The organism is Mycobacterium timonense (assembly GCF_025821985.1).
GTDB classification, from domain to species: domain Bacteria; phylum Actinomycetota; class Actinomycetes; order Mycobacteriales; family Mycobacteriaceae; genus Mycobacterium; species Mycobacterium avium.
The window spans coordinates 1-49267 of record NZ_JACKSY010000062.1 but is presented as its reverse complement, the minus strand read 5'-3'; the positions used below and the strand labels follow the sequence as shown (position 1 = coordinate 49267).

The 49267-nt window shown below is 68.6% G+C and carries 45 protein-coding genes and 2 pseudogenes; 33 read left to right on the top strand and 14 right to left on the bottom strand.

All coding sequences use genetic code 11. From position 1 onward, the window contains the following. The first annotated feature begins 129 nt into the window (after positions 1-129). Both H7I87_RS15525 and H7I87_RS15520 read left to right on the top strand, forming a co-directional pair. Positions 130-1320, top strand: coding sequence for an NAD(P)-binding protein (locus H7I87_RS15525; protein ID WP_033726993.1), 1191 nt, complete (start codon positions 130-132; stop codon positions 1318-1320). Between the two features lie 43 nt (positions 1321-1363). After that, positions 1364-1990 carry a DinB family protein gene (locus H7I87_RS15520; RefSeq protein ID WP_033726991.1) on the top strand — a complete coding sequence of 209 codons (627 nt, stop codon included), beginning with the start codon at positions 1364-1366 and terminating at the stop codon, positions 1988-1990. Here H7I87_RS15520 and H7I87_RS15515 read toward each other — a convergent pair. From H7I87_RS15515 to H7I87_RS15495, 5 genes are all read right to left on the bottom strand, one after another. Then, positions 1951-3444 (bottom strand): FAD-dependent oxidoreductase, encoded by a 1494-nt coding sequence (locus H7I87_RS15515; protein WP_050483941.1) that lies wholly within the window; start codon positions 3442-3444, stop codon positions 1951-1953. The genes H7I87_RS15520 and H7I87_RS15515 overlap by 40 nt on opposite strands. Further along, positions 3408-4316: a biphenyl-2,3-diol 1,2-dioxygenase gene (gene bphC / locus H7I87_RS15510; protein WP_009977156.1), complete on the bottom strand. Its 909-nt coding sequence runs from the start codon at positions 4314-4316 to the stop codon at positions 3408-3410. The genes H7I87_RS15515 and bphC overlap by 37 nt, the downstream gene beginning before the upstream one ends. 10 nt (positions 4317-4326) lie before the next feature. Beyond that, positions 4327-5511: an acyl-CoA dehydrogenase family protein gene (locus tag H7I87_RS15505; protein ID WP_011725205.1), complete on the bottom strand. Its 1185-nt coding sequence runs from the start codon at positions 5509-5511 to the stop codon at positions 4327-4329. A 126-nt stretch (positions 5512-5637) separates the two neighbouring features. Then, positions 5638-6444, bottom strand: a complete 807-nt coding sequence (locus H7I87_RS15500; RefSeq protein WP_011725204.1) for a mycofactocin-coupled SDR family oxidoreductase — start codon at positions 6442-6444, stop codon at positions 5638-5640. Further along, on the bottom strand, positions 6444-8069 hold the full coding sequence (locus H7I87_RS15495) for a flavin-containing monooxygenase (RefSeq protein ID WP_011725203.1): 1626 nt from the start codon (positions 8067-8069) through the stop codon (positions 6444-6446). The genes H7I87_RS15500 and H7I87_RS15495 overlap by 1 nt, the downstream gene beginning before the upstream one ends. Before the next feature lie 131 nt (positions 8070-8200). Between H7I87_RS15495 and H7I87_RS15490 the strand changes: the two genes are divergently transcribed. Then, on the top strand, positions 8201-9049 hold the full coding sequence (locus H7I87_RS15490; RefSeq protein ID WP_009977149.1) for a mycofactocin-coupled SDR family oxidoreductase: 849 nt from the start codon (positions 8201-8203) through the stop codon (positions 9047-9049). Positions 9050-9100: 51 nt separating this feature from the next. Here H7I87_RS15490 and H7I87_RS15485 read toward each other — a convergent pair whose 3' ends face one another. From H7I87_RS15485 to H7I87_RS15475, 3 genes are all read right to left on the bottom strand, one after another. Next, a complete protein-coding gene (locus H7I87_RS15485) occupies positions 9101-9994 on the bottom strand; it encodes an alpha/beta fold hydrolase (protein WP_011725201.1) in 894 nt (297 codons plus the stop codon). A gap of 67 nt (positions 9995-10061) precedes the next feature. Beyond that, positions 10062-11456, bottom strand: coding sequence for a WS/DGAT/MGAT family O-acyltransferase (locus tag H7I87_RS15480; RefSeq protein ID WP_009977147.1), 1395 nt, complete (start codon positions 11454-11456; stop codon positions 10062-10064). A gap of 189 nt (positions 11457-11645) precedes the next feature. Beyond that, positions 11646-12080, bottom strand: a complete 435-nt coding sequence (locus H7I87_RS15475) for a nuclear transport factor 2 family protein (protein WP_011725199.1) — start codon at positions 12078-12080, stop codon at positions 11646-11648. A gap of 248 nt (positions 12081-12328) precedes the next feature. Between H7I87_RS15475 and mbp1 the strand changes: the two genes are divergently transcribed. Next, on the top strand, positions 12329-12562 hold the full coding sequence (gene mbp1 / locus H7I87_RS15470; protein ID WP_003876401.1) for a microaggregate-binding protein 1: 234 nt from the start codon (positions 12329-12331) through the stop codon (positions 12560-12562). 97 nt (positions 12563-12659) lie between these two features. Here mbp1 and H7I87_RS15465 read toward each other — a convergent pair whose 3' ends face one another. Then, positions 12660-13505: an SDR family NAD(P)-dependent oxidoreductase gene (locus H7I87_RS15465; RefSeq protein WP_011725198.1), complete on the bottom strand. Its 846-nt coding sequence runs from the start codon at positions 13503-13505 to the stop codon at positions 12660-12662. Positions 13506-13697: 192 nt separating this feature from the next. Here H7I87_RS15465 and H7I87_RS15460 point away from each other — a divergent pair, with 192 nt between their 5' ends. Together H7I87_RS15460 and H7I87_RS15455 are read left to right on the top strand one after the other, a co-directional pair. Further along, complete coding sequence (locus H7I87_RS15460) at positions 13698-14753, top strand: alpha/beta hydrolase (protein WP_015632660.1); 1056 nt, start codon at positions 13698-13700, stop codon at positions 14751-14753. 168 nt (positions 14754-14921) lie between these two features. After that, entirely contained in the window at positions 14922-17540 is a 2619-nt protein-coding gene (locus H7I87_RS15455; protein ID WP_162990978.1) for an FHA domain-containing protein, read from the top strand. A 4-nt stretch (positions 17541-17544) separates the two neighbouring features. Here the strand turns inward: H7I87_RS15455 and H7I87_RS15450 are convergent, their stop codons facing one another. Then, entirely contained in the window at positions 17545-17709 is a 165-nt protein-coding gene (locus H7I87_RS15450) for a hypothetical protein (protein WP_003876406.1), read from the bottom strand. Between the two features lie 315 nt (positions 17710-18024). Here H7I87_RS15450 and H7I87_RS15445 point away from each other — a divergent pair, with 315 nt between their 5' ends. Genes H7I87_RS15445 through fadD1 form a run of 9 tightly spaced genes read left to right on the top strand, consistent with a single transcriptional unit; the run spans position 18025 to position 26297 of the window. Next, on the top strand, positions 18025-19203 hold the full coding sequence (locus H7I87_RS15445; RefSeq protein ID WP_009977138.1) for an acyl-CoA dehydrogenase family protein: 1179 nt from the start codon (positions 18025-18027) through the stop codon (positions 19201-19203). A 19-nt stretch (positions 19204-19222) separates the two neighbouring features. Beyond that, on the top strand, positions 19223-20359 hold the full coding sequence (locus H7I87_RS15440) for an acyl-CoA dehydrogenase family protein (RefSeq protein WP_009977137.1): 1137 nt from the start codon (positions 19223-19225) through the stop codon (positions 20357-20359). Beyond that, the gene (locus tag H7I87_RS15435) at positions 20352-20852 is read left to right on the top strand and encodes a MaoC family dehydratase (RefSeq protein WP_009977136.1); all 501 of its coding nucleotides are present in this window, start codon (positions 20352-20354) and stop codon (positions 20850-20852) included. Before H7I87_RS15440 ends, H7I87_RS15435 begins: the two co-directional genes overlap by 8 nt. Before the next feature lie 26 nt (positions 20853-20878). Next, entirely contained in the window at positions 20879-21316 is a 438-nt protein-coding gene (locus H7I87_RS15430) for a MaoC/PaaZ C-terminal domain-containing protein (protein ID WP_009977135.1), read from the top strand. Further along, complete coding sequence (locus H7I87_RS15425) at positions 21313-22515, top strand: thiolase family protein (protein ID WP_009977133.1); 1203 nt, start codon at positions 21313-21315, stop codon at positions 22513-22515. Before H7I87_RS15430 ends, H7I87_RS15425 begins: the two co-directional genes overlap by 4 nt. Before the next feature lie 2 nt (positions 22516-22517). Beyond that, positions 22518-22919, top strand: coding sequence for a Zn-ribbon domain-containing OB-fold protein (locus H7I87_RS15420; protein WP_003876412.1), 402 nt, complete (start codon positions 22518-22520; stop codon positions 22917-22919). Next, entirely contained in the window at positions 22916-23089 is a 174-nt protein-coding gene (locus H7I87_RS15415; RefSeq protein WP_009977132.1) for a hypothetical protein, read from the top strand. Before H7I87_RS15420 ends, H7I87_RS15415 begins: the two co-directional genes overlap by 4 nt. Continuing rightward, the gene (locus tag H7I87_RS15410; RefSeq protein ID WP_009977129.1) at positions 23086-24681 is read left to right on the top strand and encodes a flavin-containing monooxygenase; all 1596 of its coding nucleotides are present in this window, start codon (positions 23086-23088) and stop codon (positions 24679-24681) included. Before H7I87_RS15415 ends, H7I87_RS15410 begins: the two co-directional genes overlap by 4 nt. Next, positions 24678-26297, top strand: a complete 1620-nt coding sequence (fadD1, locus tag H7I87_RS15405; protein ID WP_009977128.1) for a fatty-acid--CoA ligase FadD1 — start codon at positions 24678-24680, stop codon at positions 26295-26297. Before H7I87_RS15410 ends, fadD1 begins: the two co-directional genes overlap by 4 nt. Positions 26298-26299: 2 nt before the next feature. Here the strand turns inward: fadD1 and H7I87_RS15400 are convergent. Beyond that, positions 26300-27737 (bottom strand): annotated as a pseudogene (locus tag H7I87_RS15400) (HNH endonuclease signature motif containing protein). Positions 27738-27938: 201 nt separating this feature from the next. Between H7I87_RS15400 and H7I87_RS15395 the strand changes: the two are divergent. The 7 genes from H7I87_RS15395 to H7I87_RS15365 all read left to right on the top strand — a co-directional run bounded on the left by H7I87_RS15395 (position 27939) and on the right by H7I87_RS15365 (position 35015). Further along, the gene (locus tag H7I87_RS15395) at positions 27939-29216 is read left to right on the top strand and encodes a molybdopterin-dependent oxidoreductase (RefSeq protein WP_023861730.1); all 1278 of its coding nucleotides are present in this window, start codon (positions 27939-27941) and stop codon (positions 29214-29216) included. Next, on the top strand, positions 29209-29727 hold the full coding sequence (locus H7I87_RS15390; RefSeq protein ID WP_023861729.1) for a hypothetical protein: 519 nt from the start codon (positions 29209-29211) through the stop codon (positions 29725-29727). The genes H7I87_RS15395 and H7I87_RS15390 overlap by 8 nt, the downstream gene beginning before the upstream one ends. A 66-nt stretch (positions 29728-29793) precedes the next feature. Further along, on the top strand, positions 29794-31419 hold the full coding sequence (locus H7I87_RS15385) for a class I adenylate-forming enzyme family protein (protein WP_023861728.1): 1626 nt from the start codon (positions 29794-29796) through the stop codon (positions 31417-31419). Further along, the gene (locus H7I87_RS15380; protein ID WP_031348008.1) at positions 31406-32179 is read left to right on the top strand and encodes a class II aldolase/adducin family protein; all 774 of its coding nucleotides are present in this window, start codon (positions 31406-31408) and stop codon (positions 32177-32179) included. Before H7I87_RS15385 ends, H7I87_RS15380 begins: the two co-directional genes overlap by 14 nt. Positions 32180-32309: 130 nt before the next feature. Then, positions 32310-33578, top strand: coding sequence for an amidohydrolase family protein (locus H7I87_RS15375; RefSeq protein ID WP_023861726.1), 1269 nt, complete (start codon positions 32310-32312; stop codon positions 33576-33578). 91 nt (positions 33579-33669) lie between these two features. Next, positions 33670-34197, top strand: coding sequence for a GbsR/MarR family transcriptional regulator (locus H7I87_RS15370; protein ID WP_023861725.1), 528 nt, complete (start codon positions 33670-33672; stop codon positions 34195-34197). Next, entirely contained in the window at positions 34194-35015 is an 822-nt protein-coding gene (locus tag H7I87_RS15365) for a class I SAM-dependent methyltransferase (protein WP_023861724.1), read from the top strand. Before H7I87_RS15370 ends, H7I87_RS15365 begins: the two co-directional genes overlap by 4 nt. 4 nt (positions 35016-35019) lie before the next feature. Here the strand turns inward: H7I87_RS15365 and H7I87_RS15360 are convergent, their stop codons facing one another. After that, on the bottom strand, positions 35020-36039 hold the full coding sequence (locus H7I87_RS15360; RefSeq protein ID WP_023861723.1) for an NAD(P)H-dependent flavin oxidoreductase: 1020 nt from the start codon (positions 36037-36039) through the stop codon (positions 35020-35022). Positions 36040-36145: 106 nt separating this feature from the next. Here H7I87_RS15360 and H7I87_RS15355 point away from each other — a divergent pair, with 106 nt between their 5' ends. Then, positions 36146-37747: an arylsulfatase gene (locus H7I87_RS15355; RefSeq protein ID WP_023861722.1), complete on the top strand. Its 1602-nt coding sequence runs from the start codon at positions 36146-36148 to the stop codon at positions 37745-37747. Between the two features lie 20 nt (positions 37748-37767). On the opposite strand, the gene H7I87_RS15350 is transcribed toward H7I87_RS15355, so the two are convergent. Beyond that, the gene (locus tag H7I87_RS15350) at positions 37768-38433 is read right to left on the bottom strand and encodes a class I SAM-dependent methyltransferase (RefSeq protein ID WP_023861721.1); all 666 of its coding nucleotides are present in this window, start codon (positions 38431-38433) and stop codon (positions 37768-37770) included. Positions 38434-38575: 142 nt separating this feature from the next. On the opposite strand from H7I87_RS15350, the gene H7I87_RS15345 reads away from it, so the two are divergent. Further along, entirely contained in the window at positions 38576-39577 is a 1002-nt protein-coding gene (locus tag H7I87_RS15345; RefSeq protein ID WP_031345053.1) for a Gfo/Idh/MocA family protein, read from the top strand. Between the two features lie 34 nt (positions 39578-39611). Here the strand turns inward: H7I87_RS15345 and H7I87_RS15340 are convergent, their stop codons facing one another. Then, positions 39612-40220: a SecDF P1 head subdomain-containing protein gene (locus H7I87_RS15340; protein WP_023861719.1), complete on the bottom strand. Its 609-nt coding sequence runs from the start codon at positions 40218-40220 to the stop codon at positions 39612-39614. 133 nt (positions 40221-40353) lie between these two features. On the opposite strand from H7I87_RS15340, the gene H7I87_RS15335 reads away from it, so the two are divergent. From H7I87_RS15335 to H7I87_RS15295, 9 genes and pseudogenes are all read left to right on the top strand, one after another. Continuing rightward, positions 40354-41028, top strand: coding sequence for a TetR/AcrR family transcriptional regulator (locus tag H7I87_RS15335; RefSeq protein ID WP_023861718.1), 675 nt, complete (start codon positions 40354-40356; stop codon positions 41026-41028). 223 nt (positions 41029-41251) lie between these two features. Beyond that, positions 41252-42454 carry a cytochrome P450 gene (locus H7I87_RS15330; RefSeq protein WP_023861717.1) on the top strand — a complete coding sequence of 401 codons (1203 nt, stop codon included), beginning with the start codon at positions 41252-41254 and terminating at the stop codon, positions 42452-42454. Beyond that, positions 42454-43290, top strand: a complete 837-nt coding sequence (locus H7I87_RS15325; protein ID WP_020425430.1) for a mycofactocin-coupled SDR family oxidoreductase — start codon at positions 42454-42456, stop codon at positions 43288-43290. The genes H7I87_RS15330 and H7I87_RS15325 overlap by 1 nt, the downstream gene beginning before the upstream one ends. Before the next feature lie 36 nt (positions 43291-43326). After that, positions 43327-44295, top strand: a complete 969-nt coding sequence (locus tag H7I87_RS15320; protein WP_003876433.1) for an enoyl-CoA hydratase/isomerase family protein — start codon at positions 43327-43329, stop codon at positions 44293-44295. Between the two features lie 19 nt (positions 44296-44314). Further along, on the top strand, positions 44315-46687 hold the full coding sequence (locus tag H7I87_RS15315; RefSeq protein ID WP_033726988.1) for a CaiB/BaiF CoA transferase family protein: 2373 nt from the start codon (positions 44315-44317) through the stop codon (positions 46685-46687). Further along, entirely contained in the window at positions 46684-47445 is a 762-nt protein-coding gene (locus H7I87_RS15310; RefSeq protein WP_011725177.1) for an SDR family NAD(P)-dependent oxidoreductase, read from the top strand. Before H7I87_RS15315 ends, H7I87_RS15310 begins: the two co-directional genes overlap by 4 nt. Positions 47446-47464: 19 nt before the next feature. Beyond that, positions 47465-48289: pseudogene (locus H7I87_RS15305) on the top strand (hypothetical protein); the annotation flags it as partial. 67 nt (positions 48290-48356) lie between these two features. Then, positions 48357-48656, top strand: coding sequence for a transposase (locus H7I87_RS15300; RefSeq protein ID WP_033726987.1), 300 nt, complete (start codon positions 48357-48359; stop codon positions 48654-48656). Positions 48657-48667: 11 nt separating this feature from the next. Then, on the top strand, positions 48668-49267 hold a 600-nt coding region (locus H7I87_RS15295), incomplete at its 3' end, for an IS3 family transposase (RefSeq protein WP_264002756.1).

The following is a 49267-nucleotide window of genomic DNA, read 5'->3' as shown; positions in this document are numbered from 1 at the left end:
CGGGCGGCCAGTCCTTTCAAGCCGCACCATCAGGCCGGCAAGAGCGATGCAGCCTCACCCGCCCCACCCGGGGTCACAGCACAACGTAACAACACGAAGTAACTGCACCTACGAACTTAAGGAACAACGATGGGTAGCCACATCAGCGTGATCGGCGGTGGGCTCGGCGGCCTGACCGCCGCCATCGCATGCGCGGAAGCCGGTGTCCCGGTGCGGCTTTACGAAGCACACGACCGCCTGGGTGGCCGCGGCCGTGCCACACCGCCGCCCTATGTCGCGCACGACGGTGCGCACGTGTTCTACGCCGACGGCCCGCACTACAAGTGGCTGAAAAAGCGCGGCTTCGTCAACCGCCTCGGGTGGCCCGGTCCGGTCGCCATGGCCACACTGCTGCACTTTCGCGTCGACGGGCGTATCGGTGCGCTGCCGCCGCTGCCGATGCTGCGTCCGCAATCGCGCAAATGGCTCACCGCGCCCGTCGACGTCGACTTCCACACCTGGGCCAGCGGCCGGTGGGGCGAGAAGACGGCCACACAGATGGCTAACGCGATCAGCGTCGTCACCTATCACGCTGACACCGGCCAACTTTCGGCGGCGTTTGTGTGGACGCTGTTCCAGCGGGTCCTCGGCCCCAACCCGCCCGCGGTGCGCTGGGTCCGTGGCGGCTGGCAGACCGTCATCGACAGGATGGCCGACCGCGCGAAGGAACTCGGCGTCGCGGTGCAGACCGCGGCGCGCATCGACACCTTGCCCGCTGGCGGCCCGGTCATCGTCGCCACCGACATCGCCGCGGCGCGCTCCCTGCTGGGCGACGAAAACCTCAGTTGGACAAGCGGACACGCCGCGCTGCTCGACATCGCCGTCAAGGCCGGCCGCAAGGACACCAACTTGGTCTTCGATCTCGACGAGGGCGGCTTCCACGAGAGCTACAGCATGCAGGACGATTCCGTGGCGCCCGCCAAAGAGGCGCTCTACCAACTGCAGATGCCGGTCCGCGCCGGCGAGTCGCACGCGGATGCGCACCGGCGACTGGAGGGACTCGCCGACCAAGCGCTGCCGAACTGGCGTGAGCGCACCACCTTTCACCGCACCGCCATCGCCAAGGGCCGCACCGGCGCCCTGGACCTGCCCGGGCAGACCTGGCGTGACCGGCCGGCCATCTACCGCGGCGACGGCGTGTATCTGGTCGGCGACATGGTCTCCGCGCCGGGCATGCGCGGTGAAATCTCGATCAACAGCGCCATTTCCGCCGCATCGGCCGCCACCGCCGCGGTGGCCAAGGTGCGCATGCGCGCGCCCTCGGGGCGAAGCGCACCGTGATCGGTCCAGGCAGCAAGGCCCCACCCACGGCTGCAGGCCGACCATGAAGGCCGACCGTCTCAAGGACGACCTGCATCGGCAGCTGCGCGACGCACGCGCGGCGGTGGTCTGGAAGCTCGATGGACTGTCCGAATACGACGTCCGCAGACCGATGACCCCGCACGGCACCAACCTGCTGGGCTTGGTCAAACACCTGAGCGGCTGCGAGATCGGCTATTTCGGCGAGGTGTTCGGCCGGCCTTTCCCGCGTCCTCCGCTGTGGCTGAGCGGCCCGGCGGAACCCACGGTCGACATGTGGGCGGCGCCCGGCGAGAGCCGCCGCGACATCGTCGATCTGTACCGGCGGGCGTGCGTGCACTCCGATCGCACCATTGCGGCGCTGGGCCTCGAGCATCCCGGTGTCGTGCCCGGCTGGCCCGAAGAACGGCGCTCGGTGACCCTCGGGCGAATCCTCGTGCACATGCTCGCCGAGACCGCCCGTCACGCGGGCCACGCCGACATCGTTCGTGAACTCACCGACAACCAAGCCGGGTCGCACCCGGGCCGCTCCGGCCTTCCCGACGTCGACGGTCCGTATTGGGCTGCGCTGCATGAACGTATCGAGCGCGCGGCCCGCCAGGCGCAGAAGGCTCAGCCTTTGGCGGCCGAGGCGCCGGCGCGGCGGCCGTAGAAGCTGCCGTCGCCGAGCGAGATGCCGCTGGCGTAGCCCCAGGCGGCCAGCCCGGCGGTGCACCGGCCGGCCGCGAAGAGCCCCGGGATGGGCTGCCCGCTGACGTGCAGCACCTCGGCGTCCAGCGTGGTGGCCAGCCCGCCCAGGGTGAAGCCGCCGGTGCTTTCCCGCAGGTCGACCGCGCCGACGGGGGAGCCGATCGGCCTGATCCACTCGGGCTTCTTGTGCAGCAGCGGATCCTCGCCGCGGGCGGCGCCCGCGTTGTAGGCGGCCACGGTGTCCTGCAGCGAACCGGGCGGCAGGGCCATGTCGCGTTCCAGGTCGGCCACCGTGTCGGCCACCCAGGTCGCCGGGCGCAGCATCAGCTTGGGCGACCACGAGGCCATCGCCTCGTCCTGGGCGTCGCCGTCGATGATCAGGTAGGCGGTGTTGTCCTGCTGGTAGAGGGTGAGCTGCCCGATCCGGCCCGGGTAGGTGTCCTCGGCGACGTAGCGCTGGCCGCGGCCGTTGACCAGGATGCCGCGCACCAACTGCTGGGGATCGATGAAGATCGCCACCTCGGTGGCGTCCATGTGCGCGAGGTCGGCGCCCAGCGCCTGGGCCATCCGGATCGCCTGCCCGTCGTGCTGCTCGATCGAGGCGGCCGGGCGTCCAGCGATGCGCGGCGCGTAGCGGGCCACCATGGAGTCGTTGTAGGCGAAGCTGCCGGTCGCCAGCACCACGCCGGTACGCGCCCGGATGTTCATCTCGGTGCCGTACCTTCGCGCGCGCATGCCGACGACCCGGCCGTCGGACTCGGTGATCAGCCGCTGCACCCGCACGTCGTAGAGCGCGCGGGCGCCGGCGGCGGTGGCGCTCTCGACGAGCGGCTTCATCAACATGTAGCCGGCGCTGGCTTCGCCCTGCTTCTTGTTCTGCATCTGCGGGACGTGCCCGCGCGGAGCGGGGGAGGCGATGGTGTTGAACGGATACGAGTTCTCCCCGCCGCTGTACATCAACCCCTGATCGCCCATCGGCTCCCAGCCGGGCTCGCCGAAGAACTCCGCCTTGAACGGCACTCCGCAGCCGACCAGCCACTCGAAGTGGGCGAGGCTGCCCGCGCAGTAGTCGGCGATCCGGTCGGCGTCGGCACCCGGGCCCATCGCAACGTTGAGGAACGCCGCCATGTTGTCGACGGAATCGGTGAAACCACAAGCCTTCTGGATGGGCGTGCCGCCGCCCAGGTAGATGAAACCGCCGGCCATCGCCGCCGCGCCGCCCCAGGATCCGGTGCGCTCCAGCACCAGGACGTCGGCCCCGGCGCGGGCCGCTTCCACCGCCGCGGCCGCACCGGCCACGCCGTAGCCGGCGATGACGACGTCGGCCTCGTGGTCCCACGAGGTGATCGACGACGCGGGTATCGGTGTGACGTCGGTATTCACATGCGCATCGCCGCGGGTGGTTCCGGAATCCACTCGTGGCCCCAGTAGCTGTCGGCGGTGATTTCCTCTGCGGTGTAATAGGTTTCGTCGACCCGCATCCCGTCGGTGCCGAATTCGATGTCCCAGTCGCCGGGCGCGCGGACGTAGAAGGACACCATCTTGTCGTTGGTGTGCCGTCCCAGGGTGGACGCGACGGTGAAGCCGTCGGCATTGACCCGGTCCAGCGCCTGCCCGACGGCGTCGAGGCTGTCCACCTCCACCATGACGTGGACCAGCCCCGGGTCGCGCTGTTGGGCGGCCGGGCAGATCGCCAGGCTGTGGTGGCGTGCGTTGATGCCCAGGAACCGCACCCGGATCGGGCCGAACTCCGCGGGCAGCGGCACCCGGAACGCGCCACGAGACCGGAATCCCAGTACCTCGGTGTAGAAGTCGAACAGACCGTTCGGGTCGGTGGCGGGCACCACCACGTGGCCCAGACCCTGGTCGCCCGTCACGAACTTCGCGCCGAACGGGGTGATGACCGGGCTGTGGTCGAGCACCGCGCCGTGGAACACCTCCAGCGTCGTGCCGGCCGGATCCTCGAAGGTGATCACCTCTTCGACGCGGCGGGCGTCGGCCTCTTGGAGCGACAATTCCTTGAAGGCCACCCCGGCGCCGTCCAGCGTGGCCTTGACCCGCTGCAGTGCCTGGTGGTCACGCACCTCCCAGCCGACCGTGACCACCCGGTCAACGTCGCCGGGCACGACGATGATCCGGGCCGCGCGTTCGTCCATCCGCAGGTACAGGGCCGACTCGTCGGGTCCTTTACCCTCCGCGAACCCCAGCACACCGAACGCGAAATGGCGCCAGCGCTCGATGTCGGCCGTCGAAACTGTGATGTAGCCAAGGCTTTTCAGGTCAGACATGGAAAACCTCTCAGATCAAGGCTCGCAGCGGGCCTTCGGGCGGGTCGATGCCGATCGAACTCAGCGCCGACGCGTGATAGGTGGTCCCGGGGACGTGGATGGCGTGCATCTGGCCGACGTGCACGTCGCGCCAATACCGTTGCAGCGGCTTGTCCATTCGCGCCGCGTTGCCGCCGGAGCGGGCGAAGATCTCGTCGACCGCCGACACCGCCCGCCACACCGCGCGGACCTGGGTGCGCCGGCCGGCCGCGCGGTCGACGAAGGACACCTCCTTGCCGGAGGCGACGATGTCGTAGATCCGGTCGGCGTTGGCCAGCAGTTCCTGGCGGGCGGCGTTGATGTCGGCCGCGGCCTCGCCGATGGCGTACATGACGTAGGGGTCGTCCTTGATCGCCGTTCCGGTGGCGCCCACCCGGGAGCGCTGGTAGTCCAGGTGTGCGGCCAGCGCGCCCTCGGCGATGCCGATGGTGGCCGCCGAGATGCCCAGCGGGAACATCGTCGACCACGGCATCAGATACAGCGGCTCGGTCATGCCGGCTTCGCGCTGGGCGGTGCCGTCCATCACCTTGGTCGCGTCCATGGTCCGGTAGCTGGGCACGAACGCATCCTTGACGATGACGTCCTTGGAGCCGGTTCCGCGCAGCCCCACCACATTCCACGAGTCCTCGACGATCTCGTAGTCCTTGCGGGGCAGGATCATGTGCAGCATCTGCGGCGGCATCAACGGCACACCCTGCTCGTCACCGAGCATGGCGCCCAGGATGATCCAGTCGCAGTGGTCGGTGCCCGAGCTGAACTGCCAGCGCCCGTTGAAGATGTACCCGCCGTTGACCGGCTTGGCCACGCCCTGCGGCGCGTACGGCGAGGCCATCCAGGTGTCGACGTCGTCGGCCCAGACTTCGGCCGCGACCTTCGGGTCCGCGTAGGCCAACTGGTAGGGGTGCACACCCACCACGCCGACGATCCAGCCGGCGGCCGGGTCCAGCGCCGCGGTGGCCATCACGGTCTCGGCGAACTCGCGGGGGTGGACCTCGAAACCCTGGTACTGCTTGGTTTGCAGCAGCCGGATCAGGCCGGCGCCCTTCATCAGCTTGACGGTGTCGTCGGTGAGCCGGCCGAGTTGTTCGGCTTCGGCGGCCTGGTCGCGCAGCTGGTCGGCCATGGCCATGACCCGGTCGATTACCCGCTCACTCATGTTGTTGTCCTTACCTGTGGGTGCTTAGTAATGGTCTACCGCAGTCGTGGCCCGTCCCAAAGGAAATCCCGATGAGCGGACGAAATTGGGCGCCGCGGCAGGCGTCGTCGTTGCAAGGCTTGGGTCCTAAGCCTTGGCCAGCAATCCGGCGTCGACCACGATCTGGGTGCCGGTGATGTAGCGCGCCTGGTCGGAGGCCAGAAACACCACGGCATTGCTCACGTCGACCGGCTCCACCCACGGAACCGGCAGCAGGTGCCGGGCGCTGAGCGCCTCGGCGGCGTCGTCTGCCGTCGGGTTGTCCAGGTCGGGCCGCAGCCGCCGGAAGGTGGCCTCGTTGAGCACCATCGCGGTCGCCACCGCTCCGGGGTGAACGGTGTTGACGCGGATGCCTTGCGGTCCCAGCTCGTTGGCGAGGGTGCGCGCCAACCCCACGACGGCGTGCTTGCTCGCGGAGTACGGGGCGGCGCCGGGCGTTCCGCGAATACCACTGGTGGAGCTGATGATCACGATCGATCCGCCTCGGGCGGTCCGGCTCATGTGGGGGACGCCCGCCTTGACGGTGTGCCACACGCCGGTGAGGTTGACATCCAACGTCTGCTGCCAGTTCTGCGGGGTGATCTCCCACGCGGGCGCGGCGGCCGGGTGGATTCCCGCGTTGCCGACGAGCACGTCCAGGCGACCGAGTCGGCCGACGGCCTCGTCCACCGCGGCCGCCAACGCGGCGAAGTCGCTGACGTCAGCCAGAGCGGTCGCCGCGCGCACGCCGCGCTGTTGCACCGCGGCGGCGGTCTGCGCGAGGTCGGGAGCCGCCGCGGGCACATCCACCGCGATCACGTCGGCGCCCTCCTCGGCGAACCGCTGGCAATGGCTGCGACCGATCCCGCGACCGGCGCCGGTAACCAGCACTACTCGTCCGCGCAGACCCGACATCAGCGGGCCTTGACCAAGGAAAACCCCTTGTAGCCGGCATTGGCGACCTCGGCGCAGATGTCGAGATAGACGCCGAACCCGCCGACGAAAAGCATGAAGACGCGCGGCTTTCCGGGCACGTTGGCACCCAAATACCACGAGTCGGCTTTGGTGAACAGGGTGGCGTCGGCGCGGCGCGCGCACTCGGCGCCCCAGTCGTCGACCGCATCCGTCGTCGCCTCGACAGCGGTGTAGTCATGGGCGTCGAGATATGCGATGCAGTCGGCGATCCAGTTCACGTTCGCCTCGGCATGCAACACCATGTTGGCCAGCACGGCGGGCGCGCCGGGACCCGAAACCAGGAACAGGTTGGGGAATCCGTCGACGCCGAGGCCCAGGTACGTGCGGGGCCCGCCGGACCAGTCGTCGCTCAGCCGCCTTCCGTCGCGGCCCACGATGTCGATCTTGGCCAGCGCGCCGGTCATCGCGTCGAATCCGGTCGCCAGCACGATCGCGTCGAGGTCGTAATGGGCGTCGGTGGTGTTAATGCCGGTCGCATCGATGGACATGATCGGCGTCTTGCGGACGCTGATCAGCTTCACGTTCGGGCGGTTGAAGGTCTGAAAGTAGTTGCTGTCGGTGCAGATTCGCTTGGTGCCGATCGGATGGTCATTCGGGATGAGCAGGTCGGCCAGCACCGGGTCGTCGATGACCGCGCGCACCTTCTCCTCGTAGAACTTGCGGGCCTCCTCGTTGGCGACCGGGTCGATCATCTGGTCGGCGAATGTCTTGGAGAACAGCACTCCGCCGAGCTCCCAGCGCTTTTCGAATGCCTCACGCCGTTCCTCGGGGGTTGCCTCCATCGTCAACTTCGGGTGGGCGACGTGGGGCGAGCCGCCCCCGCTGCGCCACGATATCCGTCGTCGTTCCGCGTAATGGGCCTTCACCTCGGCACGGTCGGAGTCACTCAACGGCCGGTTACCCGCCGGCACACTGTAATTCGGGGTGCGCTGGAACACGTACAGCTGCGATGCGGCCTCGGCGATGATCGGAATCGATTGGATGCCAGAGGATCCCGTGCCAATGACGGCGACGCGCTTGCCGGTGAAGTCCACCGGTTCGTGCGGCCAGGCCGCGGTGTGGTAGACCTGCCCGGCGAAGGTATCCAAACCGGGGAACGGCGGAGTCATCGCCGCCGACAACGGGCCGGTGGCCATCACGCAGAACCGGGCGGTGACGCGCTCGCCCGTCTCGGTGGTCACCGTCCAGCGCAACTGCGCTTCGTCGAGCACGGCGGAATTCACGCGGGCGTTCAGGGTGATGTCGCGGCGCAGATCCAGCCGGTCGGCGACCCAATTGATGTAGGCCAGAATCTCGGGTTGGGTGGCGTACTTCTCCGACCAATCCCACTCCCGCTGCAGCGCGTCGGAGAACGAGTAGCAGTAGTCCACGCTCTCGACGTCGCATCGGGCCCCGGGGTAGCGGTTGAAGTACCAGGTTCCGCCGACGTCCGGCCCGGCCTCGAACACCCTGACCCGCAGGCCGTTCGATCGCAGTTTGTGCAGCGCGTACAGGCCGGCGAGGCCCGCGCCGACGACCACCACATCGACGTCCGGGGTTGCGCGCCGGTCACTGCCACTGGTCACGGATGCCTACGTTAGGTCCCGGCGGTCGCCCTCGGCCGGGATATCCCGGTGACCGGTACGCCGGCATGATCGTCTCCCGGCCATCGGACACACACCGACTCCGGTGCCGCTCGCGCCGGCAGAATCGCCGGATGCCACAAGTCAGTGCCGCGGGGCGGCTGGCGGGGAAGGTCGCGTTGATCACGGGCGCGGCGCGGGGAATCGGGCGCGCCCAAGCCGTGCGGTTCGCGCAGGAGGGCGCCGACATCGTGGCCCTCGACCTGTGCGGACCGGTGGACACGGTGATGGTTCCGCCCAGCACACCCGACGATCTCGACCACACGGCCTCGCTGGTCGGCGAGGTGGGCGGGCGAATGCACGCGGAACTGGTCGACGTTCGTGACCTCGATGGCGTTCAGGCCGCCACCGAGCGCGGTGCGCGACGGTTCGGCGGGTTGGACGTGGTCTGCGCGACCGCCGGCATCACGTCGCGCGCGATGACGGTCGAGATGAACGAGAGCGTCTGGCGCACCATGCTCGACGTGAACCTCACCGGCGTATGGCACACGTGCCGCGCCGCCGCGCCGCATCTGATCGCACGCGGCGCCGGTTCGATGATCTTGACGAATTCCATTGCGGGACTGCGTGGTCTGGTCGGCGTCGCGCACTACACCGCCGCCAAGCACGGCGTGGTCGGCCTGATGCAGAGCCTGGCCCACGAACTCGCGCCGCACCGGGTGCGCGTTAACTGCGTGCACCCGACCAACGTCGACACGCCGTTGATCCAAAACGACACCGTACGAAGCGCGTTTCGGCCCGACCTGGATCGGCCGCCGACGCGAGCCGAGTTCGCCGAAGCGGCGCGAGCGATGAACCTGCTTCAGGTGCCGTGGGTCGATCCGGTCGACGTCGCCAACGCCGCGCTGTTCCTGGCCTCCGACGAGGCGCGTTACATCACCGCCGTGACCCTGCCGGTCGACGCGGGCGCCACTCAGCGATAGGAGGATTCGTGACCGGCGTTGCGGAGTACGGGGTGCCTGCCTGGCACCGAATCAGCCGCGCGAAAGGAAGGCCAGCACGGTGCTTTCGAACGCCGCCTTGGCCTCGATCATCGCCCAGTGCCCCGAGTTGGGGAAGATGTGCAGCTCCGCGTTGGGGATGGTGCGCATCGGGATCAGTGCCATGTCCGGCGGGCTCACCCTGTCGTCGCGGCCCCAGGTGAGCAGGGTGGGCGCGGTGAGCTTGTGCATCACGGCCCACGGCAGCGGCCGATCGGATGCGTTCAGCGCGGCATTCATCGCCGAGAACGCCGCTTTGCCGTACATGCGCCGCGCCGCGGCCAGCGTGTCCGGATCGGTGGCCAGCGCCCAGCGCTCCTCGATCAGCTGCTCGGTGATCAGCGCCTGGTCGTACACCATCGACTTGAGCCAGTCGACCAGCCGTTGCCGGGTCGGGTCTTCGACGAACTCCTGCAGCAGCCGGATGCCCTCGCTGGGGCTGGGACTGAAGATGTTGGTGCCGATGCCGCCGATGGTCACCAGCCGCCCGACGCGGTCCGGATTGTGGGTGGCGAAGTTGATGCCGACGCCCCCGCCCATCGAGTTCCCGATGATGTGCACCTTCTCGACGCCCAGCGCGTCGAGAAACGGCGCGACGGTGCCGAACGCGGTGACCATCGGGTGGCCACCGAAGTCGTCGCTGACCCCGAACCCGGGGAATTCCAGCACCAGGCAGCGATAGTGGGCCGCGAAGGCGGGCAGTATCCCGCGGAAGTTGCGCCACCCGGTGACGCCGGGGCCGGAGCCGTGCAGGAAGAGCAGCACGGCCGCCGAATCCGGGCCGCCGGTGTCGCCGCCGGTGTCGTAGTAGCGCAAAGCGCCCTTCTCCGTGCTGATTTCACGTAGGTCTTGCTCGGTGATGCCGGTTCGTCCAGGAGTGTCTGCCACGGGTATCACCCTGCCATGCCGTGCCGGCGACGGCGGACGCGGTTCCGCTGAACGGGCGCGGATGCGCTCAGGTCCGGGCGCGGCCGGACCTGACGCAGTTCGTCAGCTCTTTGAGCGCGGCGGGAAACGCGTCGGCGAGATCCCACAGGTCGGGCACCAGGTCGGGACAGGAGAGGATGCCGACGCCGAGCCGCCCGCCCAGAGACATCACGGTGATGTTGAGCGCCGCGCCGGCGATGATCGGCCCCAGCGGGTACATGCCGTCCAGCCGACAGCCCAGGAAGTAGAGCTGGTGTCGTGGCCCGGCCACGTTGGACAGCACCAAATTGTGCGGCGGTTTGTCCGGCAGCGGGATGCGGGGCAGCAGTTTGCGCGCCACGCCGAACACGGTCTGCCCGGCCACCTGCGTCCAGTCCTGCAGCAGGGTCGGCCCCATCGCGGCGGCGTGCTCCTTGGCCGCCGCGTTCTTCTCCGCGATCGTGGTCAGCCGGTGCACCGGGTCGTCGATGTGGGTTTCCAGCCGGCACAGCATCCAGGTGGTCTGGTTGCGGCCGGGTCGAGAGGACTTGCCGTGCACCGACACCGGCACGCTGGCCACCAGCGGCACCTCGGGCAGTGCGTCGCGGTCGGCCAGGAACTGGCGCAGCGCGCCCGCGCAGATCGCCGTCACCACGTCGTTGACCGTCACCCCGAAGTGCCGCTTGACCGCTTTGACGTCCTCGAGGTCGACGCCGGCCAGGGCGACGTTGCGGCGCCGGGTGAAAGTTCCGTTGAACGGCGTTGCCGGCGCCGCGAACGGAGCCGCCATGGTCTGCCCCCCGCCGCGGGCGCGCAGCACCGTTTCGGCCAGCGTCAGCGCGGTTGCCGGCAGCACCCTGGCCAGCCGCCAGGGCCGCAGCGCCGCCCCGATCAATCCGCCGGCGGCGATCTGCAGCCGGTTCACCGTGCCGGTGCGGGGGGCCGGCTCGGGCGGCGGCGCGTCGGGCGCCGTACCGCACAACTGCGCGAGCAGGTTGGCGCCGCCCACGCCGTCCACCACGGCGTGATGGGCTTTGAGGACGACGGACAGCGTGTCGTTGCCGTGCCGGCCTTCGACCACCCACATCTCCCACAGCGGATGGTCGCGATCGAGCGGCAGCCCGGCGACGTGGCCGCAGATCTCCGCCAGTTCTTTCGGTCCGCCGGGTGACGGCAGCGCGATGCGGTGCAGGTGCCGGCCCAGATCGAACCGGTCGTCGTCCACCCACACCGGGTGGTCGAGATTGAGTGGGGTATCGGCCAGCTTGAGCCGGAATTCGGGCACGGCTTCCAGCTGCCTCGACAGCGCGGCCCTAAACCGCTCGAAGGTGTAGCCGCCCGGCATCGTGGCGGGGTCCAGCTCCATCACACAGCAAATGTTCAGCAGCTGCGTCGGTGATTCCAGGTACAAGAAGAACGCGTCTAGCCCGCTGAGTCGTTGCATGTCTGCCTGTCTTTGTGTTTCGCGGCCGTGACCTGTGGTCACATGACCGGCGGTCATTCCGGAGCCGTCGCGCGGATGGGGCCATCGGGGTAGCCGCGATCCGCTGGTGCGCCGTGATGTCTGTAGCCGCTGCGGGGCGTTCGGCAAACATTCGCCCCGGCATTGACCGGAATCGCCGGCCGGCCGGTGCTACCGGGCCATGACCGAGCCGGGCGCCGCCCAGTCGGTGGACACCGCGCGGTGTTGGATCAGCCAGCCCCCGCCGTCCGGCACCAGCAGGTCGCGGTAGCGGCCGCAATGGTCCAGCCCGATGTGGGTGACGACGGTGAAGTAGGACCGGACCCGCGCCTCGCCGTGCCGCAGCTCGGTGAACAACACGTTGGAGACGTTGTGGCGCACAATCGGTTTGACGCCGACGTCGACGGCGATGCCGCCGGTGACACCGCGCAGGAAGGCCGCGATCGCCGCTCGGCCGCGCAACGGCTCGAAGCCCCGGATTTCGAGGACCCCGTCGCGGCAGAAGGTCTCCGCGAGGTTGTCGACCCGGCCCGCGTCGCCGGACCAGTTGTAGCGCGCCAGGGTGTCCCGGATCTGCTCGCGGGCGACCAGCTCCCACATCTCCATCGTCGCGACTCCTCGCTGTCGATCCCGAACAGCGTAAGCGCCCGTGCCGGTGCCCGGTGCGGTGAGGCGGGGCGGCGCCGGCTCGATCGCGACGCGATGACATCAATTCTGTTGCACAGCAAGGGAATTGGAGGTAGTCCGGCGGGATCGGGGTGCGGCTGTGGTGCAGGCTACTGCTCGCCGACGTTTTGCGATGGCGCCGGTTGGCAATAACTGGGGTCGACACGTACGACACGGAGGGAGGACGCATGTCGGACAAGAGCGGTCCCGAGGAGGCCATCGAGGGCGTCGTCGAGGGCGTCAAGGGCAAGGTCAAGGAAGTGGCCGGCGCGGTCGCCGGACGCGACGACCTGATGCGTGAGGGTCAGGCCCAGCAGGACAAGGCCGAGGCGCAGCGCGAGGCCGCCCAGAAGGAGGCCGAGGCCGAAAGCGCCCGAAAGGCCGCCGAGATCAACGAGGCTCGCCAGAAGGCCGAACAGTAACCGTACTCGTCGATGGCCCGGCCACGCCTGTGGCCGGGCCATCTCGCGTCTGGCAAGAACTCAAAGTGATTGGCGCACAGGCACTCCGGGACATCGATCAGGGGTCGGCGGGCCGATTCGTCCACTCCCGGCCGGGCCGGCGTGAGGAGCGGAACCAGCCGCCGGCCGCGGTGGTGCCGCCGTCGGTGGGGATGGTGTGGCCGGTGATGAACGACGAACAGTCGGAGGCCAAGAACAGGATCACCCGGGCCTGATCCTCGGGCAGGCCCATCCGCCCGACCGGAACCCAGCGCGGCCACTGGCTCTGCTCCTCGGCCGAAAGCCATTGCGAGTAGGGCACTTGCAGCGATTCCGTGACGTCGGGAGCGACCGCGTTGACCCGCACCCCATGATTGCCCACCTGGACCGCGAGGCTGCGGGTGAATCCGATGACGGCGGCTTTGAAGGCCGCGTACACCGGGTCCTCGGGATAACCGCGCAGCCCCTCCACCGACGAGACGTTCACGATCGCACCGGCACCCCGGTCGATCATGGTCGGCAGGAACGCGTGGGTGACAAGGAAAACGTGATGCAGGTTGATCCGGTAAAGCTCGTCCCACAGCTGCGGGTCGGTGTCGGCGAAACCCCCGGGGTGGCGCAGCCAGTGGCCCACGTTGTTGACCAAAACATCGATCCGGCCGTAGCGGTCCAGTACGGTCCGCGCAAAGTGGGTGACCTCGGCCGCGTTTCGCACGTCGGCGGTGATGGGATGCGCGGATCCGCCGGACGCCGCGATCGTCGAGGCGGTTTCGTCGGCGAGTTCGGCGTCGATGTCGGCGATGACGACATGCGCACCGTGTTCGGCGAAAAGCCGCGCGGTGGCCGCGCCGATACCGCCGCCACCACCGGTCACCACCGCCACCCGGTCGCTCAGCAGCGGATCAAAGTGCTTGTGCTGCGTCATCGCTCATATCTTCGGCCATTGCCCGAGAACGGCGACAACCAGGCCGGAAGACAACCAGGCCGGCAGACAAGCCAGTGATACCCATCTCAGCCCGCGGCAAACGGTGATGAACCCGACATTCGCCGCACGTACTTCTCCCGTTAGCCCGTCGCCGTGACGGGTACCCGGTGTCGACTTAGGAGGTTGATGCAGATGGTGAGTACAGCCGATCCGAGTCATATGTCGCCCCGTCGGGTATTGCCCAGCGTGGCAACGACCCGGCGGGTGCATCATCGCCATAGTCCGCAGTCGGTAGCGGTGTCGCTCGCCAGCCGCTTGATCGTGAAGAACGCGGTGCGTGCATGGGCGCTGACGCCGAATCTGCACTGGCCCCTCGAATATGTCGACAGCTTCGCCGGATTGGTGCCGAGGCTGGGATCGGCGGGCACCACGCACCCCGTGCGGCTCGAGCACTGCGCCGCCGAATGGGTGCGCGCACCCGGGGTATCGGGGGAGCGGGCGATTCTGTACCTGCACGGCGGCGCCTTTTTGACCTGCGGCCTCAACACCCACCGCCCGATGGTGACCCGCTTGTCGAAGGCGGCGGACGCCGCCGTGCTCGCCGTGGCGTACCGCAAACTGCCGGCGCACCAGATCACCGATGCCATCGACGACGGCCTCGACGGACTGCGCTGGCTGCAGGACCGCGGCTTCGACGGCGACCGCGTGGTCGTGGCCGGCGACTCGGCCGGGGGATACCTGGCGTTCATGACCACCCTGCTGGCGATTCAGAACGAGGTCATGGAGCCGGCCGGCATCGCGACCGTGTCACCGTTCACCGACACGGACCCGGCCCGAAAACTCAAGCACCGCAACGCCCGCAAATGCTCGATGTTCACCTGCCGGGCGTTCTCGCGGTTCGCCGAGTATCTGAGCAACGCCCAGGTGCTGGAGGGCCACGGCGATTCCACGGTCGCCTCGCCGGTGGACGCCGACCTGTCCTCGCTGCCGCCGGTCACCATCCATGCCAGCTCGGACGAGTTGTTGGTCGCCGACGCCGAGCTGATGGCGAAACGCCTGGAAGCCAGCGGAATCCACTGCGATCTCCATCTTTGGGACGGACAGATCCACGACTTCCCGCTGGCCGCCGACGTGTTGCCCGAGGGCAGGCGCGCGATCAAGTACCTCGGCGATTTCGTCAAGGACGTCACCGCCGCCGGGACCCGATTCTCGAACGTGCGCAGACTGCGCACCGCGGCGGCCGGTTGAAGAGCACGAAAGTAGCTGCGCTGCACCGTGATTCGTCGCCCGGGCGTCCCCCGCCGCAGGCGAAGGAATCGGCGGAACCCGAAGCAGCCGCCCAAAGCCTCTCGACGTCGTCCGGGCCGGGAAACGCATAGCGCCTAACCGGCGCCGCTGCCGTTAGAGTTGGTCCTGATGAGCCCACCAGCCACGCCTGCGTTGACCGTGCGCTACGACGGAGCCGAGCGCACCTTCGCGGCAGGCAACGATGTCGTGATCGGGCGTGACCTTCGCGCCGACCTGCGCGTCGCACACCCACTGATCTCCCGCACCCACCTGATCGTGCGCTACGAGCAGGGGCGATGGGTCGCCATCGACAATGGCAGCCTGAACGGGCTGTACGTGAACAACCGTCGCGTCCCGATGGTCGACATCAACGACGGAACCCGGGTCAACATGGGCAACCCGGACGGTCCGGCCCTGTCCTTCGAGGTCGGCCGCCACCAGGGGTCGGCCGGCCGACCTCCGCTCACCACGTCGATACCGATCGTCAGCACGCCCAGCGGGCCGATGACGGGCGCAGCGCAGGGCCAGCCGCCCGGCACCCAGCGGATCAGCCAGCCACAGCAGCCGGCGTCGTCCTCGTTCCGCCAGCCGGTGCAGTCGCCCACCGGCGCGCAGCCGAGCCATCCGCCCAGCGGACCGACCCGGTATCCGTCCAGCGGGCTGCAGCACGCGCCGCAGATCTACCGGGCGCCGTCGGGGCACGCCGCGCCGCCGACCACCGCGCAGCCCGCCCCCGCCCAGACCGGGCGCATCGGCGGCGACTCGTCGAACCTCGCCACGTCGATGATGAAGATCCTGCGGCCGGGCCGCGCGGGGCTGGAATCGACGCCGGGCGCGGTCAAGATCGGCCGCGCCAACGACAACGACATCGTCATCCCCGAGGTGCTGGCGTCGCGTCACCACGCCACCCTGATCCCGACGCCCGCCGGCACCGAGATCCACGACAACCGCAGCATCAACGGCACCTTCGTCAACGGCGTCCGGGTCGATTCGGCCGTGCTGCGCGACGGCGACGTCGTCACCATCGGCAACATCGACCTGGTCTTCCACGGCGGCACCCTGGCCCGCCGCGATCAGACCGCGGCCGCGACCCGCACCGGCGGCCTCGACGTGCGCGGCGTGACGTGGACGATCGAGAACAACAAGACGCTGCTGGACAACATCTCGCTGACCGCGCTGCCCGGCACGCTGACCGCGATCATCGGGCCGTCCGGCGCGGGCAAGTCCACGTTCGCGCGGCTGGTCGCCGGATACACCCACCCGACCACCGGCACGGTGGCGTTCGAGGGACACAACGTGCACGCCGAGTACGCGTCGCTGCGCAGCCGGATCGGGATGGTGCCGCAGGACGACGTGGTGCACGGCCAGCTGACCGTGCAGCAGGCGTTGATGTACGCCGCCGAACTGCGGTTGCCACCCGACACCACCAAGGAAGACCGCGCCCAGGTGGTGGCCCGGGTGCTCGAGGAACTCGAGATGACCCAGCATCTGCACACCCGGGTGGACAAGCTGTCCGGCGGTCAGCGCAAGCGTGCGTCGGTGGCGCTGGAGCTGCTCACCGGGCCGTCGCTGCTGATCCTCGACGAGCCGACGTCCGGTCTGGACCCGGCGCTGGACCGGCAGGTGATGACCATGCTGCGCCAGCTCGCCGACGCCGGCCGCGTGGTGCTGGTGGTCACCCACTCGCTGACCTACCTCGACGTCTGCGACCAGGTGCTGCTGCTCGCCCCCGGCGGGAAGACGGCGTTCTGCGGGCCACCCGGCCAGATCGGCCCGGCCATGGGCACCACCAACTGGGCCGACATCTTCAGCACCGTCGCGGGCGACCCGGACGGTTCCCGGGCGCGCTACCTGGCCCGCACCGGCCCGCAACCGCCGCCGCCACCGGCGGAGCAGCCCGCCGAACTCGGCGACCCCGCGCACACCAGTCTGGTCCGGCAGTTCTCCACGATCGCCCGCCGCCAGATGCGGTTGATCGTCTCCGACCGCGGCTACTTCGTATTCCTGGCGTTGCTGCCGTTCATCATGGGTTCGCTGTCGATGTCGGTGCCCGGCGACGTCGGCTTCGGCATCCCCAACCCGATGGGCGCCGCGCCCAACGAGCCGGGCCAGATCCTGGTGCTGCTGAACGTCGGCGCCGTCTTCATGGGCACCGCGCTGACCATCCGCGACCTCATCGGGGAGCGCGCCATCTTCCTGCGCGAGCAGGCGGTCGGGCTGTCCACGTCGGCGTATCTGTTGGCCAAGGTCTGCGTCTACACCGTGTTCGCGATCGTCCAGTCGGCGATCGTCACCACGATCGCGGTGCTCGGCAAGGGCGCGCCCACCCAGGGTGCCGTGGCCCTGGGCAAGCCCGCGCTGGAGCTGTTCGCCGACGTCGCGCTGACCTGCGTCGCCTCCGCCATGCTGGGGCTGGCCCTGTCGGCCGTCGCCAAGTCCAACGAGCAGATCATGCCGCTGCTGGTGGTGGCGGTGATGTCGCAGCTGGTGTTCTCCGGCGGGATGATCCCGGTGACCGGGCGGGTCGGGCTCGATCAGATGGCCTGGGCCACCCCGGCGCGCTGGGGATTCGCCGCGTCGGCGTCCACCGCCGACCTGACCAAGCTGGTGCCCGGGCCGCTCACACCCAAGGACTCGCACTGGCGCCACGCCCCGGGCACCTGGTGGTTCGACGTGGGCATGCTGATCCTGATCAGCACCGTCTACCTGGGGTTCGTGCGCTGGAAGATCCGCCTCAAAGGCGGCTGAGCGGTTACGCCCCCTTGCGCACCAGCTGGTCGGCCGCGGCGCGCATCCGGTCGGACAACTGCAACAGGTCGTGCTCGCCGACGCCCAGCGGCAAGGTGTAAGCCAGTTGCCGCAATTCGACGGCGTAGTTGCGCAAGTCTTCGCGGAGCCGCATCTCAACGGTGGGCATGACTTCTCCTCGAGTCCTTCGAGTCCCTCGACCCGGCGGTGTCTGGTCCGCGCCGACCAACCGATCTGAAGATCCTCCCAGCCCCCGCCCGAAACCGCGAGCATGTCGAGGGGTTTTAACGGGAGCTTGACAGCGCATTAACAGGCGCGGCGTCAATCCTTCGGGACCCTTCCCGGCCCTTCGCGGTACGCCGGGCGTAACGCCACGGCGAAATCCCGGGCGCATTCTCGCCGTGGCGTTACGCTGGCGCTGCTCGGTGTAAGGCTCGGTGTGAGGCCGACGGAAAGGCACCCGCAGAAAGGCACAGGCGCCGGAATGGATTTCGAACTCGACGCGGGGCAGCGCGCCTGGCTGGCCGAGATTCGCGAATTCCTGCGCGACAACGTCACCGAGGAGTTGCGGGCCGAGCTCGCCCAACACGATCTCGAGTTTCCCGACGGCGAAGTGGCCCGGTTCCGGCGCAAGATCGGCGCCAAGGGCTGGTTCGGGCTGAACTGGCCCCGCGAGTATGGCGGCCTGGGGCTGGGCGCCGTGCACCTGCACCTGCTGATGAGCGAATTCGAATACTGGGGCGTGCCGGGCCCCGACCTGACCGTGACGTCGGTGGCGCCGATGATCATGCGGCACGGCACCGAACGCAACAAAACCGAATGGCTGCCGCTGATCGCCAAGGGCGAAATGATCTGTGCGGTCGGCTATTCCGAGCCCGACGCGGGAACCGACCTGGCCAACCTGCGCACCAGCGCCGTGCGTGACGGCGAGGAGTGGGTGATCAACGGCACCAAGATCTGGAACAGCGGGGCGCAGCGGGCGACGCACGAATGGCTCTGTGTGCGCACCGATCCCACCGGCACCCGGCATCGCGGCATCTCGGTCGTCATCGTCCCCATCGACAGCCCCGGGATCGACATCCGCCCGCTGTACGCGTGGTCGGGCTACCGCACCAACGAGGTGCACTTCCATGACGTGCGGGTGCCGGTCACCAATCTGATCGGCGAAGTCAACCACGGCTGGACCTACATCACCGGCGCGCTCGATCTCGAACGGGGAGCCCTGACCAACGCGGGTGACCTGCGCCGCGCCGTCGAGGAACTGCACGAGCTGGCGCGGCGGCCGCGCCGCGACCGGACGGTGCCCGCCGACGACCCGTGGCTGCGCCGCCGGCTGGCGCAGGCCGAAGCCGACGTGGCGGTGGCCACCCTGATGGGCTACGAGGCGGCGTCGATCCTGGACAGCGGCGTCATCCCGACCGTCGAGGTCAGCGTCGAAAAGATCTTCACCAGCGAGCTGCGTCAGCGCATCGCGGATCTGGCGCTCGACCTGCTCGGAGTGGACGGGCTGCTGGCGCATCGCAGCGAAAACGCCCCGCTGGCAGGCAAATTCGAGCGGCTCTACCGGGCGGCCCCGCTGATGCGCTTCGGCGGGGGCACCAACGAGGTGCTGCGCGACATCATCGCCCAGCGCGGGCACGCCATGCCGAGCTACGGACGCTGACCCGGACCCGACCACCCAGATGAAACTGACACCCACCGCCGAACAGCGCGACTTCGCGGCGTCGCTGCGCGCGCTGCTGGCCGCCGAGAACCCGCTGCACCTGGTGCGAGCGCTGAACGAACCGGACACCGACCGCCGCACCCCCGCGTTGTGGAAGGCGCTGAGCGGCGCGGGCGTCTTCGGCCTGGCCATCGCCGAGGAGTACGGCGGCTCCGGCGGCTCGCTGGACGACCTGGCGGTCTTCTACACCGAAGCCGGCCGGGCGCTGTGCCCGACGACGGTGCATAACAGCGTGCAGGCGGCCCTGGCCGTCGACCGGCTCGGCTCCCGGGACGCCAAGGCCCGGTGGTTGCCGCCGCTGGTGTCGGGCAGCATGCGCGCCACCACCGCGCTGTGGAGCGCCCGCGACGCCGCGCTGGTGTCCCCGGTGCTGCGCGCCGATCGGGCCGGTGCACCGGCCTCCCAGTGGCGGGTGAACGGAACCGTCGACTACGTCGCCGACGCCGACGTCGCCGACCTCGTCGTGGCATCGGCCGCCGCGGCCGGGCGGACACTGGTGTTCCTGGTCGACCCGCACACCGAGGGCGTGAGCCTGGCGCCGCTGGACATGGCCGGCGGGCACCGGGCCTTCGCGGTCCGCTTCGACGACGTGGCGATCGGCGACGACGCGGTGCTCGACGCCGTGGCCGCGGGCGTCACCCCGGCCGACCTGCGCCGGCTGGCCAACACCGCGGTGGCGTTGGGTTCGCTCGACATGGTCGGCGTCGGGCAGGCCGTGCTGGACCGCACCGTCGACTACACCAAGCTGCGTCACCAATTCGGCCGGTCCATCGCCTCGTTTCAGGCCGCCCAGCACGTGGTCGCCAACATGCACATCGCGCTGACGGCGGCGCGCTTGGCCGCGCACGCGGCGGTGTTCTGGCTGGGACGCGGCCGCACCGCGAGCCGGGAGACGGCCGTCGCGCGCATGCATGCGGCCACCGCCGCCCGGCTGATCACGCTCGACGCGCACCAGCTGCACGGCGGCATGGGCTATGTCACCGAGACCGACCTGCATCTGTGGAGCGAACGGGCCCGGCTCGGTTCGACGCTGGGCGGCGGCGCCGATGTCGCCGCATCGTGGCTCGAACAAACCTGGGAGGAGATCGGTGAGTGAGGACAGCTTGGTCGACGCCGAGTCGGCGGCGCGGGTGGGTACGGTCGCCGCGTCGGCGACCGGCGAAGTGAACCAACGGGATTGGCAGCGCTGGGCCGCGGCGGTCGGCGACCACAACCCGTTGTATTTCGACCCGGATTACGCGCGCGCCAACGGCTTTCGCGACATCATCTGCCCGCCGTTGTTTTTGCAATACGCGATCCTCGGCGTCTCGCGGCTGGACTCGCTGCGCCCCGACGGATCCTCCGGCGCGGTCTCGGGCAGCCTCGCGTTTCCGCGCGCACCCAAGCGGATGGCCGGCGGGGAAAGCTTCACTTTCCACCTGCCCGCCTATCACCGCGACCGGGTCGACATGGTCCGCACCATCGCCTCGATCGTCGAAAAGCAGGGCCGCTCCGGCAGATTCGTGCTCGTCACGTGGCACACGGTGTACCGCAACCAGCACGACGAGCTGCTGGCCGAGGCGTCGACGTCGATGATCGCCCGACCCTAGCAAGAGCCGACCGAGAAAAGGCCGCCATGACCGAGCTGTTCTACGACGACGTCAGCGTGGGCGATCACATCCCCACCTTGACCGTCACCGTCGACGAAACCCAGATGTTCTTCTTCAGCGCCGCCACTTACAACGGTCACCGCATCCACTACGACAAAGAGTGGGCCCGCGCCGAGGGATACGACGATGTGCTGGTGCACGGCCCGCTTCAGGCGGCGCTGCTGGCCCGCGCGCTGGGGGACTGGATCGGCGGACGCGGACGACTGGTGTCGTTCTCGGTGCAGAACCGGGCGGTCGCCTATCCGGGCGAACCGCTCAGTTTCGGCGGCCGGGTCACCGGCAAGCGGCTGGACGAAAGCGGCTCCGGCCTGGTCGATTTGGACATCGCCGGCCGGCGCGACGACACCGTGCTGATGCCCGGCGCGGCCACCGTGCAGCTGCCGCGGCGGGAAGCCCGGTCGTGACCGGGCTGCGCGGCGAAGCGGCGATCGTCGGCATCGCGGAGCTGCCGGCCGAGCGACGGCCGACCGGTCCGCCGCGGTTCACCCTCGACCAGTACGCGTTGCTGGCAAAGCTGGTGATCGAGGACGCCGGCGTCGACCCCGGCCGGGTCAACGGGCTGCTGACCCACGGCGTCGCCGAGTCGGCCATGTTCGCACCGGCCACCCTGTGCGAATACCTGGGCCTGGCATGCGATTTCGGTGAGCGCGTCGATCTGGGCGGGGCCAGCTCCGCGGGCATGGTGTGGCGGGCCGCGGCTGCCGTCGAACTCGGCATCTGCGAGGCGGCGCTGGCCGTGGTCCCCGGGTCCGCATCGGTGCCGCACTCCGCGCGCCGACCCCCGCCCGAACCCAATTGGTATGGGGCGTCATCCAACAACTACGGCTCGCCGCAGGCCGAATTCGAGATCCCGTACGGCAACGTCGGCCAGAACGCGCCCTACGCGCAGATCGCCCAGCGGTACGCCGCGGAATTCGGCTACGACCCCGCCGCGCTCGCCAAGATCGCTGTCGACCAGCGCACCAACGCGTGTGCCCATCCCGGCGCCGTCTTCTTCGGCACCCCGATCACGGCGGCCGACGTGCTGGACAGCCCGATGATCGCCGACCCCATCCACATGCTGGAGACGGTGATGCGCGTGCACGGGGGAGCCGCGGTGTTGATCGCCAACGCCGACCTCGCCCGCCGCGGCCGTCACCGCCCGGTGTGGATCAAGGGCTTCGGCGAACACATCGCCTTCAAGACACCGACGTACGCCGAGGACCTGCTGTCCACCCCGATCGCGCGCGCCGCCGAACGGGCCTTCGCGATGGCCGGGCTGGACCGGCCGGATGTGGACGTCGCCTCCATCTACGACTGCTACACGATCACGGTGCTGATGAGCCTGGAAGACGCCGGATTCTGTGCGAAAGGCCAAGGCATGCAATGGATCGGCGGACACGACCTGACCCATCGGGGCGACTTCCCGCTGAACACCGCCGGCGGCCAACTGTCCTTCGGCCAGGCCGGCATGGCCGGTGGCATGCACCATGTGGTCGACGGCGCCCGCCAGATCATGGGCCGGGCCGGCGACGCCCAGGTGCCCGGCTGCCACACCGCCTTCGTGACCGGCAACGGCGGCATCATGAGCGAGCAGGTCGCCCTGCTGCTGCAGGGGGAGTAGCGATGACACCGCGCCCGATTCCCGAGCCCACCCCCGTCTCGCGGCCGTTCTGGGACGGCCTGGCGCAGCATCGGATCCTGGTGCAGTACTCGCCGTCGCTGCGGCGCTACGTGTTCTATCCGCGCACCCTGTCACCGGGAACGCTGGCCGACGACCTGGAATGGCGGGAAATCGACGGCGCCGCAACGCTGTACACGTTCACCGTCGCACGCCGGCCCACCGGCCCGCCGTGGGCCGACGCGGTGCCGCAGCTGCCCGCGGTGGTGCACTGGGATGCCGGGCCGAAGTTCAGCACCGAGCTGGTCGACGTCGACCCCGGCGACATCAGGATCGGGATGCGGGTCAGCCCGGTGTTCTACGATCTGCAGGACGGGATCACGCTGTTGAAGTACCGGCCCGCATGAGCGCGACGATGCGGTCGGAGGTGCACATGGACGACCCGCTGGACGGCATGGTGCGGGCCATGCCGGAGCAGCTGAACGCCGGATTCCTGCGCGTCCGCATCTACTGCCCGCGCGGCGCCCCGGCCGGCGACGGGTTGTTGCATCCGGCGCACGGAGAGGCCCCGGCATGACCGACGTCAGCGATGTCCTCGTCATCGGCGCCGGATTCGGCGGGCTCTACGCCGTGCACCGTGCCGCCTCATCCGGCCTGTCGGTGACCGCGCTCGAGGCGGCCCCGGACGTCGGCGGCACCTGGTACTGGAACCGCTACCCGGGTGCGCGTTGCGACGTCGAAAGTGTGGACTACTCCTATTCTTTCGACGAAGAGCTGCAGCGCAGCTGGCAGTGGACCGAACGCTTCGCCGCACAGCCGGAGATCCTCGCCTATCTGCGGCACGTCGCCGACCGCTTCGACCTGCGCCGCCACTATCGCTTCGGTGCGGACGTCGTCGACGCCGCGTTCGAACACGGCCGCTGGCGCGTCGGCACCAGCAACGGGCAGACCTTTGCCGCACGGTTCCTGATCTGCGCCACCGGCTGCCTGTCGGCGGTCAACCGGCCCGATATCCCTGGGGCGCAGGACTTCTCGGGCGAGGTGTACTTCACCGCCGCCTGGCCGCGCGAGGATCCCGACCTGCGCGGCAAGCGGGTCGGCCTGATCGGCACCGGATCGTCGGGAATCCAGGCGACCCCCATCATCGCCGCGCAAGCCGAAAGCCTGGTCGTCTTTCAGCGATCCGCGAACTACACCATTCCCATGCCCAACCGGCCGTTTTCGGCCGAGGAACAGCAACGGATTCAAGAGCAGTATCCCGAGCGCCGCCGCCGCTCCGCCTACGCAACGTCGGGCACCCCGCACGGCACGTACCACAAGAACGCCGTCGACACCGACCCGGCCGAACGGGCCGAAGCGCTGTGGAAGCGGTGGCGCGAGGGTGGCGTGCTGTTCGCGAAGACGTTCCCCGACCAAACCAGCGATCCGGCCGCCAACGACATCGCCAGGACGTTCGCTGAGGAGCGGATCCGGGAAATCGTCACCGATCCCGACGTCGCGGCGGACCTCATTCCAGTGGATCACCCGATCGGCACCAAACGGATCTGCACCGACGACGGCTACTACGCCACCTTCAACCGCGACAATGTGCGGCTGGTGAACCTGCGCCGCGAGCCCATCGAAGCAATCACCGCAGACGGAATACGAACCAGCACAACGACATATCCCTGCGATGTGCTGATCTTCGCGACCGGCTTCGACGCGCTGACCGGAGCGTTGACCCGCATCAACCCCACGGGGCCCCGCGGCGACCGACTGCGCGACATCTGGGCCGACGGGCCACTGACCTTTCTCGGCATGATGGTGCCGGGCCTGCCGAACCTGTTCAGCATCAGCGGGCCCGGCAGCCCCTCGGTGCTGGCCAACATGGTGCTGCATGCCGAAGTCCAAGTCGACTGGGTCATCGATTTGCTGTGTGCGGCGCGCCGACTGGGGGTGACCGAGGTCGAGCCGCGGCGGGACGCGGCCGTGGCGTGGACCCGGCACGTGGCCGAGGTGGCCGAGCGGACGCTGTTCCCCAAGGCGGCCTCGTCGTGGTACCTGGGCGCCAACATCGAAGGCAAGAAACGAGTGTTCATGCCCTACATCGGAGGGTTCGGCACGTATCGGCGGCACTGCGAGCAGGTGGCCGACCGCGGCTATGCCGGGCTGGTGCTGACGACACGATGATTGAGACGGTCCAGCAGCTGTTGCGGCAGCGCCGACACGACGACACCCCGGCGGTCGCATACGGAGACAAGACCTGGACGTGGCGCGAGCACCTGGCCGAGGCCGAGGCCGAGGCGTCGGCGCTGATCGCCCGCGCCGACCCCGCCCGCCCGCTGCATGTCGGTGCGGCGCTGGGCAATTCACCGGCGATGCTGCGCGCCATGGCCGCCGCGGGGCTCGGCGGTTACGTCCTGTGCGGGCTGAACACCACCCGCCGGGGATCAGCGCTGCTCTCCGACATCCACCGCTCCGACTGCCAGATCCTCCTTGTCGACGACGAGCACCTGCCGTTGCTGGACGGGTTGGACTTCAACGGAATTCAGGTTCTCGAGGTCGGGTCGCCGGCCTATGCCGATGCGGTCGCCGCGGCGCCGCCGCTGATTCCGCACCGCGAGGTGACGGCGGCCGACCCGTTCATGATGATCTTCACCTCCGGCACCAGCGGCAATCCCAAGGCGGTGCGGTTCGCGCATGGGATGGCGATCATGTGCGGCGCCAGCCTCATCTTTCAATACGACGTCACCGCGGACGACGTCTGCTATCTGGCGATGCCGCTGTTTCATTCCAACGGCGTCGCCGCCGGGTGGGCCGTCGCGGTCGGCAGCGGCGCGTTGATGGTTCCCGCCAAGTTCTCGCCGTCGCGGTTCCTCGACGACGTGCGCCGCTACCGGGTGACCTATCTGAACTATGTCGGCAAGCCGCTGGCGCTGATCCTGTCCACTCCCGAGCGACCCGACGACGCCGACAACACGCTGCGGGTGGCCTTCGGCAACGAGGCGACCGATCGCGACATCGCTGAATTCGCACGGCGTTTCGGATGCCGGGTGGTGGACAGCTTCGGCTCCAGCGAGTTCGCGGTGATCGTGGTGCGCGAAGACGGCACCCCGCCCGGCTCCATCGGCAGGCCGTATCCCGGGGTCAGCATCTACAACCCGACCACCCTGAAGGAATGCGCCGTCGCGCAGTTCGATGAGCACGGCGCGCTGACCAACTTCGAGGAGGCGGTCGGCGAGCTGGTCAACACCCAGGGCGCCGGCCCGTTCGTCGGCTACTACAACGATCCGGAGGCGACGGCCGAGCGGATGCGGCACGGCATGTACTGGTCGGGCGATCTGGCCTACCGCGACGCCGACGGGTGGATCTATCTGGCCGGCCGGACCGCGGATTGGATGCGGGTGGACGGGGAGAACCTGGCGGCCGCGCCGATCGAACGGATCCTGGCGCGGTTGCCCGACATCAGCCAGGTCGCCGTCTACGCGGTCCCCGACGAGCGGGTCGGTGACCAGGTGATGGCCGCGCTGGTGCTGCGCGCCGGGGCGCAGCTGAGCCCGGAAGAATTCGGGCGATTCCTTGCGTCGCAGCCCGACTTGTCACCCAAGGCGTGGCCGCGCTACGTGCGCATCAACGACCGGCTGCCCACCACCGCCACCAACAAGATCCTCAAGCGGGCACTGATCTCCGCGGGCGTCACCGCGCACGACGGCGTGTTGTGGTCGCGTGCGCCGCGGGGCACCCGGTACGCCGTGGCGGGTGAAAATGCCGACGGCCCTGCAGCTTCCGTGATCGCCCGGCAGTGACGCTACGCCGCCTCGTCGTCATCGCCGTCGTCGTCTTCACCCCCGTTCTCCCCGCGTAGGAGTTTTTCGGGGTGGTGGAAGGTGTTGGTGCGGGGTTGGTTTCGGTCTAGGTGGGGTGGTGGGAGCCATTGGGTTTCGCCTTTGGCGTTTTTGTGGGTGGTCCAGGCGCCGGGTTGCAGCAGGCGGTGGTGGGGTCCGCAGGCGAAGGTCAGGTCGTTGATGTCGGTGGTGTGGCAGGTGGCGTAGTCGGTGCAGTGGTGCACTTCGGCGTAGTAGCCGGGGACGGTGCAGCCGGGGGCGGTGCAGCCGCGGTCTTTGGCGTATAACACGATGCGCTGTGCGGGGGAGGCCAGGCGTTTGGTGTGATACAGGGCCAGGGCTTTGCCGTGGTCGAAGATGGCCAGGTTGGCGTATAACACGATGCGCTGTGCGGGGGAGGCCAGGCGTTTGGTGTGATACAGGGCCAGGGCTTTGCCGTGGTCGAAGATGGCCAGGTAGTGGTGGGCGTGCCGGGATAGCCGGATCACATCGCTCATGGGTAGCAGGGTGCCCCCGCCGGTGAGGCCTTTGCCGGCGGCGGTTTCGAGGTCGGCCAGGGTGGTGGTGACGATGATGGAGGCCGGGAGGCCGTTGTGTTGGCCGAGGTTTCCTGAGGCCAGCAGGGCGCGCAGCCCGGCCAGCAGCCCATCGTGGTTGCGCTGGGCCGCCGAGCGGGCATCACCGTCGATGGCCTGCTCGGTGGGACTGCCCTCCACGCACGGGTTTTCATCGAGTGGGTTGCACATGCCGGGGGCGGCGAGTTTGGCCAGCACGGCTTCGAGGGTGGCGCGCAGTTCGGGGGTCAGCCAGCCGCGGAGTTCGGACATGCCGTCGGCGTGTTGGTTGCCCAGGGTGAGGCTGCGGCGGCGGGCGCGGTCTTCGTCGCGGTAGAGGCCGTCGGGGTTGAGGCAATCGGCCAGCGTGCCGGCCAGTGCCGCGAGGTGTTCGGGCCGATACCGGGTGCCCTGGTTGGCGAGGTCGGTTTCGGCGCGCTCCCGGGTTGCCTGGTCGATCCAGCCGGGCAACTGGTGGCAGAACTTACGGATCACCGCCACCTGCTCGGGACCCAACAACCCGGCCCGTTGCGCGGCCGCGGTGGCCGCCAGTGCCGGGGCGATCGGCTCGCCGGTCAACCCGACGCGCGCGGCTGATCAGCGTCGCCTCGGCGATCGCATGCGAAAGCCGGCCACCCAACTCCGCCGGGCTGGCGTCGCGGGCCAGCGCGTTGATCAGCGGATGCTCGACCGCCGGCAGCCGCCGGCGCACCGTCTCGCAGCGCTGCAACAACGATAGACACTCGCGGGGCGTCAACGCGTCAAAACTCAACTCGCCCAGGCGGTCGACCGCAGCATCCAGCGCATCGAAGACCTTGACGATCTCTTCACGGCTGCTGCAACCCATGCCTCGAAGTGTATGAAGGGGCACCGACAAGAATCGCCGCCATGTGACCACAGAAACCAAAGTGACACAAGGGATTTAGGCGGGCGGCCTGAGGGTGCCGGGGGTGGTGGGACGCATCCGCCCGCGCCACCGAATCTGAACCATCAACGCCGCTGCGTCGTGAAAGATCATCAGGATGAAGCCCAGCCACACAGGAACCCGATGAAGCCGACACGGACAACCGGGCGCAGCTTCCCCGGGCGGCTGTGGCGCAGCCCGCTGCGCGGGCCCTGGTTGACGTCGGTGTTCGGTTCGATCCTGCTGGCGACCCTGCCCGTCGTCATCGTCACGGGACTGCTGTCCTACATCGCCTACGGGCCGCGGTTCGGCCAGGCCATCCCTTCCGAGGTCGGGTGGCTGAGGCTGCCGGTCTTCGACTGGCCCACCGACCCGCCGTGGCTGTACCGGGCAACCCAGGGACTGCATGTCGGGCTGGGACTGGTGCTGATCCCGGTGGTGCTCGCCAAGCTGTGGTCGGTCATTCCCAGACTCTTTGCATGGCCGCCGGCACGCTCGATTGCCCAACTGCTGGAACGTGTTTCGGCGCTGATGCTGGTCGGGGGCATCCTGTTCGAGATGGTCACCGGCGTGCTGAACATCCAGTACGACTACATCTTCGGCTTCAGTTTCTACACCGCACACTATTTCGGCGCCTGGGTGTTCGCCATCGGATTCCTCATGCACGTGACGATCAAGGGCCGGCGGATGTGGGCCGGGCTGCGCTCGATGTCGATGCGGGCGGTCCTGCGCACCCCAGCTGCCGACACCCAGCCGGAGCCCTGGCGGCCGGGCGGGCTCGCCGCGGCCGAGCCGGGCCCCGCCACGATGAGCCGGCGCGGCGCGCTGGCGCTGGTGGGCGGCGGTGCACTGTTTCTTGCGCTGATCACCGCCGGCCAGACCCTCGGCGGCCGCACCCGACCGGCCGCCCTGTTGCTGCCGCACGGGCGCGGCCGCGGGTCGGGAGCCAACGACTTCGACGTCAACCGCACAGCGGCCGCCGCCGGCATCGCCGCCGCGGACATCGGCGCGCGCTGGCGCCTCACCCTCGGCGGTGGAGCGCGACCGGTGGTCCTGGACCGTGCCTCGCTGCTGGCGATGCCGCAGCACACCGCGGTATTGCCGATCGCCTGCGTGGAGGGCTGGTCGACCACTCAGGCGTGGACCGGCGTGCGACTGGCGGATCTGGCCCGTCTCGCCGGTGTTCCCGCACCGCGATCGGCGCGGGTGTCCTCCGTGGAACGGGCCGGCGCCTTCAACGCCGCGACGTTGCACGGCAGCCAGGTGCTGCACCCGGACGCGCTGCTGGCGCTGCGGGTCAACGGCGCCGAGCTGTCCGTGGACCACGGCTTTCCCGCACGCATCGTCGTGCCCGCGCTGCCCGGCGTGCACAACACCAAATGGGTTGCCGCCATTGACTTTCGGGCCGGCGGCGATGCGTAGCGCATTCATCCGGTGCTACGGTTCGCACCCGATCCACCTGCTGACGATGATCTGCGGGTTCGCGCTGCTGGGCTATGTGGTGGCCGTCATGAAACCGGACGCGCTGTACAACCCCCGGTCGTGGTGGCAGTCGATCATCGTGTGGTTCGCCGCGGCCGTCGTCGGGCACGATCTGCTGTTGTTTCCCGTCTACGCCGGCCTGGACCGGCTGTTGCGGAACCGAGCCCGGCGACCGCAGCTGCCCGGTGTGCCAGTGCTCAATTACCTTCGGGTGCCCGCGCTGGGCGCCGGCCTGACGCTGCTGGTGTTCCTTCCCGGCATCATCGGCCAGGGCGCCGGAACCTACCGGGCCGCGACCGGCCAGACACAGGACCCGTTCCTGGGGCGGTGGCTGCTGCTGACCGCGGCGATGTTCGCGCTCAGCGCCGGCAGCTACGCCGTGCGCCTGGCACTCGTGAGCCGGCGAGCGCGTCGGCGAGCGCGGCGGGGCCGAGCCGGGTCGCCCGCATGACGCGCACGTCAGGCACGCGGCACCCGCCGCGCCGAATCCCTGACACGGTTTTCCTATCATTTGGTGATGAGTGCCGGTGGGCTGCACACCGAGTCCTCGCCGGCCTTCTCCGACGAGGACGTCGCCCGGTTCCGCGCGGCGGGCTGGTGGTGCGATTCCACACTGTCGGACGCGGTGCGCCGCAACGCCCAACGCACACCCGAGCGTCCGGCCTACATCGACCACGGCGGGCGGACCTTCACCTGGCATGAATTCGACCGCGCTGCAAGCAATCTAGCCGAGACGCTTGCCGTACTCGGCGTCGGCCCGGGCGATCGAGTCGCGGTGTGGCACGGCGACTGCGCGGCCATCCACGTGCTGTTCGTGGCCATCGAACGGCGCGGGGCGGTGGTCGTGGGTATCGGCGCGCGCGCCGGCGCCCGCGAGGCCGGCGCGATACTGCGCAACGCGCAGCCGAAAATCCTGCTCAGCGATCAACCGCGCAGCAAGCCCGCCGCGGAGGTGGCCGGCGAACTGCGCATCCCCGCACTGGTATTGACCCAGCCACTCGACACCGAACCCAGGGCGTCGGACCGCGACTGTCAACTGGGCCCGGACGACGTTTTCCTCATCAACTCCACGTCCGGGACCACCGGGCTGCCCAAATGCGTCGTGCACACCCAAAACCGTTGGTACTACTTCCACCAGAAGGCCGTCGCGAACGGGATGCTGACGCTCGACGACGTCTTCCTGCCCGTCATACCCACCCCATTCGGCTTCGGGATCTGGACCAGCCACACCACGCCGATCCACCTGGGCGCCACCGCCGTCATCCTGGACCGGTTCACTGCCGCGGCCACCTGCGAGGCGATAGCGCGGCACGGGGTCACCGTACTATGTTGTGTCAGTACACAATTGACCATGCTGATGGCGGACCCGGCCAGCCGCCGTCACGACCTGAGTTCGCTGCGAATCGTCTACACCGGCGGCGAAGCCCTGCCGTACCGGCCCGCGGCCGAATTCGAGGAACTCACCGGCGCTACCATCCTGCAGTTCTACGGCTCCAACGAGACCGGGATGCTCAGCGCCACCACCGTGCACGACCCACGAGACCGGCGGCTCGGCACCGCGGGCCGCGTCGTCCCCGAAATGGCGGTCCGGTTGTTCGACGGGGACACCGACGTCACGGCGACCGGGCGCGGCCAGCCCGCGTGCCGGGGCCCGGCGACCAGCCTGGGCTATCTCGGCGGCACCGACCACGACAAGCTGTTCACCCGCGACGGCTGGATGCGCATGGGCGACATCTGCGAGATCGACGCCGAGGGGTATCTGCGGGTCACCGGGCGGACCTCCGATTTCATCCTGCGCGGGGGCAAGAACATCAGCGCAAGCCAGGTCGAAGACGCGGCCATGACACATCCCGCCATCGCCGTCGCGGCCGCCGTCGCCATGCCCGATCCGGTGTTCGGCGAAAAGGTCTGCCTCTACGCCGAACTCGCCGGGCCCGCCACGGACCCCGCCACTGACCCCGCCACCCTGGACCTCGCCGACCTCACCGAACACCTGCTGGCACAGGGGTTTTCCAAGGAACTGCTGCCCGAGCGGCTGGTCGTCGTCGACGAGCTGCCACGGTCATCCGGCGGAAAGGTAGCCAAAGGCCGACTTCGCGAGGATATTAGAGCCAGGATGGAGGCTGGTGATGAACGCTCCTGATGCGCGGCGTGGCGGGTTGGAAGTCTGGGCGCCGTCGGTGGTTCCGCCCGTCGGCATCGAACTTTCCGACGAGCAGGCACTTGCCGTCGCGTTCCGTCACCTGGCCGGCATCGGTTTCGCCGAGAACATGGCCGGACACATCACCTGGCAGCGCGACGGCCGGACCGACATGTTCGTCAACCCGTGGGGGCTGTGGTGGCAGGAGATCACCGCGTCCGACATCTGCGTGGTGGACGGCGACGCGCGCGTGGTCCGCGGCCGTTGGGACGTCACCCCGGCCATCCACATCCACACCGAGCTGCACCGGGTGCGCGACGACGCCCGCGTCGTCATCCACAACCACCCGTACTACGTCTGTGTTCTCGCCGCGCTGGGCACGCTGCCCGAGCTGGTGCACCAAACCGGCTCCCTGTTCCTCGACGACCTGTGCCTGGTCGACACCTACGACGGCGAAATCGACACCCCGGCCCGGGCCGCCGACCTCGCCGCCCGCATCGGCGGCGCGAACCTGACCATTCTGGCCAACCACGGCGTCATCGCCACGGGTCGCAACCTGCCCGAGGCGGTCTACCGCGCCGCCTCGATCGAACGAGTGTGCAAACTGGCCTACGACGTCATGCTGACCGGCAGGGAACCGGTGAGCATGAACTGGTCGGACATGGCCGGCATGCAGCGTTCGCTGATCGAACGGGCCGCCGACGTGTATTGGGCGGGGGCGGCGCGGATGACCATCAAGGCCGATCCCGACGTGCTCCGGTGAACGGCATCGCCGAGTGTGTGCTCACGGCGGCGACACGCCGACACGCGTCGCCGCCACCGCACATTGAAAGCCGTCAGTTCACACTCAACGACCCACATTCAACACTGCTGCGGTGCAAGGGGATCAGGGCATGAAATCCATCGATGAGCTGGCCACCGACCTGAACTTCACCACCGCGAAAACCGGCGCCCAGCGCACGGTCACCCTGTTGCCCGATCCGCCCCGCGCCCCGCGCCGCTACACGCTGATCTCGGTCGACGACCACATCGTCGAACCCCCGGACACCTTCGCCGGGCGGGTGCCCCGCAAGTTCGCCGACCGGGCGCCGTGCGTCGTGGACACCGACACCGGGGGACAGACCTGGGTGTACGACGGCCGGCAACTGCCCAATGTCGGGTTCAACGCGGTGGTCGGGCGGCCGGTGGCCGAGTACGGCTTCGAGCCGGTACGATTCGACGAAATGCGCAGGGGCGCTTGGGATATCCATGAACGCGTCAAAGACATGGACCTCAACGGCGTCTACGCCTCGCTCAACTTCCCGTCGTTCCTGCCGGGATTCGCCGGCCAGCGGCTGCAGCAGCTGACGGACGATCGTGACCTCGCTCTGGCCTGTGTACGGGCCTGGAACGACTGGCATTTCGAGGTCTGGGCGGGCTCGTACCCCGACCGCATCATTCCTTGCCAACTGCCCTGGCTGCTGGACCCCGAACTCGGCGCGAAGATGATTTATGAGAACGCCGAACGAGGCTTTCACGCCGTGACCTTCAGCGAGAACCCTGCGATGCTCGGCCTGCCCAGCATCCACACCGGCCACTGGGACCCGATGATGGCCGCCTGCGCCGAGACCGGCACCGTCGTCAACCTGCACATCGGATCGTCGGGATCCTCGCCGTCGACGACCGCAGATGCGCCGCCGGACGTGCAGGGCGTGCTGTTCTTCGCCTACGCGATCTCCGCGGCGGTGGACTGGCTCTACTCCGGGCTGCCCAGCAGGTTCCCCGACCTCAAGATCTGCTTGTCCGAAGGCGGAATCGGTTGGGTCGCAGGTCTTCTGGATCGCCTCGACCACATGCTCAGCTACCACGCCATGTACGGCACCTGGCAGGCGCTCGGCGAGCGGCTGACTCCGGCCGAGGTGCTGGTGCGCAACTTCTGGTTCTGCGCGGTCGAAGACAAGTCGTCGTTCGTGCAGCACGACCGGATCGGCGTCGACAACATCATGCTGGAAGCCGACTACCCGCACTGCGATTCGACGTGGCCGCACACCCAGCAGACCGTTCACGAACAAATCGGTGATCTGCCTGCCGATGTCATCCGTAAGTTCACCTGGCAGAACGCCTCTCGTTTGTACCAGCATCCGGTGCCGATCCAGGTGCAGCAAAACCCCGACGCGTTCTGATCTGACCCCGTGACCGGGGTTCCGTGACAAAGCCCGCTTGCATGTTGTACGTTAAGTATGTACTTAACGATGCAACCCAACGTGGAGGCCCATGTCCCCGGACGAGGCCGAGTTCGTCGACCGCCTCGGGCTGTTCTTCGAGTTGCTCGGCGCCACCCGCACGATGGGCCGGGTCTACGGCTGGCTGCTGATCTGCGAACCGCCGCAGCAGTCGCTGACCCAGCTGGCCGACGCGTTGTCGGTGAGCAAGGCCTCGATCAGTACGGTCGCCCGGCAACTGCTGGACGGCGGCATGGTGGAGCGGTTGCCCAGCCCCAACCGTCAACACCTTTACCGGGTCACCCCGGGCGGATTCACCAGTGTGCTGGAAACCCAGCTGTCGCTGATGCGGCTGGGCATCGAGCCCGCCGAGTTCGCGCTGTCGGTGCTGGGTGACGACCGCGCCGAGCAACGCCGGCGGGTCGAGGACTTCCGCGACTTCTGCGAGTTCTGCACCCGGGACTACCGCGATCAGCTGATGCGGATGTGGACCGAATACCGCTCGGCCAAGACGGCCGGTCCGACCAAGGCCGCCAAGAAGGCCGGTTCGACCAAGTCGGCCAGGAGGAGGCAATCGTGACGGCCACGGAGAAGGTCGACTTCAGTTCGGTCGCCTGGGGATCGGTGGAATGGACCAACCTCGTCACGCTGTACCTGCGAGCCTGCGAAAGCCGTTCGCGGCAGCCGATTCTGGGGGACACGGCGGCCACCGAGGCGGTGGACCGGATCCGGTACGACTTCAAGAGAATCCATCGCATGTCGTTGCCGGCGTCGAATCAGTACCTCGTCGCGCTGCGCGCCGTGCAGTTCGACGACTGGTGCGCCGAGTTTTTGGCCCGCCATCCCGACGCCGTCGTGCTGCACCTGGGCTGCGGCCTGGACGGCCGGGCCTTCCGGGTGTCAGTGCCGCCGTCGGTTTCCTGGTTCGACGTCGACCAGCCCAGCGTCATCGGGCTGCGCCGCCGGCTCTACGACGACACCGAGAACTATCGCATGATCGGCTCGTCGGTGACCGAGCTGCAATGGCTGGACGAGGTTCCGGCCGGACGTCCCACCCTGATGGTGGCCGAGGGGCTGCTGATGTACCTGCGCGAGGACGAGGTCCGGCTGCTGCTGCAGCGCCTGATCGACCGATTCCCCGGCGGCGAAATGCATTTCGACACGCTCTCGGCGCTGGCCCCGCTGCTCTCCAAGGTCTTCACCCGCGGAATCATCACCTGGGGCATCCGCGACGCGCGCCGGATCGCCGACTGGAATCCCCGGCTGCGCTTCCTCGAGCAGTCGCCCGCCCTGGCCGGCTACCAGCGGATCCCGTCGGCCGTCGTGCGGTCGATCTACCGGCTGACGTGGCTGACCGGCGGGCGCGGCTACGACGTGTTGAACCGCTTCGAATACTGAGCTGTCACAGGGCGGATGTCAGCCGGCGCAGAATATCGGCGGCCGGCTCGGCGGTCACATGACGGTATCCGGTGCCCGCCCACAGGTGCACGTACTCCGGCCTCGCCGCCGCCGCGGCGGCCTTACGCAGCGGGCTGGTGAGGTGGTGGATGGCGGGGTAGCCCAGGGGAGCCTCGGCCTCGTGCGCGTCGATGAACGCGTTCCGCAGGCCGCGCGCCGGGCGGCCGGTGAAGGCTCGCGTCAGCACCGTCTCGGTGTACGCCGGATCGGCCAGTGCCGCTTGATGAGTGGCCGAGGCGCCGCTTTCGGTGGCCCGCAACAGCACGGTGCCGACCGCGGCGGCGTGCGCGCCCGCCCGGATCACCTCGGCCACCGCGGCCGGGGTGGCCAGCCCGCCGGTGGCGATCACCGGCAGCGGCACCCGGGCGGTGACCTGCCGGACCAGATCGGCGATCGGGACGGACGGCACCGGCCGCTGCGGCGACAGGGTGGCCGAATGCCCGCCGGCGGCCGTCGCCTGCACCACGAGCATGTCCACCCCGGCATCGTGCGCCTGCGCCGCCTCGTCGGCCGTGGTAACGGTCTGGGCCACAACGGTTTCCGCGCGCCGCAGCGCGGCAATCACCTCGCGCGGCGGGATGCCGAAGGTGAACGACACCAACGGCACCGGATCGTCGAGCAGCAGCGCGATCTTCTGGTCGAAGGCGTCGTCATCCTCGACGGGTTGGGGCGGCAGCGTCAGGCCGAACTGGTCGGCTTCCCGCTGGATGATGCCGTGGTAATCCCGGTAGCGTTGCGGGTCGACCGGGACCGGGTTGGGCGCGAACAGGTTGACCCCGAATGGGATCGACTCGGCGCGAACGGCTTTGATCTCCGCCTCGATGCCCTGCACCGTTTTGTATCCGGCGGCGAGAATGCCCAGCGCGCCCGCCCGGGCGGCCGCCGACACCATCGCCGGGGTGGTCGGTCCGCCCGACATCGGGGCGGCGACCAGGGGTATGGACATCCCGAACTGCGCCAACATCTGCCTGCCTTTCGCCGTTCCCGCGCGCGTGCGCTCACGCGCCTGCCCCGACCCTAGCGAGCCGCGGCATTCCGCCCTGGCGGCGGACCTGGCAGGATGCTTGACCGTGAAGCGCCCCAACTTCCTGGTGATCGTTGCAGACGACCTCGGCTTCTCCGACCTCGGCGCATTCGGCGGGGAGATCGAGACGCCCAACCTCGACCGCCTGGCCTACGCCGGGATCCGGCTCACCGATTTCCATTCGGCGCCGGCCTGCTCGCCGACCCGGGCGATGCTGTTGACCGGGACCGACCACCACATCGCCGGCATCGGCACCATGCTCGAGGTCGCGGCCCCGCAATTCCACGGCGCACCCGGCTACGAGGGCTACCTGAACGACCGGGTGGTCGCGTTGCCCGAACTGCTGCGCGACGCCGGCTACCTGACCCTGATGTCGGGCAAATGGCACCTGGGCGCCACCATCGAGACGTCGCCGTGGGCGCGCGGCTTCGAGCGCTCGTTCGCCCTGCTGCCGGCCGGCGCCAGCCACTACGGCGGCTCGGGGGCACGCGGGTTTTCGCCGGTGCCAACGCTTTACACCGAAGACGATCGGTTCGTCAGCGTCGGCGACGACTTCTACTCGTCGGACTCCTACACCGACACGCTGTTGCGGTATCTGGACGAACGCGCCCCCGACGACGACCGCCCGTTCTTCGCCTATCTGCCGTTTCAAGCGCCGCACTGGCCGCTGCAGGCGCCCGACGAGTCGATCGCGAAATACCGGGGGCGCTACGACGAGGGGCCGGACGTGCTGCGGGCCGAACGGCTGGCCGCACTCAAGCGGCTGGGGCTGTGCCCACCCGACGTCACCCCGCACCCGGTGGTCGCCGACGGCGCGCCGGAGTGGGCCGACATGACCGACGAGGAGCGGGCCCGCTCGGCCCGCACCATGGAGGTCTACGCCGGGATGGTCGACCGAATGGACTACAACGTCGGGCGGGTGATCGACTACCTGAGCCGTTCCGGCGAACTCGACAACACCGTCGTCATCTTCCTGTCCGACAACGGCGCCGAGGGCGCCATCGTCGAGGCGATGCCGCTGCGCGGCCCGCAGATCGCCGCGCAGATCGAAAAGCATTGCGACAACAGCCTGGACAACCTCGGCCGGCCCACCTCGTTCATCTGGTACGGCCCGCGCTGGGCGCAGGCGGCCACCGCGCCGTCGCGGCTGCACAAGGCGTTCACCACCCAGGGCGGCATCCGGGTTACCGGCTTCATCACCTGGCCCGGCTTCGCCCGGCAGGGCCAGATCGGCACCGCGTTCAGCACCGTCATGGACATCGCGCCGACGCTGCTGGAACTGGCCGGGACCAGCCATCCGGGCACCGCCTACCGGGGCCGCGAGGTGGCGCCCATGCGCGGCCGCTCATTGGTCGGGTATCTGTCCGGCGCCGCGGACACCGTTCACGACGCCGACACCGGAACCGGATGGGAGCTGTTCGGCCGCCGCGCCATCCGTCAGGGCAACTGGAAGGCGCTGCATCTGCCGGCCCCCTACGGTCCGGGCAGCTGGCAGCTGTACGACCTGGCGTCCGACCCCGGCGAGGTCGACGATCTAGCCGCCGCGAGGCCGGACAAGCTGGCCGAGCTGCTGGCCCTGTGGGACCGCTACGTCGAAGAGACCGGCGTGATCCTCGACCCCGTCTCGGTGTTCGACGCCGAGCTCTGACTCCGGGCGCGGCTGCTCGGCTACGCGCTGGGGCGGACAGCCTCAAACAGCTCGACCGAACCACTGTGCCGTGCGTCCACGATCTCGAGTCCTGCCTCCCCGAACCAGCGCGATACGTCACCGGCACCGGGCGTGTTCCCGAAAAAACCCGCCGCCTGCAACGCCGTGACAAAGCGATCCTGGCGCCAGCCGCGACCACGTACACATGTTGTGCCGCGAAGGATCCCACCAGGCTTGAGCACCCGGGCAAGCTCGAAAACCGCCGCTCGGGGGTCCGGCAGGCAATGCAGCCCGTTGAAAGTCAACGCCAGGTCAAAGGTGTTCTCCGGGAACGGCAAACACGTGATATCGGCCTCGGTGAACTCCATCAGGTCGGCCACGCCGAACCGAGTGGCCCGACTGCGTGCCCGTCTCAGCATGTCCGAGGAAATGTCAGCGGCCACATAACGGCAATCCTGCCCGGCGCGCAATCCGCGAAAGGCGAACCCTCCGCCGCATGGGATGTCCAGCACATAGGCGCCCGGGGGAGCTGCACCGACACGCCGAACCTCGGCGAGCAGGTCGCGCAACGCCAACCCCCACAATGCTTTTGCGCCCACCGCAGCGACGCGATCGTGCATTGCGGCGGTGTCATACAACGCCGACGCCAGCCGAGCGGCACGCCAGTGGTCGGTTACCTGCCCCATCCGCCGACTCTAACCGCAGCTGGCTACCATGCGCGTATGGCACGGCGAGTGCAGATGACAGTCGACTTGGTCCCAGTTCACTTGGGTAAGACCGATACCGTGGCGGCGCCGCCGTTCGCCCACCGAGGGCCGGGTGAGCGCAATGGCTGAAGTGCATGCGCCCAAGCTGCGGATAGGCATATTGGGTGCTGCCCGCATCGCGCCGCTGGCGCTGATCAAACCGGCCGCCGAGAATCCCGATGCCGTGGTGGCCGCAGTCGCGGCCCGGGACGCATCCCGCGCCCGCGCCTTCGCGACCCGCCACGGCATCGCCACCGTGCACGACCATTACGAGGCGCTGATCGCCGACCCCGACATCGACGCGATCTACAACCCGCTGCCGAACGGCTTGCACGGCCGCTGGACCAGGGCGGCGCTGGCCGCCGGCAAACACGTGCTGTGCGAGAAGCCGTTCACAGCCAATGCGGCCGAGGCGCGCGAGATCGCGGACCTGGCGGAGCATTCGGACCGCGTCGTGATGGAGGCCTTCCACTATCGCTACCACCCGCTGACCCTGCGCGCCGAGGAGATCATCGCCTCCGGCGAGCTGGGCACGCTGCAGCACGTGGAGGCCGCGCTGTGCTTCCCGCTGCCGAAGTTCTCCGACATCCGCTACGACTACGCCCTTGCCGGCGGGGCCACCATGGACGCCGGCTGCTACGCCGTGCACATGGCCCGCACCTTCGGCGGTCGTTCCCCGGAAGTTGTTTCCGCACAAGCGAAATTGCGTGGCCCGAAAGTCGACCGAGCCATGACGGCCGAGCTGCGGTTCCCGGCCGGCCACACGGGCCGGGTGCGTTGCTCGATGTGGTCGACACGGTTGCTGCAGATCAGCGCCCGGGTGGTCGGCGAGCACGGGGAGCTGCGCATCGTGAATCCGGTGCTGCCGCAGGCCTTCCACCGGCTGACGGTCCGCTCACGCGACGGCAGGCGGACGGAACGGTTCGAGCGCCGGGCCTCCTATGCCTATCAGTTGGATGCCTTCGCCGCGGCGGTGCTGCGCGGCGAGCCGGTCAAGACCAGCGCGCGCGACGCGGTCGACAACATGACCGTCATCGATGCGATTTACCGCGCCGCGGGCCTGCCGCTGCGCTACCCGACCTGAAATCGGTTGGCCGCGAAACGGATACGCGCCGAGATCAGCCGGGGCGCCCGACCAGTTGAGCCAACTGCGCGGCGCCCTGGGCGGTTTGGGTGGTCAGCGCGATCCGCCCGGAGGTCACCTGCTCTTCGATGATCGGCGCTTCCACCACCAGGTTGTCCCGGATGAAGGCGATGTGGTCCTTGGGATGCTCGCCGGTGAATGCCGCCCATGCCGACGCCGACGCAGGATCGAGTACCAACGTCACTTCGTAGTAGTCGGCGGTCAGCGACTTCGGCGGGTCGACGTTGATCAGCCCGAGCTGCATGGCCTCCGGGCCCAGTGTGTACACCGTGGCCCTGGCGATGTCGCAGGTGGTGAGGCCGTCGGTCGGCGGCACCGGGACGGTCGGGTCGATGGCCGGGCACTTGACGGCGGGGGTGGTCGGCTGCGACTTGGTCACCGGCCGGACCGGCAACGGCGCGATCCGCATGGTCGGTGGCGGTGCGGCCGGCGCGGTGAGGCTCGCCGTGGTGGTGGGGGTGGTCGACGAGCTCGTCGGCGCCGGCTTGTGCGGTTGCTGGCAACCCGCCAGCGCCGCCGCGCACAGCGCGACGCACGCCAGGCGGGCGACGGGAGTGCTCGCGAAGCTTCGGCGGTCATTCATCCGGACACACTGTACCCACGACAGCGCTGCTTTCCGCCCGCCGGAAAGCAGCGCACACCAGGTACGGCACGCTTTACCGGCACTACGAATATAGAGTAGGGTCGGTTTCTCGGGAAATGCATTCTCAAGAAATATGGATAAACGACGCAAGCCCAATCCCGCCGAACGCCGCCGCGATCTGTGCGATGCGGCGATTCGGTTATTGGCCGACGACGGCGCGAAAGGGCTGAGCCACCTCAAGGTCGACCGCAAGGCCGGGGTGCCGGACGGGACCACCTCGTTCTATTTCCGCACCCGGTCGGCACTGCTGCGCGCGGCGGCCGAGCGGCTGGCCGAGCTGGACCTGGCCGAGCTGCAGGAGATTGCGGACAGCTCCGGCCCCGGACCCTCGCCGTCGCGGTTGTCGCAAGTCGTCGCCCAGGCCGGCGCCGACCCGCAGCTGTACCGAACCCGGGCCCGATACGAACTGACCCTGCAGGCCACCCGCGACCCCGCGCTGGCCGCGATCCTGCAGCAGGCCACCGACGCGTTCACCAAGCTGCACCGGGAGATCCTGGTGCAACTGATGCCGCACGGCGCCCAGCTCGATCCGGCCGTCGTCGAGGACCTGAGCAACGTCACGCTGACGTTCATCAACGGCCTGCTGCAGCGACTCGTCCACGGCGACCGGATCGTCGACAGTCCCGAACAGCTGGACGGGATCCTGTCGGCGATCGCCACGGGGATTTTGAAGAGCCCGGACAAGGGGCGGCTGACGCGAACCGGTGGTCAAGCGGCGGCGCACCGCCGGGCGGCCGACTCGGAATGAAACCGGGCGGACACGGTGTTCGGATGCGCTGGCTCTTGCCAGTTCATCCGCTGTATGGTTCTCTACGAGAATAGAGTGAGCCCATGTTCATGCACCGCTTTCAACGGAACCGGCGCGCACGTGTTAGCGACGCAATTAAGCGGAGTGTAGAAAGTGCCTTCAACCGAATCCGGCGCGCCGGTGCGGGCAGGGCAGCGAGAATTGCAGCGGCAGGAGGGATTTCGTGACAGCCAGCACCGACAGTGATGTCCGATTCGATCCGTACGACGTCGGGCTGATCGCCGACCCTTATCCCATGTTCGCGCGGTTGCGCGAGGAGGCGCCGCTCTACTACAACGCCGAATACGACTTCTACGCGGTGAGCCGGTACGCCGACGTCAGCAAGGCGCTGGTGGACCACGAGACCTACAGCTCGGCGCGCGGCGCGATCCTGGAGCTGATCAAGGCCAACCTGGACATCCCGTCGGGCATGCTGATCTTCGAAGACCCGCCCATTCACGACGTGCACCGCAAGCTGCTGTCCCGGATATTCACCCCGCGCAGGATCGCCGCGCTGGAACCGATGATCCGCGACTTCTGCGCCCAATGCCTGGACCCGCTGGTGGGCACCGGCCACTTCGACTTCGTCACCGATCTGGGCGCGCAGATGCCGATGAAGGTGATCAGCATGCTGCTCGGCATTCCCGAGGACGACCAGGAATACATCCGCGACCGCGGCAATGCGCAACTGCGCACCGAGGCCGGCAAACCAATGAAGGCCGCCGAGCAGGGGCTGTCGGTGGGCGAGCAGTTCGAGGCCTACATCGACTGGCGCGCCGAGCATCCGTCCGACGACATCATGACCGAATTACTCAACGTCGAATTCGTCGACGAAACCGGCACCACCCGCCGGTTGACCCGGGAAGAAATCCTGGTGTACCTGAACGTCGTCGCCGGGGCGGGCAACGAAACGACGACACGCCTGATCGGTTGGACCGGAAAGGTTCTCGCCGAGCACCCCGATCAGCGTCGCGACCTCGTCGAGAACCCCGCGCTCATCCCGCAGGCCATCGAGGAGCTGCTGCGCTATGAGCCGCCGGCGCCGCACGTGTCCCGGTATGTCACCCGCGACGTGGTGGTGCACGACCAGACCGTGCCCGAAGGCAGCGTGATGATGATGCTCATCGGGTCGGCGTGCCGCGACGAAGCCCAATTCGGCCCGGATGCAGGAGAATTCAATATCCACCGGGCGGTCCGTCCGCACCTCACGTTCAGCATGGGCACGCATTTCTGCCTTGGATCGGCGCTGGCCCGGCTGGAAGGCCGCGTCGCACTGGAAGAGATCCTGAAGCGATTCCCCGAATGGGATGTCGACCTGAGCAGGGCCACCCTCAGCCCGACCTCCACGGTGCGGGGCTGGGAGTGTATGCCGGCGCTGGTGCCGTGATGACCGGCCGGGTAGCGGGCAAGGTGGCCTTCATCAGCGGCGCCGCCCGTGGTCAGGGCCGCAGCCACGCCGTGCGGTTGGCGCAAGAGGGCGCCGACATCATCGCCATCGACATCTGCGGGCCGATCGAGAACCTGGCGTATCCGCACTCAACACCCGAAGACCTCGCCGAAACCGCGGACCTGGTCAAGGATCTCGACCGTCGCATCGTCACCGCGCAGGTCGACGTGCGCGATTTCGAGGCGCTGAAGTCCGCGGTGGACAGCGGGGTGGAACAACTCGGCCGCCTCGACATCATCGTCGCCAACGCCGGCGTCGGCACCGACGGCAGGAAGCTGCACAAGATCCGCGACAACGTGTGGCAGGACATGATCGACATCAACCTGACCGGTGTCTGGCACACAGTCAAAGCCGGTGTCCCGCATGTCCTTTCCGGAGGTCGCGGCGGGTCAATCGTGCTCACCAGCTCGGTGGGCGGCCGCAAGGCCTACCCGAACACCGGTCACTACATCGCCGCCAAACACGGCGTCATCGGCTTGATGCGGGCCTTCGCCGTCGAACTGGGCCCGCACATGATCCGGGTCAATGCGGTGCTGCCCACCCAGGTCAGCACCACGATGGTGATGAACGACCAGACGTTTCGCCTGTTCCGGCCGGACCTGGAGAATCCCGGGCCGGACGACTTCGCCCCCATCTCGCAGATGATGCACACGCTGCCGGTGCCCTGGGTGGACGCCAGTGACATCAGCAACGCCGTTTTGTTCCTCGCCTCCGACGAATCACGTTATGTCACTGGCGTTTCGCTTCCCGTCGACGCGGGCAGCTTGCTCAAGTAGACGCGAAAACTCCGCATCAACCGAAAGAAGAGAACCATGCCCGAATACGACTACGAAGAATTGAAGAAGGAAGCCGAGCAGTACATCAAGTTCGAAAAGGACAAGAAGAACCGGATCGCCTACATCACCTTCGACCGTCCCGACGCGCAGAACTCCGCCACCCTGGGCATGCGGCAGAATTACGCCGACCTGATCCACAAGTGCAACGTGGACGACGACGTCAAGGTGGTGGTGATCCGCGGCGAGGGGGAGGACTTCGGCAGCGGCGGGGACCTGCCCGAACAGCGCGGCATGCTGGAAAACCCGGGCATGCCGCTGCTGCACGAGCTCGCGATCAACGACGACGATGTCAAGTACCCGCCCGGCGGCTCCTACCGTTACCTGTCCACCGTCACCGACTTCTACGCCAAGGCGCGCGCCGGAAACCGTCCGCTGCAAGAGCTTCGGAAGATCAGCATCATCGAGGCCAAGGGCTACTGCTACGGGTGGCATTTCTACCAGGCCGGCGACGCCGACCTGGTGATCGCCAGCGATGACGCCCTGTTCGGTCACCCGGCCTTCCGCTACGTGGGCTGGGGGCCGCGGCTGTGGTGGTGGGCCGAGACCATGGGGCTGCGCAAGTTCTCCGAAATGCTTTTCACCGGAAGGCCGTTCAGCGCCAAGGAGATGTACGACTGCGGGTTCGTCAACAGTGTGGTGCCGCGCGACAAGCTGGAGGCGGAGACCGAGAAGTACGCGCTGGCATGCTCCAAGGCGCGCCCGACAGATACGGTCGCCGTTCAGAAGACCTTTCTGGAGCTCTACAAGCAGCACAAGGGCGAGTACTTCGGCAGCCTGCTGACCGGCCTGGTGGAGGGCATGCTGCCGCTGATCGCCAACGACGCCGAAGAGGTCGACCTGACCGCGGGCACCTTCGAGAAGGGCCTCAACAACGTGGTCAAGGACAACGACCTGAACTTCCCGCCGGAGTGGCGGCTGAGCCGCTCGGGCCGCGCGAAGCCCTGAACACATTGGGAGAGCGGGCATGTCGGCGCTGACCGCGATCAGGGTCATCGAGCTGGCCGATTCCGTCGCGGGGGAGTACTGCGGAAAGCTGCTGTCCGACTTCGGCGCCGAGGTGATCAAGGTCGAGCCGCCGGAGCGCGGCAGCGCCACCCGGGCCATGGCACCCGTGCTGGCCGGCGGATGCGAGGGCAGCGTGCTGTTCGCCTACCTCAATACCAACAAGCAGTCCGTGGTTCTCGACCTCGCCTCGGCGTCCGGCACCGCGCGGCTGCACCAGCTCATCGAGACCGCCGACGCGGTGATCGGACCACCGGCCACCGATTGGGCCGCCAGACACCCGTCGGTGGTGTTCTGCACCATCACCCCGCATGGCCAGGGGGCACCTCCCGAGTTCGACAATGCCCGCAGCATCAACGTGTTTCATGCCAGTGGCTGGGGGTATCACACGCCCAGCCACGCCGATCCGGCCAAGCCGCCGCTGCAGGGCCCGGGCCGATTCCTGGCCGACTACGAGGCCGGGCTGGAGGCCGCGCTGTGCGTCGCGTCGTCGCTGTTCGGCCGTCTGCACACCGGCACCGGCGAGTGCATCGACATCTCGGCGCATGCGGTGCTGGTGTCGCGCGCCGACTGCATCCTGGGCCGGTTCATCACCGGCGAGGTGCCGGCCGACGGCACCCGTGATGACTACGACCAATCCGGGCCGGCGGCGTTCTTCGCGTGTGCGGACGGGTACGTCTACCTGTACATGACCAGCCGCGCGCACTGGCACGGGATGAAAACCCTGATGGGCCAACCGAAATGGCTGGACGAATTCGACGACGACTGGCTGGAGTTCTCCGTCACCGCCGACAAGGTCGCCACGTTCCGGCGGGGCTTCGCCGCCTGGGTGGCCGGGTTGCCCAGGGAGGAAGTTTCCGAGCGGGCCCAGCGGTTGGGCGTGCCGCTGGTGCCGGTGAACGGCGCCGCGGATCTGCACCGCTCGCCGCAGTATCGCCACCGCGGCTTCTTTCAGCGGGTCCGCCATCCCGTGTTGGGCGAAGCGGCGTACCCCACCGTGCCGTATCTGTTCAGCGCGTCCCCGGCCCGGATCTCCACTGCTGCACCCAGTCTCGGACAGCACACCCGGCCGGTGCTGGACGGCATCGCCACCGGGCGGCCCCGGCCGGCGGTCAAGGCGGCGCAGCTCAGAACGCCCAGGGATCGGCGCGGCGGACCGCTGGAAGGGGTGCGCGTCGTCGAACTCACCAAGGTCTGGGCCGGCCCGTACGCGGGGAAGCTGCTGGCGATGCTGGGCGCCGAAGTCATCAAGATCGAAACCGCCGACAGCCCCGAGGAAATGCGCGCCTACGGCGGCACCGACATCAACCATGCGCCTTACTTTTTGAGCATCAACCCCGAGATCCTCAGCGTCGACCTCGACATCAAATCGACCGAAGACATGGCCCGGCTGCGCGACCTGATCGCCCGCAGCGACATCGTCATCAACAACCTGCGCCCGGGCGCGATGGAACGCCAGGGTCTGGGCTATCACCAGCTCACGCAGATCAAACCCGACATCATCTCGGTGTCGATCAAGATGTGGGGCAATGACGGGCCGCTGGGGCATCAAACCGGTTATGCGCCATGCTTTGCCGCGCTGGCCGGGCTGGCCTCGCTGGTGGGCTACCCCGGCGGGCCGCCGCTGGGCACCAGCATGCGCTACGGGGATTCGACGGTCGGGGCCGCCGCGGCGTACGCGGCTGTGGTGGCGCTGCTGCATCGTGAACTCGGCGGCACCGGGCAGTTCGTCGACGTCTCGGCGGTGGAAACCCTCTCAGCGCTGAGCGGTGACTGCTTGCTGGAACACGCCGTGACCGGAAAGCCGCTGACGCCCAACGGCAACTACCATCACGACATGTGTCCGCACGGTTGCTACCCGTGCGCCGACGGCGCCTGGATCAGCGTGGCCGTCGCGACCGACGCGGAATGGGGCGCGTTGTGCGACGTGCTCGACGCCCCAGCCCTTTCCGGCGACGGCCGCTACGCCACGCGGGACGCGCGGCACCGGCACACCGACGCACTGGACGCCGACCTCGGTCGACTTACCCGTGGGCACGATGCCGAGCGGCTCGCGGCGCGGCTGCGCGCGGCGGGGGTGCCCGCCGCCAAGAGCGCCACGGTGCCGGACGTGATCGGCGACCAGCGGCTCTGGGATCGGGAGCTGTACCGCTTCGTCACCGATCACCGCGAGGGTCAGCGACCGATCGTCGGGCCGTCCTGGCGGATGACGCGCCGGCCGGCCCGGATCACGCGCGGGGCACCCGATCTGGGCGAGGACACCGATTACGTGCTGCGCGAAATCCTCGGCGCACCGGCGCCGGCGGCCGGATCACGGGCGACGGGCGGAACATGACGACACTGGCCCACACGGCGGCCCTGGTCACCGGTGCGAGCAGCGGCATCGGCGCGGCGACGGCCACAGCCCTGGCCGCCGAGGGCGCCGCGGTGGCGCTGCTCGCGCGACGCGCCGACCGGCTGGCGGAGCTGCAAGCCGAGATCGAATGCTCCGGTGGCACAGCCCTTGTCGTGCCCGCCGACGTCACGGACGCCGAGCGGGTGGCTGCCGCCGTGCAGCGCACCGTCGCGGAATTCGGGCGGCTGGACATCCTGGTCAACAATGCCGGCCTGATGCAGTCCGGGCCCGCCACCGAAGCGTCGCTGCGGGACTGGGACCGGATGGTGGCCGTCAACGTGCAAGGCGTGCTGTACGCGACCCGCGCGGCGCTGCCGCACCTGGTCGACGCCGCCGCCGATTCACCGCGCGGCGTCGCCGATCTGGTCACCATCAGCTCCACCGCCGGGTGGGTGGCCCGGCCGAACACCGCCGTGTACTCGTTGACCAAGTTCGGTGTGAACGCGTTCAGCGAGGGCATTCGCCAGGAGGTGCTGGGCAAGCGGGTGCGGGTCGGCGTGGTGGGGCCCGGAACGGTCGACACCGAGATCTTCGGCCATCTGTCGGAGCCGTCTCGGGAGGCTTTCGAACGCCAGACCGCGGGCATGGTGATGCTGCGCCCGCAGGATATCGCCGACGCGGTGCTGTTCATGGTGACCCGCGATCGGCGGGTGGCCGTCAACCACATGCTGGTGCGCGCCGCCGAACAGACCTGGTAGTCGCGTGACTCCGCATTGGGTGGTCGGCGATCAGTACGGCTTGCCGTTTCCGGCCGACCCCGCGACGTTGCTCAGTGACGGAGCGTCCTTTCTCACCAAGGCATTTCGTGTCGCCGGCGTGCTCGGGGAGAACAGCGTGACGGGCATCGGCGACTACCGGGAAATCGAGGCCGGCAGCACCGGGCGCAAGGCCATGCTGTCGGTCGACTACGACGAGCCCGCACCGGAGCTGCCCACTGAGTTGTTCGTCAAGTTCTCCCGCGATTTCGACGACCCGGTGCGCGACCGCGGCCGGACGCAGATGGAATCGGAGGTCCGATTCGCCGTGTTGTCACGCGCGCCGCGCTTTCCCATCGCGGTGCCTCGCCCGCAGTTCGCCGACTACCACCGCCGGACCGGCACCGGCATTCTCATCACCGAACGAATCATGTTCGGCGCCAATGGTGTCGAACGCCAGTACCACAAGTGCCTCGACTACGAGATGCCGGAGCCGCTGGAGCACTATCGGGCGTTGCTCGTCGCGCTGGCCCGGCTCGCCGGCACCCATCGTGCCGGCGGCCTGCCGGCCGCATTGACCGCGCACTTTCCGCTGGACGTGCGCGCCGCGACGGTGGGGCCGCGGGCGGCGCATCCCGGCGCGCAGCTCGGTCGGCGGGTGGCCGAACTGGTCGAGTTCATCCAGACCCACCCCGGGCTGGTGCCCGCCGGGGTCCGCTCACCCGGGTTCCTGGCGCGGCTGACCCGCGAGGCTCCCCGCTTGGCGGAGTGCGAAAGCGCGGTTGCCGGCCACCTGGCGGCCGACGCCGACTACGTGGCGCTGTGCCATTGGAACGCCAACGTCGACTGGGATTGACCCCTGATGGTGGACACCTAACTGGTGGGACTGCTGGTCCTGCGGGAAGGTTGTCTGTATGTCGGGCAAGCGTCGGAAGTACACCCCGGAGTTTCGGGAGCACGCTGCCCGCCTGGTGATTGAGACCGGTCGGCCGGTGGCGCATGTAGCGGCCGAAATCGGTGTTGGTGAACAAGTGCTGGGTCGTTGGGTGCGCCTGGCCAAGGAGACGGCCGCAGCTGGCGATACTGGCGCGGTGTTGGATACCGATGAGCGCGCAGAACTGGAGCGTTTGCGCCGGGAGAACGCCGAATTACGTTTGGATCGTGAGTTTTTGAAAAAAGCCGCGGCCTTCTTCGTCTCCGAACAACACCGGTAGAGGCATACCGGGTGATCGAGTCGGAGAAGGCCATCTACGCGGTCAAGCGGATGTGTGAGCTGCTGCAGGTGTCGCGATCGGGGTTCTACAAATGGCGCAAAGCAGCCGCGCAGGGGCCCTCGTCGGCAGCGCAGCGGCGTGCCGAGCTCGACGTCGCGGTTGCCGGGTTCCACCAAGCCTCCGACGGCGTGTACGGCGCCCCGCGGATTTTGGCCGATCTGCGTGCTGCCGGGGCGGCGGTGTCGCGAAAAACGGTGTCGGCCTCGCTGCGTCGTCAGGGTCTGGCCGGGATCTGTCCGCGCCGCTTCGCCCCAGCCACCACCATCGTCGATCTCGACGCACCTGTGCCCAAGGACCTGGTGGGGCGCCGGTTTGACACCGGCACGCTCGACCGGGTGTGGACCAGTGACATCACCTACTTGCGTACCGGTCAGGGCTGGCTGTACTTGTGCGCGGTACGGGACGGCTGTAGCCGGCGGGTGATCGGCTGGGCCATCGATGAGCACCTGCGTACTGACCTGGTTGAGTCGGCGCTGTCGATGGCAGTCGCGCTGCGTGGCGAGCTGGCCGAGCAAGTCATCTTCCATGCCGACCGTGGCTGCCAGTACACC

Bases quoted from the DNA above. Each gene is read 5' to 3' on its own strand.
- H7I87_RS15525 (WP_033726993.1), top strand. From the start codon at position 130: ATGGGTAGCCACATCAGCGTGATCGGCGGTGGGCTCGGCGGCCTGACC.
- H7I87_RS15520 (WP_033726991.1), top strand. From the start codon at position 1,364: ATGAAGGCCGACCGTCTCAAGGACGACCTGCATCGGCAGCTGCGCGAC.
- bphC (WP_009977156.1), bottom strand. From the start codon at position 4,316: ATGTCTGACCTGAAAAGCCTTGGCTACATCACAGTTTCGACGGCCGAC.
- H7I87_RS15505 (WP_011725205.1), bottom strand. From the start codon at position 5,511: ATGAGTGAGCGGGTAATCGACCGGGTCATGGCCATGGCCGACCAGCTG.
- H7I87_RS15500 (WP_011725204.1), bottom strand. From the start codon at position 6,444: ATGTCGGGTCTGCGCGGACGAGTAGTGCTGGTTACCGGCGCCGGTCGC.
- H7I87_RS15490 (WP_009977149.1), top strand. From the start codon at position 8,201: ATGCCACAAGTCAGTGCCGCGGGGCGGCTGGCGGGGAAGGTCGCGTTG.
- H7I87_RS15480 (WP_009977147.1), bottom strand. From the start codon at position 11,456: ATGCAACGACTCAGCGGGCTAGACGCGTTCTTCTTGTACCTGGAATCA.
- H7I87_RS15475 (WP_011725199.1), bottom strand. From the start codon at position 12,080: ATGGAGATGTGGGAGCTGGTCGCCCGCGAGCAGATCCGGGACACCCTG.
- mbp1 (WP_003876401.1), top strand. From the start codon at position 12,329: ATGTCGGACAAGAGCGGTCCCGAGGAGGCCATCGAGGGCGTCGTCGAG.
- H7I87_RS15465 (WP_011725198.1), bottom strand. From the start codon at position 13,505: ATGACGCAGCACAAGCACTTTGATCCGCTGCTGAGCGACCGGGTGGCG.
- H7I87_RS15460 (WP_015632660.1), top strand. From the start codon at position 13,698: ATGGTGAGTACAGCCGATCCGAGTCATATGTCGCCCCGTCGGGTATTG.
- H7I87_RS15455 (WP_162990978.1), top strand. From the start codon at position 14,922: ATGAGCCCACCAGCCACGCCTGCGTTGACCGTGCGCTACGACGGAGCC.
- H7I87_RS15450 (WP_003876406.1), bottom strand. From the start codon at position 17,709: ATGCCCACCGTTGAGATGCGGCTCCGCGAAGACTTGCGCAACTACGCC.
- H7I87_RS15445 (WP_009977138.1), top strand. From the start codon at position 18,025: ATGGATTTCGAACTCGACGCGGGGCAGCGCGCCTGGCTGGCCGAGATT.
- H7I87_RS15440 (WP_009977137.1), top strand. From the start codon at position 19,223: ATGAAACTGACACCCACCGCCGAACAGCGCGACTTCGCGGCGTCGCTG.
- H7I87_RS15430 (WP_009977135.1), top strand. From the start codon at position 20,879: ATGACCGAGCTGTTCTACGACGACGTCAGCGTGGGCGATCACATCCCC.
- H7I87_RS15420 (WP_003876412.1), top strand. From the start codon at position 22,518: ATGACACCGCGCCCGATTCCCGAGCCCACCCCCGTCTCGCGGCCGTTC.
- H7I87_RS15415 (WP_009977132.1), top strand. From the start codon at position 22,916: ATGAGCGCGACGATGCGGTCGGAGGTGCACATGGACGACCCGCTGGAC.
- H7I87_RS15410 (WP_009977129.1), top strand. From the start codon at position 23,086: ATGACCGACGTCAGCGATGTCCTCGTCATCGGCGCCGGATTCGGCGGG.
- fadD1 (WP_009977128.1), top strand. From the start codon at position 24,678: ATGATTGAGACGGTCCAGCAGCTGTTGCGGCAGCGCCGACACGACGAC.
- H7I87_RS15395 (WP_023861730.1), top strand. From the start codon at position 27,939: ATGAAGCCGACACGGACAACCGGGCGCAGCTTCCCCGGGCGGCTGTGG.
- H7I87_RS15390 (WP_023861729.1), top strand. From the start codon at position 29,209: ATGCGTAGCGCATTCATCCGGTGCTACGGTTCGCACCCGATCCACCTG.
- H7I87_RS15385 (WP_023861728.1), top strand. From the start codon at position 29,794: ATGAGTGCCGGTGGGCTGCACACCGAGTCCTCGCCGGCCTTCTCCGAC.
- H7I87_RS15380 (WP_031348008.1), top strand. From the start codon at position 31,406: ATGAACGCTCCTGATGCGCGGCGTGGCGGGTTGGAAGTCTGGGCGCCG.
- H7I87_RS15375 (WP_023861726.1), top strand. From the start codon at position 32,310: ATGAAATCCATCGATGAGCTGGCCACCGACCTGAACTTCACCACCGCG.
- H7I87_RS15370 (WP_023861725.1), top strand. From the start codon at position 33,670: ATGTCCCCGGACGAGGCCGAGTTCGTCGACCGCCTCGGGCTGTTCTTC.
- H7I87_RS15360 (WP_023861723.1), bottom strand. From the start codon at position 36,039: ATGTTGGCGCAGTTCGGGATGTCCATACCCCTGGTCGCCGCCCCGATG.
- H7I87_RS15350 (WP_023861721.1), bottom strand. From the start codon at position 38,433: ATGGGGCAGGTAACCGACCACTGGCGTGCCGCTCGGCTGGCGTCGGCG.
- H7I87_RS15345 (WP_031345053.1), top strand. From the start codon at position 38,576: ATGGCTGAAGTGCATGCGCCCAAGCTGCGGATAGGCATATTGGGTGCT.
- H7I87_RS15340 (WP_023861719.1), bottom strand. From the start codon at position 40,220: ATGAATGACCGCCGAAGCTTCGCGAGCACTCCCGTCGCCCGCCTGGCG.
- H7I87_RS15335 (WP_023861718.1), top strand. From the start codon at position 40,354: ATGGATAAACGACGCAAGCCCAATCCCGCCGAACGCCGCCGCGATCTG.
- H7I87_RS15325 (WP_020425430.1), top strand. From the start codon at position 42,454: ATGACCGGCCGGGTAGCGGGCAAGGTGGCCTTCATCAGCGGCGCCGCC.
- H7I87_RS15320 (WP_003876433.1), top strand. From the start codon at position 43,327: ATGCCCGAATACGACTACGAAGAATTGAAGAAGGAAGCCGAGCAGTAC.
- H7I87_RS15315 (WP_033726988.1), top strand. From the start codon at position 44,315: ATGTCGGCGCTGACCGCGATCAGGGTCATCGAGCTGGCCGATTCCGTC.
- H7I87_RS15310 (WP_011725177.1), top strand. From the start codon at position 46,684: ATGACGACACTGGCCCACACGGCGGCCCTGGTCACCGGTGCGAGCAGC.
- H7I87_RS15300 (WP_033726987.1), top strand. From the start codon at position 48,357: ATGTCGGGCAAGCGTCGGAAGTACACCCCGGAGTTTCGGGAGCACGCT.